This is a genomic window from Candidatus Ryanbacteria bacterium CG10_big_fil_rev_8_21_14_0_10_43_42 (genome assembly GCA_002793915.1).
Taxonomy (GTDB): domain Bacteria; phylum Patescibacteriota; class Minisyncoccia; order Ryanbacterales; family 2-02-FULL-48-12; genus 1-14-0-10-43-42.
In genome coordinates this window covers 73061-124069 of record PFEF01000010.1, presented here as the reverse complement: position 1 = coordinate 124069, position 51009 = coordinate 73061, and the positions used below count along the sequence as shown (strand labels likewise).

52 protein-coding genes and 1 tRNA gene (1 of these 53 running past the window's edge) are annotated in these 51009 nt (G+C 42.3%); 26 read left to right on the top strand and 27 right to left on the bottom strand.

Annotated features, from left to right (window positions below):
• Positions 1 to 35 precede the first annotated feature (35 nt).
• Positions 36 to 788, top strand: coding sequence for a hypothetical protein (locus COU90_04785; GenBank protein ID PJE64158.1), 753 nt, complete (start codon positions 36 to 38; stop codon positions 786 to 788).
• Here COU90_04785 and COU90_04780 read toward each other — a convergent pair.
• Positions 777 to 1040 (bottom strand): hypothetical protein, encoded by a 264-nt coding sequence (locus COU90_04780; protein ID PJE64157.1) that lies wholly within the window; start codon positions 1038 to 1040, stop codon positions 777 to 779. The genes COU90_04785 and COU90_04780 overlap by 12 nt on opposite strands.
• A gap of 123 nt (positions 1041 to 1163) precedes the next feature.
• On the opposite strand from COU90_04780, the gene COU90_04775 reads away from it, so the two are divergent.
• The 5 genes from COU90_04775 to COU90_04755 are packed head-to-tail and all read left to right on the top strand — an operon-like array spanning position 1164 to position 4123.
• Positions 1164 to 2153 (top strand): hypothetical protein, encoded by a 990-nt coding sequence (locus tag COU90_04775; GenBank protein ID PJE64156.1) that lies wholly within the window; start codon positions 1164 to 1166, stop codon positions 2151 to 2153.
• 60 nt (positions 2154 to 2213) lie between these two features.
• Positions 2214 to 2405, top strand: a complete 192-nt coding sequence (locus COU90_04770; protein PJE64155.1) for a hypothetical protein — start codon at positions 2214 to 2216, stop codon at positions 2403 to 2405.
• Positions 2374 to 2742 carry a hypothetical protein gene (locus COU90_04765; GenBank protein PJE64154.1) on the top strand — a complete coding sequence of 123 codons (369 nt, stop codon included), beginning with the start codon at positions 2374 to 2376 and terminating at the stop codon, positions 2740 to 2742. The genes COU90_04770 and COU90_04765 overlap by 32 nt, the downstream gene beginning before the upstream one ends.
• Positions 2723 to 3682 (top strand): hypothetical protein, encoded by a 960-nt coding sequence (locus COU90_04760; protein ID PJE64153.1) that lies wholly within the window; start codon positions 2723 to 2725, stop codon positions 3680 to 3682. Before COU90_04765 ends, COU90_04760 begins: the two co-directional genes overlap by 20 nt.
• 33 nt (positions 3683 to 3715) lie before the next feature.
• Entirely contained in the window at positions 3716 to 4123 is a 408-nt protein-coding gene (locus COU90_04755) for a hypothetical protein (protein PJE64152.1), read from the top strand.
• Positions 4124 to 4993: 870 nt separating this feature from the next.
• On the opposite strand, the gene COU90_04750 is transcribed toward COU90_04755, so the two are convergent.
• Genes COU90_04750 through COU90_04735 form a run of 4 tightly spaced genes read right to left on the bottom strand, consistent with a single transcriptional unit; the run spans position 4994 to position 9821 of the window.
• Entirely contained in the window at positions 4994 to 6991 is a 1998-nt protein-coding gene (locus tag COU90_04750) for a glycoside hydrolase family 15 (protein ID PJE64151.1), read from the bottom strand.
• Positions 6992 to 6996: 5 nt separating this feature from the next.
• A complete protein-coding gene (locus COU90_04745) occupies positions 6997 to 7326 on the bottom strand; it encodes a hypothetical protein (GenBank protein ID PJE64150.1) in 330 nt (109 codons plus the stop codon).
• A 12-nt stretch (positions 7327 to 7338) separates the two neighbouring features.
• Complete coding sequence (locus tag COU90_04740) at positions 7339 to 8595, bottom strand: alpha-amylase (protein ID PJE64149.1); 1257 nt, start codon at positions 8593 to 8595, stop codon at positions 7339 to 7341.
• Positions 8592 to 9821 (bottom strand): 4-alpha-glucanotransferase, encoded by a 1230-nt coding sequence (locus COU90_04735; protein PJE64148.1) that lies wholly within the window; start codon positions 9819 to 9821, stop codon positions 8592 to 8594. Before COU90_04735 ends, COU90_04740 begins: the two co-directional genes overlap by 4 nt.
• A 301-nt stretch (positions 9822 to 10122) precedes the next feature.
• Here COU90_04735 and aspS point away from each other — a divergent pair, with 301 nt between their 5' ends.
• The 11 genes from aspS to COU90_04680 are packed head-to-tail and all read left to right on the top strand — an operon-like array spanning position 10123 to position 21725.
• Positions 10123 to 11526 (top strand): aspartate--tRNA ligase, encoded by a 1404-nt coding sequence (gene aspS / locus COU90_04730; GenBank protein ID PJE64147.1) that lies wholly within the window; start codon positions 10123 to 10125, stop codon positions 11524 to 11526.
• 4 nt (positions 11527 to 11530) lie between these two features.
• Positions 11531 to 12232 (top strand): hypothetical protein, encoded by a 702-nt coding sequence (locus tag COU90_04725; GenBank protein PJE64146.1) that lies wholly within the window; start codon positions 11531 to 11533, stop codon positions 12230 to 12232.
• Positions 12233 to 12253: 21 nt separating this feature from the next.
• A complete protein-coding gene (gene scpB / locus COU90_04720; protein ID PJE64145.1) occupies positions 12254 to 12808 on the top strand; it encodes an SMC-Scp complex subunit ScpB in 555 nt (184 codons plus the stop codon).
• Between the two features lie 34 nt (positions 12809 to 12842).
• The gene (locus COU90_04715; GenBank protein ID PJE64144.1) at positions 12843 to 13784 is read left to right on the top strand and encodes a hypothetical protein; all 942 of its coding nucleotides are present in this window, start codon (positions 12843 to 12845) and stop codon (positions 13782 to 13784) included.
• Positions 13785 to 13814: 30 nt separating this feature from the next.
• Complete coding sequence (locus COU90_04710; GenBank protein PJE64143.1) at positions 13815 to 14888, top strand: hypothetical protein; 1074 nt, start codon at positions 13815 to 13817, stop codon at positions 14886 to 14888.
• A gap of 31 nt (positions 14889 to 14919) precedes the next feature.
• Positions 14920 to 16512 (top strand): hypothetical protein, encoded by a 1593-nt coding sequence (locus tag COU90_04705; protein ID PJE64142.1) that lies wholly within the window; start codon positions 14920 to 14922, stop codon positions 16510 to 16512.
• Positions 16509 to 17609: a putative lipid II flippase FtsW gene (gene ftsW, locus COU90_04700; protein PJE64141.1), complete on the top strand. Its 1101-nt coding sequence runs from the start codon at positions 16509 to 16511 to the stop codon at positions 17607 to 17609. Before COU90_04705 ends, ftsW begins: the two co-directional genes overlap by 4 nt.
• The gene (locus COU90_04695) at positions 17606 to 18739 is read left to right on the top strand and encodes a hypothetical protein (GenBank protein ID PJE64140.1); all 1134 of its coding nucleotides are present in this window, start codon (positions 17606 to 17608) and stop codon (positions 18737 to 18739) included. The genes ftsW and COU90_04695 overlap by 4 nt, the downstream gene beginning before the upstream one ends.
• A 30-nt stretch (positions 18740 to 18769) precedes the next feature.
• Positions 18770 to 20179 carry a glutamate--tRNA ligase gene (locus COU90_04690; protein PJE64139.1) on the top strand — a complete coding sequence of 470 codons (1410 nt, stop codon included), beginning with the start codon at positions 18770 to 18772 and terminating at the stop codon, positions 20177 to 20179.
• A complete protein-coding gene (locus COU90_04685) occupies positions 20176 to 21435 on the top strand; it encodes a hypothetical protein (GenBank protein ID PJE64138.1) in 1260 nt (419 codons plus the stop codon). Before COU90_04690 ends, COU90_04685 begins: the two co-directional genes overlap by 4 nt.
• 26 nt (positions 21436 to 21461) lie before the next feature.
• Entirely contained in the window at positions 21462 to 21725 is a 264-nt protein-coding gene (locus COU90_04680) for a hypothetical protein (GenBank protein PJE64137.1), read from the top strand.
• 467 nt (positions 21726 to 22192) lie between these two features.
• On the opposite strand, the gene COU90_04675 is transcribed toward COU90_04680, so the two are convergent.
• Positions 22193 to 22426 (bottom strand): hypothetical protein, encoded by a 234-nt coding sequence (locus tag COU90_04675; GenBank protein ID PJE64136.1) that lies wholly within the window; start codon positions 22424 to 22426, stop codon positions 22193 to 22195.
• Positions 22427 to 22504: 78 nt separating this feature from the next.
• Between COU90_04675 and COU90_04670 the strand changes: the two genes are divergently transcribed.
• Positions 22505 to 23692 carry a hypothetical protein gene (locus COU90_04670; protein ID PJE64135.1) on the top strand — a complete coding sequence of 396 codons (1188 nt, stop codon included), beginning with the start codon at positions 22505 to 22507 and terminating at the stop codon, positions 23690 to 23692.
• 7 nt (positions 23693 to 23699) lie between these two features.
• On the opposite strand, the gene COU90_04665 is transcribed toward COU90_04670, so the two are convergent.
• The 3 genes from COU90_04665 to COU90_04655 all read right to left on the bottom strand — a co-directional run bounded on the left by COU90_04665 (position 23700) and on the right by COU90_04655 (position 26353).
• Positions 23700 to 24551, bottom strand: coding sequence for a hypothetical protein (locus COU90_04665; GenBank protein ID PJE64134.1), 852 nt, complete (start codon positions 24549 to 24551; stop codon positions 23700 to 23702).
• Positions 24552 to 25028: 477 nt separating this feature from the next.
• Positions 25029 to 25406: a hypothetical protein gene (locus tag COU90_04660; GenBank protein PJE64133.1), complete on the bottom strand. Its 378-nt coding sequence runs from the start codon at positions 25404 to 25406 to the stop codon at positions 25029 to 25031.
• A 569-nt stretch (positions 25407 to 25975) separates the two neighbouring features.
• The gene (locus COU90_04655) at positions 25976 to 26353 is read right to left on the bottom strand and encodes a hypothetical protein (GenBank protein ID PJE64132.1); all 378 of its coding nucleotides are present in this window, start codon (positions 26351 to 26353) and stop codon (positions 25976 to 25978) included.
• Positions 26354 to 26397: 44 nt separating this feature from the next.
• Between COU90_04655 and COU90_04650 the strand changes: the two genes are divergently transcribed.
• Entirely contained in the window at positions 26398 to 26670 is a 273-nt protein-coding gene (locus COU90_04650; protein PJE64131.1) for a 50S ribosomal protein L27, read from the top strand.
• A 66-nt stretch (positions 26671 to 26736) separates the two neighbouring features.
• Here COU90_04650 and COU90_04645 read toward each other — a convergent pair whose 3' ends face one another.
• The 3 genes from COU90_04645 to COU90_04635 are packed head-to-tail and all read right to left on the bottom strand — an operon-like array spanning position 26737 to position 30110.
• Positions 26737 to 28341 (bottom strand): CTP synthase, encoded by a 1605-nt coding sequence (locus COU90_04645; GenBank protein PJE64130.1) that lies wholly within the window; start codon positions 28339 to 28341, stop codon positions 26737 to 26739.
• A gap of 31 nt (positions 28342 to 28372) precedes the next feature.
• Entirely contained in the window at positions 28373 to 28822 is a 450-nt protein-coding gene (rplI, locus tag COU90_04640; protein ID PJE64129.1) for a 50S ribosomal protein L9, read from the bottom strand.
• Between the two features lie 49 nt (positions 28823 to 28871).
• The gene (locus COU90_04635; GenBank protein ID PJE64128.1) at positions 28872 to 30110 is read right to left on the bottom strand and encodes a peptidase S41; all 1239 of its coding nucleotides are present in this window, start codon (positions 30108 to 30110) and stop codon (positions 28872 to 28874) included.
• Between the two features lie 131 nt (positions 30111 to 30241).
• On the opposite strand from COU90_04635, the gene COU90_04630 reads away from it, so the two are divergent.
• From COU90_04630 to COU90_04615, 4 genes are all read left to right on the top strand, one after another.
• Positions 30242 to 31153: a hypothetical protein gene (locus COU90_04630; GenBank protein PJE64127.1), complete on the top strand. Its 912-nt coding sequence runs from the start codon at positions 30242 to 30244 to the stop codon at positions 31151 to 31153.
• Positions 31154 to 31183: 30 nt separating this feature from the next.
• Positions 31184 to 32599, top strand: a complete 1416-nt coding sequence (locus tag COU90_04625) for a cysteine--tRNA ligase (protein PJE64126.1) — start codon at positions 31184 to 31186, stop codon at positions 32597 to 32599.
• A gap of 77 nt (positions 32600 to 32676) precedes the next feature.
• Positions 32677 to 34077 (top strand): replicative DNA helicase, encoded by a 1401-nt coding sequence (gene dnaB / locus COU90_04620; protein PJE64125.1) that lies wholly within the window; start codon positions 32677 to 32679, stop codon positions 34075 to 34077.
• A complete protein-coding gene (locus COU90_04615; protein PJE64124.1) occupies positions 34064 to 34675 on the top strand; it encodes a recombination protein RecR in 612 nt (203 codons plus the stop codon). The genes dnaB and COU90_04615 overlap by 14 nt, the downstream gene beginning before the upstream one ends.
• Before the next feature lie 62 nt (positions 34676 to 34737).
• Here the strand turns inward: COU90_04615 and rplU are convergent, their stop codons facing one another.
• Positions 34738 to 35046, bottom strand: coding sequence for a 50S ribosomal protein L21 (gene rplU / locus COU90_04610; GenBank protein ID PJE64123.1), 309 nt, complete (start codon positions 35044 to 35046; stop codon positions 34738 to 34740).
• 117 nt (positions 35047 to 35163) lie between these two features.
• Here rplU and COU90_04605 point away from each other — a divergent pair, with 117 nt between their 5' ends.
• On the top strand, positions 35164 to 35451 hold the full coding sequence (locus COU90_04605) for a hypothetical protein (GenBank protein PJE64122.1): 288 nt from the start codon (positions 35164 to 35166) through the stop codon (positions 35449 to 35451).
• A gap of 57 nt (positions 35452 to 35508) precedes the next feature.
• On the opposite strand, the gene COU90_04600 is transcribed toward COU90_04605, so the two are convergent.
• Both COU90_04600 and COU90_04595 read right to left on the bottom strand, forming a co-directional pair.
• Positions 35509 to 36552, bottom strand: a complete 1044-nt coding sequence (locus COU90_04600; protein PJE64121.1) for a DNA recombination protein RmuC — start codon at positions 36550 to 36552, stop codon at positions 35509 to 35511.
• 7 nt (positions 36553 to 36559) lie between these two features.
• Positions 36560 to 39232 (bottom strand): hypothetical protein, encoded by a 2673-nt coding sequence (locus COU90_04595; GenBank protein PJE64120.1) that lies wholly within the window; start codon positions 39230 to 39232, stop codon positions 36560 to 36562.
• 100 nt (positions 39233 to 39332) lie between these two features.
• On the opposite strand from COU90_04595, the gene COU90_04590 reads away from it, so the two are divergent.
• On the top strand, positions 39333 to 39602 hold the full coding sequence (locus COU90_04590) for a 6-O-methylguanine DNA methyltransferase (GenBank protein ID PJE64119.1): 270 nt from the start codon (positions 39333 to 39335) through the stop codon (positions 39600 to 39602).
• Positions 39603 to 39695: 93 nt separating this feature from the next.
• The gene (locus tag COU90_04585; GenBank protein PJE64118.1) at positions 39696 to 40088 is read left to right on the top strand and encodes a hypothetical protein; all 393 of its coding nucleotides are present in this window, start codon (positions 39696 to 39698) and stop codon (positions 40086 to 40088) included.
• A 46-nt stretch (positions 40089 to 40134) separates the two neighbouring features.
• Here the strand turns inward: COU90_04585 and COU90_04580 are convergent, their stop codons facing one another.
• The 12 genes from COU90_04580 to mrdA all read right to left on the bottom strand — a co-directional run.
• Positions 40135 to 41418, bottom strand: a complete 1284-nt coding sequence (locus COU90_04580; protein ID PJE64117.1) for an alpha-L-glutamate ligase-like protein — start codon at positions 41416 to 41418, stop codon at positions 40135 to 40137.
• Positions 41405 to 42349, bottom strand: coding sequence for a hypothetical protein (locus COU90_04575; protein PJE64116.1), 945 nt, complete (start codon positions 42347 to 42349; stop codon positions 41405 to 41407). Before COU90_04575 ends, COU90_04580 begins: the two co-directional genes overlap by 14 nt.
• A 90-nt stretch (positions 42350 to 42439) precedes the next feature.
• A tRNA-Glu gene (locus COU90_04570) sits at positions 42440 to 42511 on the bottom strand.
• A gap of 57 nt (positions 42512 to 42568) precedes the next feature.
• Positions 42569 to 43870, bottom strand: a complete 1302-nt coding sequence (locus tag COU90_04565; GenBank protein PJE64115.1) for a hypothetical protein — start codon at positions 43868 to 43870, stop codon at positions 42569 to 42571.
• A gap of 18 nt (positions 43871 to 43888) precedes the next feature.
• Positions 43889 to 45589: a hypothetical protein gene (locus tag COU90_04560; GenBank protein PJE64114.1), complete on the bottom strand. Its 1701-nt coding sequence runs from the start codon at positions 45587 to 45589 to the stop codon at positions 43889 to 43891.
• Positions 45590 to 45658: 69 nt separating this feature from the next.
• A complete protein-coding gene (locus COU90_04555) occupies positions 45659 to 45982 on the bottom strand; it encodes a hypothetical protein (protein PJE64113.1) in 324 nt (107 codons plus the stop codon).
• Positions 45979 to 46920 (bottom strand): hypothetical protein, encoded by a 942-nt coding sequence (locus tag COU90_04550; GenBank protein ID PJE64112.1) that lies wholly within the window; start codon positions 46918 to 46920, stop codon positions 45979 to 45981. Before COU90_04550 ends, COU90_04555 begins: the two co-directional genes overlap by 4 nt.
• 56 nt (positions 46921 to 46976) lie before the next feature.
• Positions 46977 to 47411, bottom strand: coding sequence for a cell division/cell wall cluster transcriptional repressor MraZ (locus tag COU90_04545; GenBank protein ID PJE64111.1), 435 nt, complete (start codon positions 47409 to 47411; stop codon positions 46977 to 46979).
• Positions 47412 to 47823: 412 nt separating this feature from the next.
• A complete protein-coding gene (locus COU90_04540; GenBank protein PJE64110.1) occupies positions 47824 to 48687 on the bottom strand; it encodes a hypothetical protein in 864 nt (287 codons plus the stop codon).
• Positions 48688 to 48753: 66 nt separating this feature from the next.
• On the bottom strand, positions 48754 to 50208 hold the full coding sequence (lysS, locus tag COU90_04535) for a lysine--tRNA ligase (protein ID PJE64109.1): 1455 nt from the start codon (positions 50206 to 50208) through the stop codon (positions 48754 to 48756).
• Positions 50209 to 50270: 62 nt separating this feature from the next.
• On the bottom strand, positions 50271 to 50789 hold the full coding sequence (locus COU90_04530; GenBank protein PJE64108.1) for a transcription elongation factor GreA: 519 nt from the start codon (positions 50787 to 50789) through the stop codon (positions 50271 to 50273).
• A 55-nt stretch (positions 50790 to 50844) separates the two neighbouring features.
• Positions 50845 to 51009, bottom strand: partial view of a penicillin-binding protein 2 gene (gene mrdA / locus COU90_04525; protein PJE64107.1) — the 3' end only. The gene runs 1797 nt beyond the window's last position; only the last 165 of its 1962 coding nucleotides appear in the window; its start codon lies off the right edge, out of view — the gene reads right to left on this strand; it ends in the stop codon at positions 50845 to 50847.

Below are 51009 nucleotides of genomic sequence, written 5' to 3'. Positions count from 1 at the left end.
GATACTATCATCCAGTCCTTGGGCGATTTCTGGCTGTGGATCCGGCATCCCGCGACAACCCGCAGAAGTTTCTCCAAGATCCCCAGCAGTTGAATGCGTATTCCTACGTCCGAAACAATCCGCTCAACTTTATTGATCCGGAAGGATTGTTTACCGTAGTTGTTCCGGGTACAAACTACAATAAAGATGATTGGTCGGAGGGTGGTGCGGCAAGCGAATTTCTATCAAACGTAGGAGAGACGTTTGGTGAACCTCCCATTATATTCGATTGGTCAGGAAATAATAATAAAAGAGCACGGGAAGCTGCCGCAAATGATTTAGCAAATCAGATAAATAACCATGACTTTAATGAGGGAGAGCAATTAAACATTGTCGGGCATAGTCACGGAGGTAATATCGCAATTGATGCCAGTAATAATATAAATAAAAGCATTAATACATTAGTAACACTTGCAACTCCTGTTCGGGTAGTAGGATATAACCCAAGCCGTAATAATATAGGCAAGCATATCAATGCATACAGCTGGCTTGATCCAGTTCAGAAATCTGGTGGAGGTGCAACATCATTAAGCGAGCAGATAGGAAACACTGTTTTTGGTCCTATTGGAGTAGCTGTTGGGCGCTATCTTGGATTGTATGAGTTTGGAACGGCTGGACGAACATTTCCCGGTGCGGAGAATATGAATGTGACGTGGCAGGCGGGACTTGATCCTAGATATATACATTCAATGTGGCGGAGCACAGAAGTGTGGGATAAAATTAGCAACTCATATAATTCACATGAGTGAGAACAGCAAGATTAAAATAAATTTTCGGCATTTATTAATTTTCTTTTTGATTATATTGAGTTTTGCTGATATATACAGTTCACTCAGAGCAGATTTATACCCTCTGACGATTGGCTTCATTGTATTAACGGTTCCGCTATTATTAGTTTTATACATCTTGTCTATCTCGTCGTTAAAAAAGGATAAAGGATGGTTAAAATTTGTATCAACTCTCGGATTAATTGTAGCAATCAGCGCAGCTATTATTAACACCAGTAATCTAGTGTACAGACGAGTCTCCTATGAGACAGGCTGGAAAATCCCAGTCGTTGAGAGAGTACTTGAAAATTCTTTTCGTTATTAACTGCTATACTGGTAATTACTACCTTCTTTCTTATGAAAAACATTCCCAAAATAGTCATTATGGGAATACTCATTGTGATGGGTAGTGTCTTTTGGATTGTGACTACAAAAGATAACAATACTGATGTCATACAAGATGTAGGGGAAATTTTAGAAATAAATGGGAACCCACTACCAGGAAATAATATTATTAATGATTCAGAACAGGACTTCCCATCCGAACAAGTAGCTGAAGATAGACCACCTATTAACATAGATAATTTTCATGTTGTTTTATTGGTAGAAGACGAATTAATTCCGAGCACTAACCCTATATTCAAGGGTGAACCGGGATTCGATGGATATAAAATTCATACTGAATCTTCCGTTGAAAAATTTTTTGAATCAGATTTAAAGATTCCCTCAACGGTATTAGTAACAACACCGACAACGGAGTTCGGAGTATTTCAAGTAATCGTAGCTCAGCTAAATAGCATAGACTCAGATATCATTTTGATGGAAACACCTACTTCAACATTTTGGATGAATTTTGTGCAATTTGATAAGGAATTAACAGCATTTGAAATTGCTGAAGATAAAAATTATGACGAAAATCTGGTAAAATGGGAGGAAGTAGTAAGTAATGAAATGTCTACCAATAATTATACAAACTCATATAATAATACAGTAGCTCAAATGGAATCCAGAATGAGTGAACTTGATTTATTAAGGGTATGGTCTGGAGGCCAACACCAGAAAATTACCGGTAAATACGGCAGCAATGTTCCTCGTGAATATTTAGAAGCTGCTCAATACTTTAAAAACTATGGCTTATTAGCAATTGATATAATTGAATTATACAAACAAAAATTACTTGTGATGAATGCTGTTAAAAGTGCTGTTGAGAGCGGAAATGCTATTGAGGCACGTAAGGGATCAAGTGATGAGGATAAGATGGATCTCGTGATTGGTTGGCATCAAAAATATATTGAACAACTGAACACCAATAAAGCTACTATGGATACCGTTATTGATTCTCTTTAATAAATTTTTGAGTCAGATTTTGGAATAGAAATAGGTGTCAGAAAAATAAAATAGCATTTTATGCTAAATCAAAAGTTAATTATTTTAGGAGTTATATTATTACTTGCTATTGCCCTAGGAGGTTATTTTGTTTCCACACAAAATATTTTTGATATCCAAAAACCTGTAATACGAGAAAAACCGGCAGGCAGTGAGGTGGGTACAATCTACGGAAGAGGAGGTGCCGATTATTGCAATAAAAGAAGAATATGAAGAGCACCTTATTGATACGATAGAGAAAATAATAGAAGAAGATTACGGTATAGTTGGAGAAGCGAAAATTGTAACGCCAACATATGAAAATACCCAAGGTCTTTGGTCCATAACTATCCCTTTAATTAGTTTGAATATTGACGTGTTTCTCACTCACGACCCTGAAGAAACTACATGGGAAGATCCAGTTCGTTTTGATAAGGAACTTACAGAACTTGAGAACCTGGAACAAGAGAACCTGGAACAAGTTACGGCAAGTTGGCAAGCGATTATGGTAATGTGCACACACATATGGCGGTTTCTCCTAAAATGGAGGAATGAGCATACATATGGTTAAAACAATCAAAGAAGAGAGGTTACGGTGGGTGCTACCGGTCATTAACAAGGAAGTTAAGTTAAAAGACGCGGCGAGGGTATGTCCGCATAGCAAACGTAGTCTGGAACGCTGGGTGGCAGTGTTTAAAGCGAAAGGAGAAACAGGACTGGAACCTAAATCAACTGAACCAAAGACCCAAAAAGATGAAACACCGCTCTGGATCAAGGAAAGAATCCTTGAAGTCAGAAAGAAAACAAAAAAGTGTGCGTTAAAGATTCATTGGCAGTTGGAAAAAGAAGGCATATTCATTCATGAGCGCACGGTTGGAAAGATTTTGAAAAAAGAGAACCTAGTCCGAAAATATCGAATTAAGAAAATCAAATACAAATATATCCGGGCAGAGAGACAGCCTGGAGAATTGATGGAAATTGATGTGAAGTATGTCCCAGGACGCGTTAAAAACAAAAGATATTTCCAATATACGGCCATTGATACCGCTTCCCGGTGGAGATATCTCTCGGTGTACGACGAACAGACGAATGTTCACTCGATTCTCTTTTTGGAAGAAGTAATCCGAATATTTAAATATAAAATACACGCCATCAAAACAGACAATGGATCAATTTTCACCAATTATTACACTAGCATGAACAAAAGAAGCGACATGACGGTAAAAACGATTCACGCCTTAGACCTGTTCTGCAGAGGAAACAATATCGTTCATTACCTTATTGATCCAGGCAAACCGGCTCAAAATGGCACCGTGGAACGAAGCCATCGGGAAGATCAGGAGAAATTTTACGAACAGAACAAATTCAAAAACTTCCACGATTTGCAAAAGAAACTGAAAAGGTGGAATATATACTACAACAACCTAGAACATTGCGGTTTAAACGGAAAAACGCCCAACGAATTCTTGGAAGATTATCAATTAATTAAACCGCCATATGTCCGTGCCTAAAACATTATTGATGATCCTGCTATATCTAAACAGATGATTGATGTTATTCAAAATGAACTTACTCCTCATCTGGAAGAAAAAATAAAAATTCTTCAAAACAATAAAGATTTGGCAGATTATAGTCTTTCTGTCCTTGCAGATATGTATGGTGTGGGGAAAACAAATATTCCAAATAAATACTTGCTGATATACCGGCACTATAAAGATCTTTCAATACTTACAGATACTCTTATAGATATAATAGAACTGAATATTGAAATTAAGCAGGAAACTGTTAAAGAAATTAGGAATAAAGACGTTGATGCGGTTATAATGGCAGCAAACGATGAAGATAGAATAACTGTTGTAATACTTTGGCATGAAGAACGGTTGATGGAGTTATTAGAGCGACAAGAGGAAATCATTCAATACTTATCAGATGCACGAGAAAATTTACAATAGCCTAAAACTTTTTGTCAACTTTTATGGTCAGGTATGCTCTGCAAAAAAGATATAGCTAATGAATACAACCTATTGTGTTATATTATGTACTTCTATGTGGTGAACGGATACATACTCTTGAAAAAGTATTTTTTCAATGCTATACAGCGCTATACAGCCTACGGGGGTTCGTAAGATTTTCAAAAGATTCTTAGATTCTTTCGGGTGTTGGAGGCGACTCCTTTCCAACTCGCCGTGTGCTTTGGCGAGGTCCCAGTCTCTGGGGTGGGTTTTATTCTTCCCCCACCCTTCATTGCGCCTAGGAAGCTCTATCTATGCCCGTATTGTTAGTTTCTAAGCACTTCTATGCAGGAATAACGTTGGCCGCGTGGCCATTCGTGACAATACAGGGTCTTACATAAAGAACCCCCACCCCTTTCCAAGTCCCTAATGATTTATTTCATCTCGGGCTTTTTTTATTACAATTAAGGGGAAGATGGATTCAGGGGGAAGTAGGTGGAAAAGTTGAAAACTCAAGCTTTTAAAAAGAAAAAGGCCAGTTTAAAACTGACCTTATAAAAAACAGGATCCGTCTCCAAAATCAATATGTCTATACTGCTCCTATATCCCTCGCTTTTTCCGGTTACGCAAAGCGTAATAACAATAGCCGATCAACCAAAGGGTTGTTCCTACACAAGCTAAAAGAAACATGGGATCCATCTCGGAAATCGGCACGCCCATACTATCCTCCTATTCTTCAATATTCAAAAATATTTTCAGTTTTTGAATATTTTTTTAAGAACTGCTTCAAAGATATAATACTATAGAACTAATATAGTGTCAACATTTTTTGTTGTCCGTTTTTAGCAGGATCTATGTAATTCCCATACATCACAGATCGTTTTGAATGGGGTAGCAGGTGATGCAGAGACCAAGTGCATTTAATCGCTTAAGATACTCAATACAGGCAAGCACATATGCCGAATGACTCCAGGTAAGCGGCAGTGCCGACAACGGATCGCCCGTATAAGGATTGATTTGCTCGGGAAGCATACCGCCGCCGCCCGTATAATCTGCTACCCACTCTAGCATAGAACGAATTTCTTCCAGATCCGTTGCCGTTTTTGCCATTGAAATTTTGTATTCGACATACCAAAGCGTGGTAACCAGCCAGGGATTACCGGGATATTGCTTATTATGTACCCGATAATACATATCTCCCTCATACCGTGCCAATCCCCAATGATCTCCCAAGGGAACGCCCAATTTTTCTTTTGTATATCCAAATGCCGATACAAGTCGCTTATCATGAGAGGGGAGAAGTCCAAAGCGAAATATTCCATAAGCCGAACTTGAATCTATAATGGTATCCTCCACCATATCAGTACCCTCGAACCATAAGGAGCGAATAAAATATCCTTCTTTTTTATTATAAAAATATTTAAGAACTGCCGCTTTCATCAACTGGGCGGCTTTTTCAAATCTGACCGTATCCTTTTCTTTGCCAAGTAAATGAGCAAATCGGGAAACGGCAACAAGTGCACCATAAACAGAGCTTGCCGTAAAACAATGAATACCGTTCCGCTCTTCCCATAAATCATAGCTGGGCAGAGGAAGATGTGTTTTCGGATCCCTGTAGTCCAAAAGAAACTGGCCCGCGCGCACAATGAACGAATTATAAATTAACTCCACAAACTCCAAGTCGCGCGTAAGCTCATAATGATTCCATAATAACGCTAAAGGAAGGGCAGTCTCATCTTCCTGAATTGCCAGCTGAGGCTTTCCATCATGCAACCATGGATGCCAAGAACTTCCGAACGATCGATCGGCATTATATTTATGAAGCATATAACCGTCTTCGGAAAGAAGATCGTTGCAAAACGTATAAAATCGCTCACCAATATGAAAATAACCCGCCTTATCCAAGGCATCCGCCGTAATAGCACCGTCGCGCGGCCACACATACCCATAAGTATCCCTACCGTACTGCAAAATAACCGAATCGCCGGATGCAAGTATTCCGCCATGATTATCATTATGCGCCCGTATAACAAGAAGAGATGTGTTAAATAAATCCGCCGCCTTATTACTAAGTCCGTGAAAGGTGAATGATCTTTTAGACAACCATGCATGCCAGTAGTCTATAGTGCTCTCTCGTATATGCGCCGGGGTCTTTTTTATAACATCCTCATGAAGATTCGTCGCTTCACCTAATGTATGACCGACGGTAACCCAATAATATACATCTTCTTCACTATCCGCCCCTATGGAAAGAGTGAAGCCTATAGTGGAATCTACCGTTCCGTGCTCAATGGCATTCTTTGCGAGAATACCATCTTCAGCATCTTTCCATGTTCCTTCCTTTCCTTCCACCTCGGCAAGTCCCACGGAATAATCATCAAAATACGTACCCGCATGCATGCCGGATACTAAAAATACATTGCGCCCCTTATAATGAATAACGGTTTTTTTATCTTTATGGACATACACCGTATTTGCAAAACCCGTACCGCCCACGGAAAACTGCTGACTAAAAAACACTCTGATCTCCCTTCTTTTTTTGTCTTTATTGCGAACGACAGCACACCGAAGGAATATATTGCTTTCATTATACACAACGTCCGTAAAAGAAATTTCAATTTGAAGGCCTTCGTTAACAGCCCGTATACGGGAGGCCATCGTACCACGTTCAAAACCGGCTTCAATGTTCCAAGAACCGTCATTCATCCACGAAAACTCACCGTCTATCCACACACCAATACGATGCGTTCTGCCATGACCCACATGATTCTCTGAACCAACATAGGGATAATAAAAATCATTAACGGCACCGTGTGCGTCAAAACATAAAAGGATAGTCCCGTTTCCCAATACAAAAGAATTTGCCATGATGTCTAATTACAAGAATTGCGATGACTCGATAATGCCTTAAGCATTCCCGCCCGCGTGCGTGCACGACTCATGACAGCGGCACACTGATTATCACCAAGTACTTCTTTAACCCACAGAGCAAAATCATTACCGGCGCGTTTCGTATGGTAATCAAATTGATCATCCGCCATGGTTTGCAACGACTGAATCAGTTCGGAAATAGTACTGATGACTGGTCCATTATGCACCCAAAAACAATGCTCTGCATGCGCTTCGGAAACACATACATGTCCTTTTGTTTTTTTCACTGTTCTTTTTTTCGATACCACTTTTTTCTTTTCCAATGTCTTCATAAGTTTATTGTATTAGTTATTAAAAAATTCCTGTATTTTCTTCATCACGACCGGCCACGTGATATATTTCGGTGCACTTTCCACACGTAAATTCATATCGGCAATAACATTCATATAAGCTATAAACGCCTCATAAGGCGACGTATACGGATTAAAATATGCATGCACATCACCATCTGCGAACCATTTTGTACACATATAATAAAAATGGTCTGATGTCTGCAATTTTCTCCAATCAGCAATGAGCACAGGATTCTTTGTACGAAGAACATCTTCCTCCATGGCGTATATGGCTCTCATAGCATCATACTGCATGGGATTGGACAGCCAAGCGGAAAGATCTCGTTCGATATCCGCCCACGATACCGGATGAGGCACATCCAATTCGCTCACTGAAGGGTAATGCATTATAGCTTCACTCGGGGTAATAAATGAATTATCGGGATGTTTTAAGATTTCCGCCGGCAAAGCGCTTAAAAAATTAAAAATACCTGTTTCTTTCCATTGATGCTCACCGAATGTTTCATAATCCATAAAAAGATTAATAACATCACCGTTTCCGTTATGCGCATTAACCCAGTGAGCAAATTTCGGGGCCGTAAGGGGATATTCATGCCAGGATGTCTCACCGAATCGAAACGCAATATCATCGGACAAGCGATAATTTTTAAGAAGAAGCTTGATGCTAAAATTATCACTGCGGGATGCGTAAACATAATTGGGACTCCTCCATCCAAGTATATGATCAGCACCTTCCATAAGCATACCTTTAAAGCCCAATTTTCCGACCTCTTCGGCTATGCTATTTTTGTATACAAGTTCTGTGTTACGAAATACATCCGGCCACAAGTTAAATACATCGTAAACTTTCTGCCGATGCTGATGTATTTGACGCGCAAATTCCTTAGGAGAAGAAAGAGATGCCAATGAATGATAATACGTTTCGGAAAGAATCTCGACACGACCTGTTTCCACTAATTTTTGGAATGATTCTAAAACATGCGGAGCATATTGTTCAAATTGTTCAAGTGCAATCCCGCTAATGGAAAAGCTTACTTTAAATTCAGGATGACGCTTCAAAAGCGACAGTAGCATTTCGTTTGCGGGGATATAGCACTTTTCCGCGACCTTATGGAGTATTTTTTTATTGTTTAGATTTGTATCGCTGTTGTCGTTAAAATAGTCATGGTCATGACCGATATCAAAAATACGGTACGGTTTTATGCGCAACGGCTGGTGTACCTGAAAATAAAAACAAACGGAACTCATACTGTAGTAATGGACTGTTCTTTAATACTATCATATATACGCAAACATTTTTCGGCAGCGCGTTCCCATGATTGCGCATATGCCTCCTGTCTCCCCAAAGAGGATAATGTGGCATGAAGGGATTGGTGTCGTATAACAGAAATTATGCTATTGACCATATCGTCTTTATCCCAAAAATCCACCTTGAGTGCATGTCGCAATACTTCGGAAATACCCGACTGTTTTGAAATAAGCACCGGCACACCATAAATAAGCGATTCAAGAGGCACGATGCCAAATGGTTCGGAAACTGACGGCATCACAAATAAATCAGCTGCCGTAAATACACTACCCAACTCGTTTCCTCTTAAAAAACCGGTAAATAAAAAACGATCAGAGATAGCAAATCGCGCCGCTTCCTCAATGAGTTGCTGTTCCATATCTCCGGATCCCACCATAACAAATAAAACATTCTTCTCCCGCTCCAATACATCTTTCGCGGCACGAAGAAAATAATCAGGTCCTTTTTGAAGCGTAAGACGCCCCACATACAAAACTATTTTCTTGCCGGCCGCGCGGTGCGCCTGCAAAACATGCTGATATGAGCTTATTGTGGCGGAAGAGGGGACATCAACACCATTATGGACCACCATAATTTTATCCGGATCGGCACCGTAATGGTTTACGAGGATATTTTTCGTAAACCAAGAAACCGCAATTACACGATCAGCTTCTTGAATACCCATGCGTTCTATTTCATAGACATACTGATTAATATTCCCATTTCCTGTTCTATCGAACTCGGTAGCATGTATATGTACAACGAGCGGTTTTCCACTTACACGCTTCGCTTCAATGCCGGCGGGAATAGACAGCCAGTCGTGAGCGTGAATAACGTCAAATGAAACACGCGTAGCATACGCGCCTGCAAATATTTTATATCGCTCAACTTCGTTAATAAACGTGCCTCCTTGTATAAGGCGTGTTCCTTTTATTCCATGAGCCCATCCGCCCGGTGTAGTCGCGTAGGGAGACAAGGCACCTGGTATGTATGAAGAATCCCGTCCAAACTGATCTGCCGCAAATATAATACGATAACCGAAGGTATCTATAGGGACTTTTCTTGGAAGTACAAAGGTTAGCTCAATATCCCGCATGGTAAGGGCACGTGCGAGGCCGGCGCACGCAGTGCCAAGACCGCCGCTATTATGGGGCGGCAACTCCCATCCAAACATAAGAACCTTCATAACATAAAAACTTACAACGATATTATAATCCAATTACATATCTATATTCTTCCATTTAGAATAGCATTTTCATACACAAAATATTCTTATACATGTTGATAATAATAGACCACAGGCATGAAAAATCACGCATCATGTTTCAGAATAAATATATGATATGGCACTGGTATGTAACTATAAAAAACCAAAGAAAGTATTTCCGGTATATATTAATTCCAATAAAAATGGTTTTCCTTTTTACAATCTCAAAAAATAGCCTGGAAAGATTGTTTTTAAGTGTATATTTGCTAGGATTAGAGACATGGAAAACAGGACACATATTAAAGATATTGTAAATAAAGAAGGCGAAGAAGTAACGCTTGCCGGATGGGTGGACACGCGACGCGACCATGGAAAGCTTATTTTTATAGACCTTCGCGACACATCTGACATCGCACAGATCGTTTTTTTTGCCGGGAATAAAGGTGTATATGCCATTGCAGACACGCTACGCTCCGAGTGGGTAATTTCCGTAACCGGTACCGTAAAAAAACGGCCGGATAACATGGTAAATGAAGATCTTCCCACCGGAAAATTTGAACTTGATGTGACGGGCGTGGAGATCCTTAACACTGCCAAAACGCCTCCCTTTAGTATTGCCGGCGATGGGTATGACATTGGCGAAGAACATCGCATGAAATACCGCTACCTTGATCTGCGACGCGCGCGTATGCAGAAAAATTTTGCTCTCCGCAGTAAGGCTATAAAAACTATACGCGACTTTCTAAGCGCGCGAGATTTTCTAGAAATAGAAACACCCCTTCTTACAAAATCAACGCCGGAAGGCGCACGTGACTATCTGGTTCCAAGCCGCCTCCAACAGGGAACATTTTATGCACTTCCCCAAAGTCCGCAACAATATAAACAGCTTTTAATGACCGCTGGATTTGAACGCTATTTTCAAATAGCGCGCTGTTTGCGTGACGAAGATACGAGAGGGGATCGTCAACCCGAATTTACCCAGCTTGATATGGAACTCGCATTTACCGAACGAGAAAATGTTATGCAACTTAATGAAGATTTAATAACGCATCTGGTGCAAAAAATCGCTCCGGAAAAAATTATTCAGGAAATGCCCTTTCCGCGCCTCACCTACAAAGAAGCAATAGAGAAATATAATTCAGATCGCCCCGATCTTCGTAAAGATAAAGAAGACCCGAATCTCCTCGCATTTTGTTGGATAATTGATTTTCCCTTTTTTGAGAAAACAGATAAAGGAGAATGGACATTCACGCATAATCCATTTTCGCGTCCCATTCCCGAACATGAAGAGTGGCTTCACGCCAAAGAACATATCGGGGATATTATTACGTCACAGTATGATATTGCGCTCAATGGCTATGAAATTGCGGGTGGTAGTATCCGTAATCATAAGCCTGAACTTTTGGAAAAAGTATTTGAAATTATGGGTTTCGAAAAAAATCATATTGAAAAGGAATTCGGTCATATGATGGAGGCACTTTCGTATGGCGCACCTCCACATGGCGGTATTGCCTGGGGATTGGATCGCCTCATTGCCCTCCTTACAAATGAACCGAATATACGTGAAGTAATCGCTTTTCCTAAAACAGGGGATGGACGCGACCTTATGATGAATGCACCGAGCCCCGCCACGGAAGAACAACTAAACGAATTGGGAATTCGCATCATTGAAGAAAAAAAATAAGCATATGCATTATCGGATACAAACAGACTCATTTGAAGGACCTTTGGAACTCCTCTTGGATCTCATTGATAAAAATAAACTTTCAATCAATGAAGTATCTCTTGCTGTTATTGCCGATCAATACATGGCATATGTAAAAAATCTTGAGTCATTTCGTCCGGGAGAGGTTGCGTCCTTTTTGGTTATTGCCGCCACTCTTATGCTCGCTAAATCACGATCCCTTTTACCGCATTTGGAACTCACTAAGGAGGAAAAACAGGATATTGAAGAACTGGAAGATCGCCTTCAAGTCTATCGGCGTCTCCGCGAGCTTTCCTCCCATATTATGCATCTGAAAAAAGCAGGAAGACACATGTATGCACGAACATTACCTACCGATCTGCCAACAGTTTTTTATCCTCCCGAATCACTTACCGTAGAAGATATGATGCGTATGATGCGCGCCATGATGGATGCAATACCTCAAAAAGAACTCCTTCCGGAAAAAACCATTCAGGTCATTATTTCCATAGAAGAACGAATGGCAGAACTGGAAAAACGCATGCAAAAAAATATTCATATGTCCTTTTCCTCACTTGTACGAGGGAATGTTGAAAAAGGGGAGATAATTATAAGCTTTCTTGCTATGCTGGAACTTATAAAACAAGGGCTCATGCTTGCAAACCAAGAAGCACGCTTTGGGGATATTACTATGCATAAATCCTAGACAAAATGCTATACTGTGTTCATGCACAGTCACCAGGATATTAGCGAACTTGCGCGCATTATAGAAGCATTGTTATTTGTTTCAGGAGACCCTGTGTCGCATAAAAAACTCGCCGCCATTACAAAAAAGGATGAAACAACGGTGGTACAAGCATGTACAGAATTAGAACGCATGCTTGAAATACGCGGACTGCGAATTCTTACCAAAGACAACCATGTTTCTCTGGTAACAGCTCCTCATTACGCATCCTACATAGAAGAGCTTATTAAAGCTGAATTATGGGGCGATATGTCCAAAGCCGCGCTTGAAACTCTTACCATAATCGCATACCGGCATCCCATTAGCCGTCCGGAAATTGACTATATCCGCGGTGTAAATTCGGCTTTTACTCTTCGTAATCTTCTCACACGGGGACTTGTAGAACGTATTCATATAAAACAGGATGTCCGTACATATCATTATCGTCCCACCGTGGATTTTATGAAATTCTTGGGACTTGCATCCTTTGCCGATTTGCCGGAATATGAAACATACAGACAAGAACTTGAGGCTCACACCATAGCGCCTCAAGCATAAATCGCTGTATTATTATTTAATTTTTTGCAACTAAATGTCACCCACTCAAAACACAGCTCTTATATTGGCTATTGCCGTCCTTGCCCTCACACCGATAATTCCCAGTATGAGCAGTACTTTACGCACGCACACCCGGGCATCCCTCTACACATCTCTCGGACAAGAACAGATATTGAGAGAACATGAGACCGTCCGGCCGGACGCACCAACCGTGGAAGCACTGGCGGCACTAGTATTTGATCCTCTCTCGGAAACAACTATTTTTGGGAAAAATGAAAATCAAACAATAGGTATTGCAAGTCTTACCAAGATAATGACAGCTATCGTTGCCCTCGAACAGGCAGGTGCGGATGAACTTATTTTTATAAGTCCGGATGCCATCGCTACGGAAGGCATTGCCGGTAATCTTCTTCCCGGCGACCATCTTCGTTTAAAAGATCTTATCGCAATGATGATGATGGAATCAAGCAACGATGCCGCCGCAAGCATTGCTGAACATATCGGCACTTTGCGGGGAGCATCATCATTTCAAGAAAGTCAAAACATATTTGTATCCCTCATGAATGAAAAAGCCTATGAAATAGGCCTTATGCACACCATATTTCAAAATCCTACGGGACTCGATATTAACGAGGACGCCGGCATTGTCAGCAACATATCCACCGCCTATGACGTCGCTCTTCTTGTAACATATGCGGAACAGTATCCTTCATTATGGGAATTTTCCCGCAAGGCAACTTATACCGTTCATTCATTTGAAGGTAATCTTTACCCGCTTTCTTCCATAAATGCACTACCTCAAGAAATTCCGGGTATTACAGGAGGGAAAACAGGATTTACCGACACCACGCATGGTTCTCTTGTGTCCTTAGCGGAGATACCACTAGGACATCCTGTTATTATTGTTATTTTAGGATCGAGCAGGGAAGGAAGGTTTAAAGATACAATATTGCTTGCCGACTGGCTTCGGAATTAAAAGGGTTTTAATATTCCACCACCCATCGCTATGATTGAAACAGGAAATGATCTTACTCTTAACATATTTAAAGTTCTCGGTCTTTCCGGTCTTTCTTTTTTTCTTGCCATAGCACTTACTCCCATTCTTACCCGCTATATGTACATGTACAAGCTCTGGAAAGCATCAAGTGGAAAAAGAGATCTTACGGGAGAAGAAGCTATAGTGTTTAACTCACTACACAACGAAACACATACACCGCGAGTGGGTGGAATTCTTATCTGGGGAAGTGTTTTTGTTATTGCATTTACATTCTGGCTTCTTTCAACATATACCGCCATTCCGTTTTTTGAAAAACTAAATTTTGTAAGTCGCTCTCAAACATGGATTCTTTTATTTACCCTTATCACCGCATCTTTTCTCGGACTTGCTGATGATATGCTTCAAATTTGGGCTTCCCGCAAAAATCGTCTCACGGGCGGTATTGACCTTTGGGTACGCATCACCATTGTAACCCTCATCGCACTCGTGGGCGCATTTTGGTTTTACACAAAACTTGACTGGCGGACACTCTATTTCCCGGGCATAGGAAACATATTCATCGGTATTTGGTATATCCCGTTTTTTGTCCTGACGATGCTTGCTACCTTCAGTGGCAGTGTTATAGACGGTATAGACGGCCTTTCTGGCGGCGTGCTTGCATCCGCCTTTGCCGCATATAGCGGTATTGCATTTTTTCAAAATCAATTCGATGTAGCAACATTTGCCGGTGTTATCGTTGGCGCTATCCTCGCCTTTCTATGGTTCAATATCCCGCCGGCACGTTTCTGGATGGGGGAATCCGGTATGGTTGGTCTTACAACCACACTGACCGTAATCGCCTTTTTCACTGATTCCGTTCTTTTATTACCTATTATCGCACTTCCCTTAGTACTAGCGTCCGGATCGGACATTATCCAAATTGCATCCCGCAAAATACGCGGCAAGAAAGTATTCCTGGTAGCTCCCATTCAGCATCACTTTGAAGCAAAAGGATGGCCCTCCCATAAAGTAACAATGCGCTTTTGGGTAATGAGCGTTATATTTGCTATTATTGGTATGGCACTTGCATTAATAGGGAGATAAAATCAACTCGCTATATATACTACTTACACATATGGTTGACATTCTTATAAAAAACGGAGTCATTGTAGATGGTACGGGGAAAAAATCTCCGTATAAAGGTGATGTTGCCATACATAACGGAAAAATAATGGGACTTGGCACAATTACCGACACAGAAGCAACGCAAATAATTGATGCCTCAAATCTTTTTATCTGCCCGGGCTTTATTGATATTACCAATCATTCCGATACATACTGGACACTCCTTTCGGAACCATCTCTGGAAAGCATGCTAAGGCAAGGAATCACCACTATCGTGGGCGGCTCATGCGGATCTTCACTTACACCACTCATTCGCGGTAATGAAGTACTGGGAAGCGTACAAAAATGGGTGGATATATCCACCATAAACACCAACTGGCTTTCAACGGAAGAATTTTTACAGGAAGTTTCCCGGCACCCCATTGGTGTAAATTTTGCAACTCTTATAGGTCACGGAACACTGAGACGTGACGTTATGGGGGATAAAGCCCGTTCGGCAAGCATGCCCGAACTTCATAGCATGCAACGGCTTTTTGCGGAGGCGCTTGATGACGGTGCTCTTGGTATATCATTCGGACTTGCATTTAGTCATGGACAACCTGCAACGCGCGAGGAATTGATTACTCTTGCTCAAATGGCGGCAGATAAAAAAAGACTGGTCACAATACATCTCCGGGATGAAGGAAAAGATCTTCTTCCTGCCGTCAATGAAGCCATTAGCATTGCACGCGGATCAAATGCCCGCGTCCACATCGTACATTTAAAATCGCTAGGAAAGCATTCGTGGGAAACATTTACCCAAGCATTAAATCTTATCCGCTCAGCACGGGAAGAAGGTGTACCCATAACAGCAAATGTGTTTCCGTATACCAAAACAGGATCTTTGCTCTACGCTCTTTTGCCAAGCTGGGCGCGCGAAGGGGGTAAAAAACAAATAATCGAGCGCATAAAAAATCCTATGGAGAAACAAAATCTTCTCCAAGGCATAAAAGAACTTACTCTTCATTATGATAAAATAACAATAGCATCCGTACGCGAAACAAAACCAATTATAGGAAACACGATTGCCGATATTGGCACAGGATGGGGGATGTCACCGGAAGAAACATTATTAAAAATTCTCGAGCTGAATAATCTTTCCGTTACTATCTTCGGGGATACCATTAATCAAGAACATGTGGAACTTCTTTATAAGGAACCTTTTGTTGTTTTTTCCACCGACAGTTTCGGTCTCAGTGCTCATTCTCCCGTTGAAATAAAAGGGGATTTAGTACATCCCCGATCATTTGGCGCCACGGCACAATTTTTAGGCACCTATATCCGTGAAAAGAATCTTATATCATGGGAGGAAGCCGTTTTTAAAATGACAAAAGCACCGGCATCTCTTTTAGGGTTTTCCGACAAAGGCACTATTGAAATGGGGAAAACGGCCGATATAACACTTATAAATCCAGAGATTATTCGCGACAAAGCATCTTATGAAAATCCTTTTATGTATCCGGAGGGTATTTCTACCGTTATTGTAAATGGCGTAATTGCTGTAAAGAATGGTGCCCTTACTGACGCACGAGCGGGAAGTGTTCTTCGCGCCGAAAACGCATGAGTTCTACACATCAACATCAACCCGACTATATTCTTCTCGGTACTACAGTACTTTTTGTTATAGTGGGACTCTTTATTATTGCATCAGCTTCTCCCATTTTGGGAAGCAGTCGATTTGGAGAGGAGTATTATTATCTTTCAAATCAGGCTATTGGTGCCGGTATTGGCGTAGTTGCTCTTATTTTAGGGTCAAAAATTCGCTATCAGTACTGGAAAAAACTTGCTCCCGTTCTTCTTATCGGTGCTCTTTTCATGATGATTCTTGTATTTATTCCAAACATTGGCCTTGAACTAAAGGGGGCCAGTAGATGGATAAAAGTGGGTCCCATAACAATTCAACCTGCTGAAATTACGAAACTCGCCTTTATCATATACCTGGCGGCCTGGATAGAAACAAAAAAGAAAGACATTGCCAGCTTTTCCATGGGATTCCTCCCGTTTCTTGTAATGCTTGGTATTGTTTCTGTTTTTTTCGTCTTACAGCCCGACATTGGCACTCTTGGTATTCTTGTCATTACATCCATACTGCTATTTTTTATTGGCGGTGGCAGAATGTCTCAAATTGCCTTACTATTACTTCTAGGCGTGGCAGTTCTTGGACTTATTATCTATTTTCAACCTTATCGACGTGATCGACTGGCTGTTTTTTTGCATCCGAAAGAAGATACGCAAGGAATTGGCTATCAACTGCATCAGGGACTCATCGCTATTGGATCCGGAGGTATATTCGGACGCGGGTTTGGTATGTCGCGGCAAAAATTTAATTATGTTCCTGAACCTGCCGGCGATTCCATTTTTGCAATATTTGGAGAAGAATTTGGCTTTATCGGCAGTGTCATCCTTACTGCCATGTTCCTTATTTTTTTCTGGCGTGGCATGCGTATTTCTGCACGGGCACCTGACGGATTTAGTCACACGCTTGCGGCCGGTATAACACTCCTTATTATCGTACAAGCGTTTACCAATATAGGCGCCATAACAGGACTCCTTCCACTCACCGGACTTCCGCTCACATTTATTAGTTTCGGTTCATCCGCTCTTATTATGAACCTGGCAAGTGTTGGTATTCTTATGAACATATCTAAATACACACGATGAAAATAGCACTTCTTGGATCGGGGTCCGGAGGGCACTTCACGCCCCTCATTGCGGTAGCGCGAGAACTTCGGCGTATTGCGGAGGATGAAAAACTTGTATCACTCGAGCTACTTCTTATTTCAGATGAACCCGTAGACGAAGAGATTCTTCAATTTGAACAGATTACATTTCGACATTTCTCGTCCGGAAAAATTCGAAGATACTTTTCATTAAAAAATATAGGGGATGCCATAAAAACATTTTTTTCCGTTATATATGCTTTTTGGGTTGTCTATAAAGAATTTCCTGATGTCATTTTTAGCAAAGGTGGTTATGTGGCGTTTCCCATTTTATTTGCCGCTCGATTTTATGGCATTCCCATACTCATACATGAATCAGATACCGTTCCCGGGAAAGTAAACATATGGTCAGCAACGTTCGCCCGACGTATCGCCATATCATTCCCTGAAACTGCCATCCATTTCCCGGAAGAGAAGACTGCTATGACAGGCATTCCCATTCGGAGCCGTGTTATCGGGGGGAACGAGGAAGAGGCGCGTACTTTATTTCAGCTAGAAACCCACGTGCCAACCCTTCTCGTTTTAGGAGGGTCGCAGGGAGCAGCACCCATAAATGACATCCTTCTTCAAGCAATTGAGCGCCTTATAGGACGCATGCAAATTATTCACCAATGCGGACAGGATAATTATAGCGATGTACTAAAAAATGCATCCGTTATTCTTGAAAACTCTACTCATAAAAAACGATATCATCCATTTGCATTTCTTGATGAAGATCAATTGCGTAATGCCTCTCATATTGCTTCGGTGATTGTTTCGCGTGCAGGCGCAACGGCTCTTTATGAACTTGCCGCTTGGGGTATTCCCAGTATTTTAATTCCGCTTCCACATGCGGCAAGTGATCATCAACGAAAAAATGCTTATGCATACGCACGCGTAGGGGGAGGAGAGGTTATGGAAGAATCAAATATAACACCCACCGTTCTTACCAGTCAGATTATTCATCTTCTCGAAGACGAAGCATTGCGAAGTAAAATGCGTGCGGGAGCTCAGAGATTCGCACGTCTTGACGCTGCTGAAAAAATAGCTCATGAAATAATTGCCTTGGGCCTGCATGGGGATATAGAATAACATACGTATTTACGATATACTGAAAGGCATATGATACGAACACGCATGGCCCCCAGCCCCACGGGGTGGTTTCATGTCGGTACGGCACGTACCGCACTGTTTAACTATCTTTTCACCCGTAAAAATAAGGGGATATTTGTGCTTCGCATTGAAGATACCGACAAAGAACGTTCCGAAAAACGTTATGAAGAAGATCTCATCTCAAACCTTGCATGGCTTGGTATTACATGGGATGAGTTATACCGCCAATCAGAACGCACCGATCTTTATGAAAAACATATAATAAATCTTCTAACAGAGGGAAAAGCGTTTTATTGTGCGCACACAAAAGAAGAATTGGATGCCGAGAAACATGCACAAATGCAGGATAAAAAAGCACCGCATCATCGATGTAGTCATCGTGATGAAAATCGTTCGGAAGGTATTATTCGTTTTCGCAACGATACCGAAGGAAATGTTTCGTTTGATGACAGTATCCGCGGAACCGTTACCGTAAACGCGGCTCATCTGGGCGATTTTTCCATTGCAAAAAATGTAAAAACACCCTTGTTTAACCTGGCAAATGTCGTAGATGATGTCGATATGAATATTACTCACGTTATCCGTGGAGAGGATCATATACCAAACACCCCGCGCCAAATCCTTCTTTTCCACGCTCTTGCCGCTAAAATACCCCTTTACGCTCATCTGCCACTTATATTAGGAACCGATCGTTCCAAGCTTTCAAAGCGCCATGGCGAAACATCTCTCGCCTCCTATAAGGAGATGGGCTTCCTATCAGAAGCACTTATAAACTTCATGGCACTCCTGGGATGGAGTCCGGGAAATGATAAAGAATTATTCTCAATGGATGAACTAATAAAAGAATTCTCGCTTGAACATGTCCAAAAAAGTGGCGCTATTTTTAATCAGGATAAGCTCACATGGATAAATGAGGAATATATACGCGCACTTTCTTTGAATGATCTCATGGACCGTATTCTGCCCTTTCTGAAAAAAAATATGATTCCTACAAACGATTTATCTTACACTGCCCATATTGTTGCCATAGAACAATCCCGACTTAAAACTCTTTCAGATATTACTACCGAAAGTGTTTCTTTCTTTTTTAACAATCCAGAATATGATTTTGATCTTCTTCCTTGGAAAGGACAACAAGATGTACATTCTCTCACGGAAAATCTTTCTGCTGTAATGGAGATACTACACCCGTTAGATGATACCGTATTTTCAAAAGAGCATCTGGAAACCATTATAATGCCGCTTGCTAAAAATCGTGGAATCGGCGAAACGCTATGGCCTCTCCGCGTGGCGCTTTCCGGCAGAAAAGCATCTCCCGGACCATTTGAGATAATGAGTGTCATAGGCAAAAAAATAACAATGCAACGAATAGAGTATGCGCAGATGCTTATCCAGAAAAAATTAGATCATATGCAATGAAATATGTATTTCTTATAACAGGGCTTCTCATCTCCATATCCGGCATGTTTTTCATGCCTCTCTATTCTCGTGCAGAAACAGAAGAAGATCTGCGTGCACGCATCGCGGAACGCAATAATACAATAGAAAAACTTGAAGCCGAAATTGCCGCCTATCAACAAACCCTTACCAAAACACATGAAGAAGCAAAAACACTACAAGGACAAATTGATCGAGTTAATGCCGAAATTGGTAAGTTAAATACTGATATTCGCCTCACGGAAAATCGTATTGCGGCAACCGAACTTGAACTTGAATCTTTGGGAGATGCTATTCAAACAAAAGAACAGGAAATTGATTCTGGAAAACGCGCTCTTGCTGAAATACTGCAAACCGTACATGAATACGACAGCGATTCTCTTGTAGAAATACTGCTTAGTACTGAACAAATTTCTGATTTTTTTGGTACCATGGAGGATATTCAGAATGTGGAAGAATCCATCCAAAAACATCTTGGCAACTTACGCACGTTCAAGAGCGATCTGGAAGATAAAGAAGCGGAAGAACATAGACGGAAAATAGACCTCACATCACTTAGTAGCGAGCTTGATGACAGAAAAGTTATCGAACAAAGTACAAAAAACAAAAAAGACTCCCTCCTTACGGAAACGCGCAGTAAACAAAAAGAATACGAAAATCTTGTTGCGGAACGTGAACAACAGCGACAGGCTATGCTTGATGAAATCCAAAGCATTGAAGATGAACTGCGTAAACGTATTGACCGCAATTTATTACCGACAGCACATGAAGGGGTTCTTGCTTGGCCTGTTAAAGACCCTCCCAAACTTACCCAAGGATTCGGCAACACGCCGGATTCTGCCATTCTTTATAATGGACATCCCCATAATGGCATAGATATAGGCGTACCGACCGGAACGCCGCTCTTTGCGGCTGAAAGAGGTATCGTGCTTGATGTCGGCGATACGGATGCATTCCGGGGATGTCTTTCATATGGTAAATGGGTACTTATTGAGCATTCAAACGGACTATCAACGCTCTACGCTCATTTGTCTCTCATAAAAACATCCAAAGGACAACAAGTAGCTCGGGGAGATCTTATTGGCTACTCGGGCGCCACAGGATACGCCACCGGACCACATTTACATTTTACGGTATACGATTCCAGCACCGTTCAATTTCGCGCATCCAAAGTTCCCGGGAGCAAGTGCCAATATCTCCCATACGGCGGCTACCTGAATCCTCTCGCTTATTTATAAAACTTGTCTATCCATAATTTATTTTTATGAACAAGGGATTTATTCAATCAATTATAATCATAATTTTATTACTCGTTATCATAAGCTTGCTCGGTGTAAGTTTAACATCTGTATTTAACGATAAAACGCTTCAAGAAAATTTTAAATTTGTGAGCAATGGAATCAATATTTTTTGGAATTCTTATGGAAAAGAATACGCAACTACATTTTGGAATCTTATAAAAAATACTCTCGGTAATTTAAAGGAACATAGCAATCAAACAGCAACAAGCACTTCAAGTGATGGATAGCATTTTTAAAAATTATATAATAACTACTAAATTTAATTTGTCAATGTATCGGATAGCATGTGTAGGGGAGTAGTAGCTTATGTGGGCAATTTTTTAAAGCGAGAATTATATAATAGGGGTACGCAAGGAATATAAAAAAATAAATAGAGTTATAGGACATTATATTTATTGGAACAGAAGGTGAATTAAAATAACCAATCAATAGATGACAGGCATGAATTTATACGCTAAGGAAACCATATTATATAAAAGAATATATATGTCGCAAAAGAGTTATTGTGCGACATATATATTCTTTCCTTTTCATAAAGTAAAGTAATAAAAATCGATAGATATATATATCTATCGATTACCCAATACCCCAAAGAGTATTCCAAAATTTTTTCGGAGTGGGACACTTAAGCCCCACCCATATTATTACCGTAAAGAGACCAATTCCAACAACCACCTCTTCTATTGATACCGGCTTAAGTGCCATTCCTCCAGTAAGCATTGTATGACGCCTCCTTCCAAAGAGCATGACAAATCATGCAAAAAATTGATAACAACGTGATCCCCAAAAAGATTTTCAAATCCTTTTGGATCATATCTGTTTCAAAATATATCACTAAAACAGCTATGCTTAACACTGCAAGGCCCATTGACGCACTCCATAAGAATGCGTACCCTTTCCATGTTATTTGATCTTTCTTGCCGGACATATGCCGTGAACATGCTACAATAGTCATGTATAAATCCCCTCTTTTTTATTTTTATACCATAATATAATTTTAAGTCAAATGCGTACATCCTATTCCGCACTGGAAACCTTCAAGCAATGCCCTCAACGTTATAAATTCCAAAACATAGAAAGAGTAAGGGAGCCAAAATCCAAAGAAGCTGTTTTTGGAACATTGGTGCATAGCGGCCTTCATTATATGTTCTCAAAAGATCCGCTCTTCCCTACACTGGACGAAGTTATTAACCATTTTCGTACCGCTTGGCAAAACGCAGATAAATTAAATATTACCGATGCCGAACGAAAGGCATACCTGGATCAAGGCGAACACATTTTAAAGCGCTTCTATGAAAAAAATCCTCCATGGAATTTTAATGTAGCCGACCTGGAATCCCGCTTCGAGGTTAGTATTGAAGATCCAAAAACAAACGAAACACATACACTTGCCGGTATCATGGATCGCATCGATAAACCAACGGACGACACCTATGAAATTATAGACTACAAAACGGCGCGTAAAATGAAGTCCCAAGAATCACTTAACGATGATTTACAGCTTTCCCTTTATTATCTTGGTCTTACACGCCGCTGGCCGCATATTAATCCTGATAATATCCGTCTTAGCTTGCAGTATGTAAAGCACAATGAAAAACTGACAACAACACGCAAAAAAGAGGATCTGGATCATATTAAAGAAACTGTTTTAGAAACCATTCGCGCCATAGAAACGAGCATAAAAGAGGACGCCTTCCCTGCCCAACCGACACCTCTCTGTGATTGGTGTGGATATAAAGCCATATGTCCGGCGTGGAAATTCCTCTATACGAAAAAGGCTGTCATAGAACCACCCATTGAAGAAATACTCACGGAATTTTTTGCCCTTAAAAAACAAAGTACAAGAACAACCAAACGTATTGCCGAGCTACAGACACATATAAAAACATATATGGAAAAAGAAGGCGTTACGCGTGTATTTGGCGCGGAAGGTATTGTGGCTAAAAAATTACAGGAGAGGTTTACCTACAATTTTGATAAAGTAAAAGAAATTCTAACAGCCGCGGGGCGTATGGATATATGGGAACTCCTTCTCTCCCCTGATGAAAAAGTTCTTAAAAAAATAGTGAAGGAACTACCTCCCCAAATGAAACATGATATAGAAGATACCAAAGAACTCGTCAAGCGTTTTGATGTGCTTACTATAAGCACAAAAGTAGAGGAAATGGAGGAAGGAGAAGTCGAGGAGACGTAGCATTCCCCTACCTTGCCAAAAATTGTGCGTATGCAATGGAAACAAGAACGATACCGAACGCAATACTTTTTTTGCGATGCGGTTTTTCCTTGAGATACAGTATAGATGCCGCATATACCAACAGTGGCTGTAAGGAAAATAATAAAACCGTATATACCACGCCAAGACGCTGATATCCATAATAATATAATATCCAACTAATCGACGTTAATGTATTTGTGGCTAAAAGAAACAAAAAAACATTCCGCGGCACACGCCTTACTTGTTGCCAAAAAAGTATAGTAAATATAAGAGCTAAGACACCGGACCGCACCAATTCAAGAGCAATGGGATTCCAAACTGAAAGAAGCTCTTTTGAAAGTATTGCACTCACCGGCGCATAGATAAAATACCACAAAAAAAACAACCAGGTACCGCGTACCATACGAAAATGATGCCGTTGCCAATGCGCCCAAATCACAGCGCTAGACGCCACTAATGCCGGTATAAGAATAGAGAAATTACGCTCATCGACAAAAAGAATACTTGAAACAATTAATACCGGTATCGCATTTATAAGGCTTATCGTTTCTATTTCTCCAAGCGAATCACCATCAAGTGCTCGATAAAAGAATATATTGGTAATAGCAGTGCCAACAACCGAGATAATAAGAAACAACGGCAAGTATCCCGAAAATAACTCCGATGTAATGGGGGGCCGGAATAGTAGAAAAATAATACTCGTTATACCGAATATAAGCGGCATACTAACACCCGTATACATACGAAACCCCACCCGGCGCATAGATAAAATCTTTTTATCGAGCGTAAACGATACCGATTGCAAGATAGCCGCCACAACAGGAAGTAATGCATTCATGATTAGATAGTAACACGTGATATGCGGTAGATAGTAGGTAAAACAAAAATCGGAAGTCTTGCTTCCGATTTTTGTTTTATTCTCTTAGCCGACAAAGGGCTGCGAGCTCATGTCATATCATTTCCCCAACAATATGAACGAATTATGCGAGGAGAGAGAATCTGAACGCATAACTCTCATAAACTCACAGCCCTCTAACGACGTTTTTAAAAAAATTATCCGGATAAGATGATGTCCCTATGTTTGTATATTATTTATAGTCCTCATCTTTCCTTTCACGAGGTTTAACCTCGTGAAGATTAGAAAAGAATATGGGAATATATCAAAATATACTGCAGTAATTGTTGTCCGATCATTTTTCTTGTAGCGCGTAACCTGTAACTCATCACCTACTCGGAACCCACCTCCCTTCGGAAATGAATTCAGTTGTAGGGGGAAGGTTTTTACGCTTCCCCAGTTCTTTTTCGAACAAACTTTTTACTTTTCCAAGTATCCAAGTTTATTCGAAATCTCCCTACTGGTTCCCGTCACCCATAATATGGGTGTTTTCTTTTGGTGCCCGGCCTCCGGCCAGGCCTTCAGAATCAATGTACCATTGACTTTTACAAACAAAAACCAACCAGTTGTGCGGAAGTCCACACCGGACTTCCACTGGAGCATCCCGAGATCGGGATGGTCCATCGTTTTCCATCCCCGTCGCGAGGTTCTCGAAAACCTCGCGGCGTCTAACACTTCAAGAACATTCATAATATCCGCTCCGGATATCATGTCTCCGGCAATGCTCGCATCTCCACGAGCCAACCCCGAGATAGTATACACGAACCATCCATTCCATTGAATAGCTTTTTGTGTCATTTAACACCTCCTGCCAGCGCTTCTACGCTAGTTTTTTGTTAAGCGGAATTTTTTCATCGTTCCGCGAGGTTAAAGAACATTTCCCCAGATTAATTCCAGAGAAAATGATGAAGATAGTGAGTATCAGGGTCGTATAATATATTAATACCCTTACTCGTTATTCTCTCTCCATCATTCTTTCGAGAACTATACAAAAAGCGATGTTGGAAAACCTCATAAAGATTACTGCTTGCGCAGTCTTCTCATTACGAACATGCTTTCACATACTCTTAGGAGAGGTTCTCCAACATCGCTTTTCATTATTGGTTTCTCTCCCCTTTTTTAATGATGGCTGTATTCTAACATATTTATATTTAAATGTCAATAGTAATCCCTGGGATCTTCGTAAAACTCCAAAAAAAACCTTATTTTACAGTGATTTTTCTACTTATATCAAAGCTAGCTTGGACCACATAAGAGAATTTTTCTGTTTGAATGCAGTTCAAGACGCGAAGGGAAAATGTAAGAGTATACGTCGTTGAGGATTTTCCCGTCGCAACGCAGAAATGCGTCAAACAGGAAATTCTTACTTAAAGTCCGGAGCAACCAGAGGCTATAGTATATCCGGCTTTTTCCGCTTCCTCCGGCGTATCAAACCAGATCTTATTTTTCTCGGAAAGGCGAGAAACTCCCCCACACCAGGGGTAATAATAACGTGTACCCTTACTACTTGCCGCTATAAGCCCCGAAAGACCTTCTGCGGCAATATATGCCCTCAGAGCCGACTCCTCCTCCACTGCCCTGGAAACTTCCCTCATGCGTATGGGGTATTTTTCCCCCTGCGCGCCGTATATATAAAATAGGCCAGCAATGAGCATTATACCTAAAAAGACACTTAAAAAGAGAATTATATCACCTTCTTTTTTGCTTACAAATTCCTTGACCTTACGTCCTATATTTGGTATCATTTCAGTCATATATATCTTATATCCGTATATAGTATCAATAAACCATGGCACATACAAAATCGGGTGGATCTACAAATAACCTCCGGGACTCACAGCCTAAATATCGCGGCGTAAAGCTTTCGGACGGACAAGAAGCGCGTCCGGGCAGTATTCTTTATCGCCAAACAGGATCACGTGTCCTCGCCGGGGAGGGTGTTAAGCAGGGGCGTGATTTTACCTTGTTTGCAATAAAAAAAGGTATTGTAAAATTTACAGAACGCCGTAAAATGAACTTTAATGGAAGTGTTACAAAACGCAAGGTCATTAGTGTTGTTTAGCGAAAGGTAAAAACCGAAAAAGAACAGAAGTTAAAAAACTCCATAGGTGGAGTTTTTGTTTGTCCATTATGCGGAACTTTTCTTGATAGCCGCACGAATAAATGCAAGAAACAACGGATGCGGATCCAAAAACCGTGATTGCAGTTCCGGATGAAATTGCGTCGCCACAAAAAAAGGATGATCGGGAAGTTCGATGATTTCAACAAGCCCACGCTCCGGATTTATACCCGACACAACGAGACCTTTTCGCTCCAAACGTTCCCGATATACATCATTCACCTCATAACGATGTCGATGTCGTTCATTTACACGCACATGTCCGTAGGCGTCTGCCGCACGCGTACCGTTTTTTAGTTTACAGGCATAGGAACCAAGGCGCATAGAGCCGCCCAAATTTTTTTCCTTAATATTCTCCTCCTGTTCCGGCATAACATCGATAACGGGATATTTCGTTTCCGGATCGACTTCCGTTGTATTTGCATCAGCCATACGACACACATGCCGTGCAAATTCTATTACCGCCATCTGTAATCCATAACAAAGCCCAAGATACGGCATATTATTTTTACGGCAAAATTCCACCACAGCAACCTTTCCCTCCACACCGCGTGCTCCAAATCCGCCCGGAATAACAATACCGTCAAACTGTGAAAGCTCTTCGAGTGCATCAGGATGTTCCTCATATGTTTCGGCATTAAGCCATACAAGCTCCGGCGCACGCTTTTCCGCCCATGCGGCGTTCTTTAAGGCCTCAATAACGGATATATACGCATCCGAAAGAAGAAAAGCCCCCGTTCCAAAATACTTTCCCACAATACCGATACGTATCGGTCTTGTAACACGCTGGGCTACGCAAAGAGCCTGCTTCCACTCATCCATACCATTTTTTGCCCGACGCGGTTTTTTGATATTAAATTTTTTCAGCAAGCGATCACTTAGCTTGTCTTTCTCAAACGTAAGCGGAATCTCGTAAATACAGGAAGTGTCAGGTGCGGAAATAATATCCTGTTCCTGCATATTACAAAAAATGGATACTTTCTTTTTACGCGGCTTATCAAGCGGCATACTGGAACGGGCAATAATAATATCCGGCTGAATCCCTGCCGTGTTAAGAGAGCGCACGGCATACTGCGTTGGTTTTGTCTTCATTTCACCTATCATGCTTGGCACGGGAAAATAACTTACCATCACAAAAAGCACATCTCCCGGATATTTAAGCCGCATCATACGCCCCGCTTCAAGAAATAATAAGTTTTGATACTCCCCCACCGTGCCGCCAATTTCAATCAAAACAAAATCGGCTTTTGTTTTATGTCCGGCGAATTCAATACGACGTATTACCTCTTCCGGTACATGAGGTACTACCTCTACGCATTTTCCGTCAAATTCTAAATTGCGCTCCTTCGTAATAACCGACAAATACACCGCCCCCGTCGTCATGTAATTATATCCGTACAAATCCTGGTTCAGAAACCGTTCATAGTTGCCAATATCCTGATCACATTCCATGCCATCTTTCGTGACAAAAACCTCCCCATGTTCAACGGGGTTCATAGTGCCGGCATCGACATTAATGTAGGGATCTATTTTGAGTGCCGTTACGGCGTATCCACGTGCCTGTAGAATCTTTGCAATGGAGGAAGTTGTAATACCCTTGCCAATGCCGGACATAACTCCCCCTACCACAAAAATGTAACGTGTATTATTCAAGTTTATCGACTACTAGCCGGATAACACCGGTAATATTCCCTGCAAACTCCAACGGCACTTCATGCATGCCGGATGTTTTAATATGCTCACTTAAAAGAATATGATGCTTTTCTATAAGATTATATCCTCTTTCATGCAAAACGCGTACAATATCATCCTCACTCACGGATCCAAATAAATGACCTTCCTCATTCGCTTTTTCTGCTATATGAATTTCTTCGGTATTGAGCTTCTCTACGAGTATCTTATATTCTTCTTTTCGTTTTTCATCCTCGCCGATGCGCCGCTTTTGTATCACTTCCGCCTGTTTTTCAAGTGCCGGCGTTGCTATTTTTGCAAGCCTGCGCGGCATCAAAAAGTTACGAAAATACCCATCCGCCACATTGCGTATATCTCCGGCACGGCCAACTTTTGGTACGTCTTTTTCGAGAATAACCTTCATATCTTTCCAGTGTATCTTATTTTTTCCCTTATTTCAAGTACCCAAAATATTATAATCCCCGAACCAATTCAAGAGCCAGGTCTAACTGCGGATCACGTATATTTTCAATATCATCTGCCGTTATTTTAACTTCCACATCAACACTCAAACCGTTACCCGAAAGGAGCGTGCCATTTGGCGTAAGCCATCGGGCTATTGTTACTTTCAACGAAGAGTTTTTCGTAACCGGAACTAATTCCTGAACAGATCCTTTACCAAATGTTGTTTCTCCCACCAACATAATATTTTTCTGATCCCGAAGCGCGCCTGCTAAAATTTCAGAAGCGGATGCCGATCCCTGATTAACCAAAACAACCACCGGAATATCAGCAAGAGCATTATATCCCCGACTTCTGTGCGCGTGCTCGGAATTGTCCCCAAATTGTTCACGTGCCACTATTTTCCCCGATTCTAAAAACCAACTCGCAATATCAACGGCGGCATCCAGAAATCCGCCCGGATTGTTTCTTAAATCAAGAACCAGCCGGTTAGACCCGCTCTCTGCCATTTTTTGGAGAGCATTACGAAATTCTACCGGTGAATTCTCTGAAAAACTATGCAGACGTATTACAAAAACACCTCCATCGTGCTGTTCGGTCTCAATAATGGAAATCTTTATGGTATCCCGTGTAATTTCTACTGTGCGAGTAGCATCCTCATTTCCCCTAAGAACAGTAAGCGCCACCATCGTCCCCTTCTCGCCGCGAATAAGTTTAACCGCTTCATCTAGCGTAAGGTCTGATGTAATAACATCATCCACCTGCAAAATACGATCTCCGGCAAGGAGGCCGGCGGCGGCGGCGGGAGAACCCGCAAGAGGCGAAATGACCGTTAAGATGCCTTTACGGATTCCTATTTCAGCACCGATACCTTCAAACTTTCCGGAAATTTCCGAGTCAAAAAATTCCTTCTCTTCGGGTGGCAAAAATACCGTGTATGGATCTCCTACTGCCTTTACCATGCCGGAAATAGCACCGTACAAAAGCTCTTCCCGATTAATCTCAACGCCCGCTACATATTTTTCTTCCAAAATATTCCATGCTGTCCAAAAGGCTGTAAAATCAACTTCCGGCGGTTTTGCCGTTTCCTTATTATATACACTTGTCACCTTCTCGATTGCCGGGCGCTGACTAACGCCAACATATACACCAAAACCAAAACCGGCGCCTATAATAACAAGCGCCATAACCAATATACGCATACGTCTCACTAATTCCATACGGCTCATTATGACAAAATGAAAGGACATCAGTCAATGAACGAACATTGCCATTGCCTCTACGCCTCTACTGCGTATAATAGAGGTATAAAACTTATCCATGATTAATTAGGTACGTCACCGTAAACAGCGTTTTTCGGAATTCGTACCTCTGCACCCACATGACGAAAACGATTCATGGCGATGCGTTCGTTTGGACACATCTTAAAAAACCTAAAGAAGAAGATCTCGTAACATTTGCTCAAAAGCATGATATTCACCCTTTGTTGGCGGATGAGCTTACTCATCCGACGTTCCGCCCAAAGGTAGAGCAATACGATAACTTCCTATACCTTATTTTACACTTCCCCGTATATAACGATCACGATTCCAATCATGGAAAGGAGATTGATTTCCTTATAGGAAAAGATTTCTTAATAACAACCCAATACCACGTCATTCCGGCACTGGAAGAATTTATAGAAACCGTAACGAACAACAAACGCATTGCGAAACAATATCTCGCCGGCGCACCCGGCGAACTTTTGTACCACTTACTTTCCTATTTGTTTACCAATGCTCTTACAGAACTTGAGACAATGGATAAAAAAATCACTCGCATGGAAAGCCGTATTTTCAAAGAACCCAGCCAGGATCTTATCGAAGACATTTCTATATTGCGCCGCGAAATTCTTGATTTTCGTCGTACTATGCAACCGCAGGAAAGCATTCTGGCGTCGTTTGAAAAAGAAGGAATATTATTTTTCGGAAATGATATGCGTCCGTATATAACCCGCATTGTAAGTGATTATGTGCGTGTATGGCACATTCTTGAAAATCATAAAGAAACCATCGAAGCATTACATGAAACAAATGCATCTCTTATTTCCATGCGTACGGCTGAAATTACGAAAAATCTTACCATTATGGCATTCATCACCTTTCCACTCACTCTTCTTGCAAGCCTGTTCGGAATGAACACAAAAACATTTCCTATCGTGGGCCTTCCCCATGATTTCTGGATCATAATAGGTATTATGTTTGCAGGCATCGTAACAATGTATTTCTTTTTCCGGCACAGAGGATGGATATAATTTCTCTGTATTATCACATTATCTCCATACATGCCTCTTACTATCTACAATACGCTTATACGAAAAAAAGAAATATTCAAACCCCTCCAAAAGGGGTCTGTTGGTCTTTATACGTGTGGCCCCACCGTATACAATTACGCGCATATCGGTAACCTGCGGACTTATATCTTTGAAGATATTCTCAAGCGTACACTAAAAGCGAATGGATACACCGTAAAGCATGTCATGAACATAACGGATGTGGGCCATCTTACATCGGACGAAGATACGGGTGAAGATAAAGTGGAACAGGAAGCACGCAAACAAAAAAAAACCGCTTCGGATATAGCGCGTATGTATGAAAATGCCTTTAAGCAAGATAATGAAGATTTAAATATTCTCCCACCGCAAATATGGTGTCGCGCCACGGAACATATTACCGAGCAAATTAATCTTATACAAACACTCGAAAAAAAGGGGTTTACCTACAAAACATCAGACGGTATTTATTTCGACACATCCCGTTTTCCGGACTACGGCATACTGGCAAAAAAGAACATTGCGGGTATACAACCCGGTATGCGCGTAAATGAACGTGAAAAAAAGAATCCGACCGATTTTGCGTTATGGAAATTCTCACCAAAAGAAGAAAAACGTCAAATGGAGTGGGAATCTCCCTGGGGCATCGGCTTTCCGGGCTGGCATATAGAATGTTCCGCCATGAGCATGAAATACCTTGGCACCTCCTTCGATATTCACTGTGGAGGTATTGATCATATTCAGATACACCACACAAACGAAATAGCCCAATCCGAAGCGGCAACGGGAAAAGAACTCGCCCGTTACTGGCTTCATGGAGAATTTTTGGAATTAAAAGACGGAAAAATGGCAAAATCGGAAGGTACCGGCATTACACTCGCTACCCTGAAAGAAAAAGGATTTGATCCTCTGGATTTCCGTTTATTGGTACTCGGTACACATTATCGTACAAAACTGCGTTTTTCCTGGGAAGCACTACAGGCCGCTCGAACAGAACGCTTGCGTCTCGTAAACTTCTATCGGTGGCTGAAGGACGAATGGAATACTTCTCCTCAAAAAGAAACAGTTGATTATAAAAAATATAGAGATGAATTTTTACACTCTATAAACAATGATTTAAATGTACCTAGCGCGCTTAGTACTGTTTGGAATCTTATTCATGACTACTGGCGATCTGGGGCGGGTAATAATTATGAAGATATTATAAAAATACTGGATGAATTTGACAGTATACTTGGACTAAAAATTAAGGATTCGCAATTGGAAATCCCCCAAAATATTAAAGCCCTACAAAAAGAACGCGATATTGCCCGCGAAACAAAAAATTGGGAAGAGGCGGATCAATTACGCTTAAAAATAAATGAGGCCGGATGGGATGTTAGCGACAGAACTGACGGATCTTTTGTTTACCCTACATTCGGATCATAACTCCTCATTTATGCACCTCTCATCCCCTTTTTGGTAAATTAGTAAAATAGGGGGATCTTTCCTATAATGATAGAACTATGGCTCAACAACCTATCCATGAAAATAAGGTTCAACCCTCTCCTTTTAATGTCCGAGTTCCTCCTCAAAACACTGAGGCCGAAATGTCGGTTTTAGGATCGTTAATGCTTGATAAAGATGCCTTCAATAAAATTGCTGATATTCTGGCACCCGAACATTTTTATAACGACAAGCACCGAATAATTTTTGAGGCAATAATGGATCTTATAGAAAAACGGGAACCAATCGACATACTTGCCCTGTCAAACCGCCTCCGTGAAAAAAAACTCCTCGATATTGCCGGTGGCGTGAGTTATCTGACATCTCTGGTAAATACAGTGCCTACTGCAAGCAATATAGTAAACTATGCCGAAATCGTACATAGAAAATATGTCCTCCGAAGCATCATAAAAACTTCCGGAGAAATAAGCCAATTAGGGTATCAAGAATCGGATGAAGTGGAGTTGCTTCTGGATGAAGCCGAAAAAAAGATATTCAGCATTTCCCACGGATCGCTTCGTCAGCGTTTTATTCCCGTTGCCGAAACCACCGACGGCGCATGGGATCGTTTTGAAAAAATGCAGTCCGGCGGTGAACGTCTCCGTGGCGTTTCCACCGGATTTAACGGCATAGATAATTTGCTTTCCGGCTTACAATCCTCCGATCTGGTTATCTTAGCCGCACGTCCTTCCGTCGGTAAAACTACATTTGCACTCGATATAGCGCGTCATGCGGCTATAAAATCGCAAATTCCCGTAGGGATTTTCAGCCTGGAAATGTCCACGGAACAGGTCGTGGATCGTCTTATTGCATCCGAGGCACAGGTAGATTCCTGGCGCCTTCGTACCGGACGTATTCCGCATGATTCCGATGATTTTTTCCGTATTCGCGACGCACTGGACCGTCTGTCAAAATCTCCGCTTTATATCGATGACGAGCCATCTAATACCGTCCTGCAAATGCGTGCCATGGCGCGTCGCCTGCAAGCAGAACATGGCCTCGGACTTATCATTGTAGATTATCTCCAGCTTATTACATGGCATAAAAGCTCATCTGACAGCTTGGTCCGAGAAATAACGGAAATATCCCGTGCATTAAAAGCACTTGCCCGTGAACTCTCCGTTCCCGTACTCGCCCTCTCCCAACTCTCCCGTGCGGTAGAACAGCGCCATCCCGCCATCCCACGACTATCCGACCTGCGTGATTCGGGCAGTATCGAGCAGGATGCTGATGTGGTGATGTTTCTCTACCGCGAGGACCGCTATAAAGACGACAGCGATAATAAAAATATTGTTGAGGTACAGATTGCCAAACATCGCAACGGACCACTTGGAAAGGTGGGTCTGTTCTTCAACCAGGAAAAGATCTCTTTCCAAGATATGGAAAAAGGTTCCACCGAACAATCGTATGGCGTATCCTAAACGACTCAAATATCTTATAGACCATTTACGCGAGCTTCCCGGCATTGGACCGCGTCAGGCAGTCCGTCTTTCATACGCACTTGCCAAAAAGGACGCCTCATATCTGAAACGCTTTGCAGAAGACATACGCGCCCTTTCCGACGATATAATCCAGTGCTCGCTTTGTTTTCGTATGACCGAACGACATACCAATACTACCCGGTGCGATATTTGCCTGTCCGAAAGCAGAAATAAAAATATTATTCTTGTTGTTGAAAAAGAATCAGATGTTGAAGTATTCGAATCTTCCGGCACATATACCGGTCTCTATCATGTAACGGGAGGTTCTATTTCTCCTCTGGAAAAAAGTCCCGGCGAAAAACTCCATTTGCGCGAGCTTTTCGAACGCATTAAGGCGTTTAAGGACCCATCCTCCGTAGAAGTTATTGTGGCAACATCCAATACCCTCCCCGGCAATCAGACGGCAAATTACATAGAACGTATTTTGGATCCCCTTCCCGCCAAGCTCACCCGTCTCGGTCGCGGACTTTCTACAGGCGCTGAAATTGAATATGCAGATATACTGACCCTAGACGCCGCCCTCAAAAACAGAACATAGGGCTTCGCCAACTTTGAGGTACGCCTCCATAAAAAATCCCGCGGGGATTGCGCGGGATTTTACTATGCTATATTTGTGATTTCCACTTCGGTATAACACTGTCTATGTCCTTTTTTTCGGCGATGACGCGTTTTTGAATGAAAGCGCAAATTCGTTATCTTCCGACTGCGTCCGGATCCCATTATCTTTGCGGTTACCACAGCTCCCGGCACCGTCGGTTCTCCCACCGTGGTAGACGCGTCATCCGATACAAGTAACACTTCTTCAAATGTAACAGTCCCCTCTTCCTGGGGTAGCTTTTCTATCTTCAGTTTTACACCGGGCTCAACAATATATTGTTTTCCTCCCGTTTTTATTACCGCAATTGCCATAAGATTTATTTAAGATTTAGTCTGCAAAATATAGCAGATAAACGATTATATGTACATATTGACATATTTTTTCTATATTGTAAAGTACTTAAAAACATGCCTTAAAGGAGCTTAGTTATGCGTTACGTAATTCCCGCATTCGACAATGTGGATTATCTTAATGATGAAAAAACCGCGACTGATACCCCTTCTATTAAGGTCCGTACCGAATGCACGGAACCGAAATACGTGGCCTTTATCATTATACCTCCTTATGTTCCCACTAACGAAGTACCGAAAACGCTCGAGAAACTCGGATGGCAAATTCATCCAAGTCAAGGACTCGTGACGCCATCAAAAATGCATCTTACGCAGTGCAACGGGCCATATAATATATATGGCCAACGTGTAAGAACCGGAGCATAGCAATATGCTCTTTTTTTATGGAAAAAAGGGGTACCGACCCTTTCATCACCACACTTTCTAATTTTCTTCGTCCCCACCGTGCGGTTTTTCTATCAGTAAAGGATCTATAGCATTACCCTCCCCCGTTATGCGAAGCATATCTTTATCTATTTTTTTGAATTCTTTGTATCCCGTATTATACGTATTTACCACCGTACCCATCTGTGTCCCCAGTTTTTGCATATAAGAATCATACGTTAAGAGATGTTTCTGAAGAACTTCCACGTTCTTTCTTATCTCTTTTGCCGATTCTTCTATTTTTAGCGCCCGAAGCCCGTGAAGAACTGTCTGTAAATATGCCAAAAATGATGTCGGCGAAACAACAATAACATTTTTCTTAAAGGCATATTCCACCAAATCCATGGCAGATACTTGTACTGCTCCCACCTTACTTACCAGTAAATCGTAATAAATTCCCTCCGACGGAATGAACATCATGGCGAAATCCATAGTATTTTCCATCGGCTTTATATACTTTGAAGTTTCGTCGATACGCATTTTTAAATCCTGCTTGAATACTTTTTCCAGACGATCATGCTCCGAAGCATCCTGTGCCACACGCAGACGTTCATAGTTTTCCAAAGAAAATTTGGAATCAATGGGAATAATTTTCTCACCCGCAAATACAACCGCATCTACAATACTCCCATCAGCAAACGGATACTGCATCTGATAACTGCCCGGTGGGAGTACATTTTTAAGAACCGTCTCCAAATAATATTCGCCCAATACACCCCGTTGTTTGGGGTTACGAAGAATATCCTGTAAATTCTTCAGCTGATCGGCAAATCCCACCACTTGCTTGTTCGTCTCTTCGAGGCGCACCAATTTTTCGGTAAGATCCTTTGACGCACGCATACTCTCATGAAATTGTGATTGCATATGCACCGCTGATTCTCCCAAGCGCTTATCAAGCGTGCGTGTAATTTCATTCATCTGATTTTGAAGTATTGTGAGTGCTCCACTATCCTCCGGCTGTTTTTTTGCGCGCAGTAAAAGCCAGATTACAACAATAACACCGATGACTAAAACCCCTAAAAAAATGATAAATATAGTATTCATGGAAACGTTACTTACCTCCGATAGCGCTTTTTCTCCTTATATATCTTTTTCCCACTTCAATAAGAATAACATCAATTATGCCAAGAGCGACAATAAGACCTACTTCAAGCGAATCAAGAGTCGTTACCGAGAGAAGCTCGCCCAATGCCGGAATATAAAACACACTTAACAGTAATGCCACGCTAAGCGCAAAGGCAAACAGAAAAAAGGGATTGGAAAACGCGCGAATACGCCAAAAAGGACGACGCAAACTACGCAGTGAATAAGCAAAAAAGAGAGAATCGACGGTAAGTCCCACAAACATAATGGTACGAATATTTTCTATGGTGTATCCTAACCGCGAAAGGAAAAGGAAAAGCCCGAATAAAAGAACATCCGTTACAACGCCTATTACTAAAATAAGAAACCACATCTCCCGCGTTATAATGTGTCCGCCTTTTCGCGGCTTTTGCTTCATAACATCATCTTCCTCCGGCTCAAGCGCAAAAGCGAAGTTAAGAAGCCCTTCCCCCACCAGATTCGTCCATAAAATTTGCGATGCAAGAACCGGCAAAGGAAACCCAAAAAGAAGCGCTCCGCCCACTAAAATAATTTCAGTAAACCCGGTTGCAAACACAAACGTAATAACCTTTCGCAGATTATCCACAATAACACGTCCCTGTTTGATTGCCGCTACCAATGCCGCAAAACTGTTCTCAAGAAGTACCACGTCCGCCGCCTCCTTCGCTACCTCCGTACCGGAACCAAGCGCCACACCCACATCGGCACGCTTAAGAGCGGGGGCATCATTCACGCCGTCCCCCGTCATAGCGACAATAGCACCCCGTCTCTGCCATGCCTCGGCAATGCGTAGTTTTTGATGGGGAAGTACACGCGCATACACACCTATGTCCGGCGCACGTGCTTGCAAAGTTTCATCATCCATAGCTTCCAAATCCTTTCCTTCAAGTACAATCTGACTATCAACATCAATACCAATTTCCTGCCCGATTTTTCGTGCGGTAAGTTTATGATCCCCCGTCATGATAATAGGACGAAGCCCTGCTTGTTTCGCAAGAGCAATGGATTCCGCCGCATCCGGACGAAGAGGATCGTGAAAAGCGATAAAGCCCACGAATGTAAGGCCTTCCAACAGCTCTTCTCCGCTGTCGGACGGAATAACGGACATAGTCTCCTTTTTAAACCCGACCGCCACCACCCGATTTCCGTCGGATGTCATGCGTTCATATTCTTCCCGCAAAAAACCGCATCGTATTTTTGAAAGAATAGTCGTACTTTTTTCCATTTGTACGCGCGCCGCATGCGCAAGAATGAGTTCGGGTGCTCCCGTAACATATAACGTTGTTCCCGTCTTTATCCCTTTATGCAGGGACGCCGCAAATCGCCGTTCCGATTCAAACGGTAAAAAATCCAACTTTGGTTCTTTTAAAAGCGCATCTGTTAACCGCACTCCCCCCTGAATACCTGCAAGTAAAAGCGCTTTATCCGTAGGCGTACCGCGCACCTGCCATTCAGCCAAATCGGCTTCCGGATTTTCTATAAATGCGTCCGACGTAAATACGCCGATATGAAGCGCGAAAGTATTCCCTGTGTGTTCAATAGGGGTGTCTCCCGCCGGTTTTTTCTGAAACAGATGAAATGCCGTCTGTACGGCTGAGACCTGCATGCGTCCCTGCGTAAGAGTACCTGTTTTATCGGTAAGAATAATACTTGTAGATCCAAGCGTTTCCGCGGCAGTTAATTTTTTCACCAATCCCCCACGCTTTAAGATGCGTTCCATGCCAAGAGCCAAAATAACCGTAACGGCAATTGGAAGGCCTTCCGGAACGGCAGCCACTGCAATCGCTACAGATGTGATAAACATTTCCGCAACGGACTGTCCGCGCAAAACACCCAAGAAAAATATTAATATCACCGTTGCTAAAACAAACATACTGATTGTTTTAGCAAGAGATGCCATACTCTTTTGAAGCGGCGTGCGGACCTTTCTCGTCTCACCTACCAGCAAGCTTATCTTTCCAAATTGGGTATCATTCGCCGTATTCACCACAAGCACCCGTGCCCATCCATCCTCCATAAGGGTCCCCGCCCACACCATATTCGTCCGATCCGTGAGATGTGTTTCCGGTGGCACTACTCCCGGCATTTTATCTATATCAATCCACTCACCTGTAAGAGCGGATTCATTAACGCGCACGTTTCGCGCTTCCATAATACGCGCATCCGCCGGAACAGAATCCCCCGTGCGAAGTACAACAACATCTCCCGGCACAATTTGTGCCGATTCTATCTGTTGTTCATGTCCGCCCCGCAGTACCACCGCATGTTTTGTAACATGTTCCTGCAGTTTGGCAAACGCCCGCGATGCACGCCCCTCTTGTATTACACCGACAAAAGCATTAACAACAATGGTGAGAAAAATAATGGTGGCATCGGTATACTCTCCTAAAAAGAAGGAAATACCTCCCGCTCCCATCAAAATGATAATAAGGGGGTTTTTAAATTGGTGCCATATAATGGAAAGAAGACGAAACTCCTGCTTTTTTGTTATGCGATTTTCCCCCCATCTGGCAAGACGGCGAGCGGCTTCCTGCGAAGAAAGTCCGGCATGTACATCAACCTCTAAAAGCTGTTTAATGTCTTTTTCACTTATTGTATGCCATTCTTTTTTATTCTGCATATGTACATGGTACCACGTGATAAGTGGATGGATAAAGGAAAAAGCGCATCCACTATAACAAACTTTTTTTTGAATGCAAATATGGTACGCTTATACGCATATGAAATCATTTCGTGAACGTGTTCTTGCCACAGTTGCTCGAATACCCAAGGGTACTGTTATGTCGTATAAAGAGGTGGCTATAGTGGCCGGAAACCCCGGAGCCGCACGCGCCGTTGGCATAATCATGAAGCAAAATTTCAATCCGGATATTCCCTGTCACCGCGTTATTCGTTCTGATGGTACTATCGGAGGATATAATCGCGGTGCGGAACGGAAAAAAGAACTCTTAAAAAAGGAAGGTGCGTACGAAAAACATAATCTTCGGTAGTGGTATATTGTTCTCAAAAAACTATTGACTTTTTTTCAGTATAGTGTACAAATGTGATAGATCATCCTTTTAAATTGAAATGGAGGAGTTATTATGTGGAGGACAATATACCGCTTGTATCGGGAACATACAACCCCTATCGAAGAAATGCGTGAGCAAATTAAAAGCAGTCATATCGCTTTTATGCTGGCAAAAATTCTTGAAACCGGATTTGATTCTAAAAAGCAAAAAGGATATATAGAAGAGCAAAGCGTTCACCTGACTGACTGCTATGCATGTAGCGCTTTATGTCTTATATTTACATCTCCTAATATAACCAAAAGCTTATCTGTCCGCCTTGCGGTGGATGCGGTACGCCAACTTATAGAACAAAATACACCCTATCCTTCGACGTATCTTGCAAAGCTCCGAAGGGTCATTTTAAAAAGCCTTCTTTTGATAGATTTAAAACAAATTATTCTAAAAAGATCCTTCTTAAAGAGCTAATGTATGTCACTCCATAATCAACACCCTGCCACCAGCGGGGTTTTTATTATCTGCGGGAGTACTTATTGGGATCCACCAGAAATCCTTTCAGATCGCGCCTGCCGATAATAATGGGAAAACGCATATGCGCCCTATCAACGAAAGAAGCAATTGTTTTAATTTCTTTTCCGCGGATGCGAAGAGTTACCTTTGCCGTGTGCCGTTCTTGAGAACCGGCCCCCGCTTTTACGAAAATGCGCTCATCACGCACATGAAGATCAAGCTCGCGCACAAGCGCACTATCAAGAGATGTACGATATGCGCCCGTGTCGATTTTTGCAAATACCGTTTTGCGTTTTTTATTGCTTCCTATTATTTGTATTTTTTCAATTACGGAAAGGATATTATCCTTAACCGGCACAACTTCCAAAACCGCTTCCGCAAATAATTTTTTTGCAATATCAATGCCCTTCTCAACGGAATTAACCTTTAAATCTGCTACGCGCTCGAGCCGTGTACGAAGAGACTCGCCATTGGCGAGCTGAACCGTAAGTCCCGGCCGGGCATTCACCTCAAGCACAAGTGGACCTTTTGTTTCATCAACAACAATATCAATACCCGCATATCCAAGACCAGACGCCTCCTGGGTACGCGCGGCAATGGATATTATTTCATCCCATCGAGGAATTTTTATACCGCGAACTTTTATCCTGTTTGTTCCCGGAATATAGAGCGTTTCACTGTTGTGATGTATGCCTTTTGTGGTAATGCCGGTGCGTAAATCAATGCCGATACCCAGTGCTCCCATATGCAAATTCGCACGCCCGGCGGATTCTACCGTCGGCAGACGAAGCATCGCCATAATGGGAACACGATTGCACACAATAACGCGAATATCAGGCACGCCTCCCGCGCTTATTTTACGCAGACTGTTTTGAATAATAATCCGCTCTTCCAGGAAGGCATGGTCCGGTAAGCTATCTATGGAATGGGCACCATCGAGAATATCAAATATTTTTGACTCGAGATCATGTATAGTAATTTCGTTGCCATGGATATCATGTCCGCTCACCTCTTTCCAATCGTATACAACAAGAATACCTTCGCCGCCGTACCCGCGCGCAGGCTTTAAAACAAAATCCCCTGATAATGAACTCCAGTCAAACGTGCGAATATTATGAGGGGAGCGAAAAACCGCCAGCGACGTTCCGGTTGGAATACCGGACGCAATAAGATAATTTTTCGTGGCTAATTTATCATCAGCCCGCCGCTTTGCATGCGCTTTGTTATACTTACTTAAGTAGAGAAAGTTGCGCGCATTCATCCCCAATACGATTTTACTCACTGGCATGCGCGTTGAAATTATGAAAACGAAGAACTTCTGATAATCGAAGGCCGAAATACCGACCCATAATAATATTGATAGGAATAATGAGGAGAATTACCTCCGGATACACGATAAGCATATTGCGCACACCATCCAAGGTTGCCAGCAGGAAGCCGAATAATCCGAGAGTAATGGTAACCGTTATAATGATAAATGCTTCGCGCATGCTTTTATGCAATTGAACCGAAACAATTGAATCCCCCAGAAGCGTCAGTATTAATATGGGGAAAATGGAGAGATCTTGAACATTTCCCAAACCAAGCTCAATACTTATAGCAAGAGCCGCAAAAACCGTAAGGGACAAAAGAAGCATAGAAAGCGAACGCTTTGGATAGTGCATTATAGAAACGCGGCGAAGTAACATACGCGATACAAAAGATGCCGCCACTACCGTCATTAAAATAATACCCCCAATAACAACGCCCACCGCAACAAATACATACGCAAGAGCAATGGGTACAAGCATTTCAAGACTAGGCAGACCTATTATAACGCGAATAAACGCCACCAAAGCGGCAAGAACGGGCAGAAGTAAAATAAGCACGATGGTATTCGCGGGAACACCTATACGTATGGAATGTTGTACCAACCACCCGCCGAACGAAAACAAACCCGGCTGTGCAATAGGGCGTTTTTCGAGAAGCCGTAAGATGGCTTCTTTTTCCTGATCCTGTTCGGGACGCGTAAGATCTTTCGCATCCAACAACCCCTGAACGTTTTGAATAAGAATAGTGCCCTCCTGTGCGGTAGTGGAAGCGGAAGAACTGGCATGTTCATTCCGGGTAACAACCGCCGTATTGGGAACGATATCAGCAAAAACAACATGAGACACACTCGCGCCGAACATACCGCACACCGACAGTATAATCATTAGACAACGAAGTAAGATATTCATATCGCTTTTTTAATTATATAACATGACACGTAAAAAGCATTCGTACATCGCAACATCATTACGTATTTACAGGTATAATGTGTTTATAAGCGGCCCCACGGGGAATCGAACCCCGATTTCCAGGATGAGAACCTGGCGTCCTAACCGTTAGACGATAGGGCCAAAGACATAGTAAAAAGCACTGTGCAGGATATCAGAAAATCACGTTATATTCAACAGCTATGTCTTTGTCTTCCAATAAGAATCCTGCCTTACAAGCAAATCACCCGCATCCTCCGGATGCGCCATTATCTCCTCCACAACTTTCTCCATCCGCATAGACTGTGAACCTTTCACTAAAATAACATCTCCCGGTTCCATTATGCTTTGCAGATAACTCCCCGCCTCTTCTGCGGAAACACACTCAACCACATCGGTCTTTTTCATGCCGCGTGCGCGTGCTTCTTGTGCAATGAATTTAGCGCGTGGTCCCACTGTAATAAGCACGTTTGCGATCGGAGCCGCCAGCATACCCATCGATTCATGCGCCTTGATGGTAAACTTGCCAATCTCAAGCATATCGGCCAAAACCGCAATGCGCCGCACTCCCGGCATATCTTTTAGCGTATCAAGCGCGGCATGCATTGCCATAGGACTCGCGTTATATGTATCGTCCAAAATCCAACTTTCTTTAATACCGGGAAGAAGCCGCAAACGTCCGGGAGACGGCATATAATTTTTTTCAAGCGCGCGCGCAATATCAACCATATTCATATTAAGACTTAAACCAACCGCAACAGCCGCTCCGATAACATACATCTGCTGTTTACCAAATACGCCTTCCAAATGTATAGGCACGCTTGTCCCCCGATAATCTGCCTTACAGGCAATACCCTTCGGAATAACATGATGCTCTTTACCGGTCGTGGTAAGCTTATATCCCGACACATGCACATCGGCCCCGCGCCCTACCCCAAACGTACGCACCGTACCATGCGCTTCGGCGCGCATATCATGCACAACATCATCATCGCTATTTAAAATAACGTACCCGTCGGAGGAGACGGCACGCACAATACGCCCTTTTTCAAGAGCAAGCTCTTTAGGACCGGCAAAAAACTCCACATGAACCGGAATGTCTCCTATTGCCGTTACAACGGCGATATCCGGCTTTGCGAGTGACACCATAACATCCATATCTCCCGGATGATCAACACCCATTTCCACAATAACCATTTCCGGATAATCAGATGCCATCAGCGTCATAATCCCCTTTCCGATATTGCTTATCCACCCCGCGGGATTATTCCACTCCGACACAAGTCCGAGAATGGTAAGCGAAACACCCCACTCCATACTATTGTAACTCTTGGGACTCTTGCGTACGGTGTATTTTTCTTTTAACACGGCGTAAATAGCCTCTTTTGTTGATGTTTTCCCAACACTCCCCGTAATGGCAATAATTTTGGGGTGAAAACGCTTTAGCACCATTTTTGCCTGTACACGAAATATATACTGGAGTATTTTTTTTGCTATGTTCATATAACCTCCTAACAACTGTTACCGATCGGGTAAAATTTGATAATAATTGATGATAAAGTCCGTCATTTCCCGAAAAGGCTCTGATAACGTTTGCGAAGCATAGCGCACTCCCACCGGACGTTCAAGGAAATAAAATATGAGGAATTCCGGATCATATGCCGGTGCGTATCCAAAAAAAGTATGTAAAAATTCATCGGAATACCCCAACGAGGAGCTATTTGCTATTTGAGCGGTTCCCGTTTTTGCGGCAATGCTATATTCCGGCATGTATACGACTCCGTTTGCAAGCGTATTATCCACAACGGACACAAGCATGCGCGATACCATTTCCGTGGTTTCTTCTTTAAATACGCGCCGACGCGTATCTGTTTCCGTCTTTTCCACTACCGTATCTTCGCTCAAAACACGATCCACAATATACGGCCGCACTAATGTACCGCCATTTGCAATGGAAGAAAGAGCGGACGTAATTCCTATAGGGGTAAGCGCGATACCTTGCCCGAACGATGCCGTTGCATACTCAACCTCGCCGCCCGTTTCCAAATTGTGTATATTACCGGCAACCTCGTTTGGCAAATCAATACCCGTTCGCCTTCCCAACCCAAGACGTTCTATATAGTCCCGAAATGCGCGTTCTCCTATTTGCTGTTGAATGAATACCGATCCGGTATTAAGCGACTGGTCAAGAATATCAAGCATACTCTGCCATCCGCGCCCGCGCCCGTCATAATTACCAATCGTTGCGTCCCGAACACGTACCGATCCGGCATCGAAATATGTTGTTTTTTCCGTTATTGAACGGGTATCAAGCCCGATACTCATGGTAAGCGGCTTGAATATCGATCCCATTTCAAAAGTGCTTTCCGTGAATGGATTTATAAAAACATTGTAATCCTCCACATCTCCGTAGGTGTTTGGATCAAACGAGGGAGATGCCTCCATAGCGAGAATGGCTCCCGTCTGCGGATCAACAACAAGAACGCCGACACTTTTTGGATGCCACATTTCTTCCAATGCCGTAATTTGCCCTGCCGCAAAAGATTGTATGTTGGGATCTATGGTAAGTACGATATCCCGTCCGTCTTGTTTTTCTCGAAACAAATCCCTTCCTATGGAAAGAAGCGTTCCTCCGGCAGAGCGCTCTCCGACAACACTTCCCCCCTTTCCGTGCAAAACACTGTCGTACATGCGTTCAATGCCATACTGCCCCACGCGCTCATCACCGTCAAATCCTACAAATCCAAGCAAATGACTCCCTAATGTATGACTTGGATATGCGCGTGTTTCTTCTTCTTCAAGCCAGAACCCTTTCATGTCACTCATGGGAATACGTTGCGCCGTGTCTTTATCAATACCCCTCATAAATGACGCATAAGTGCGTTCCATACTTTCAGCAAGCGGAAAGAATGCATCTTCCTCCAAAGGAATGTATGCAACAAATGTGTCATATGCCGAACGAACATCTTCTATTTGCTGTGGATTACCCGCCAGTGTATACACACGTTTTGTAGACGCCGCCGGCACAAGGCGCCCTTCCTTGTCTTCAAAAAATATATCACCGCGGCGAGGAGTGGTAAGTATAGATACGGCATGTTGCCGCTCGGCTTTTGCACGATAATACTCTGCATGGGTTACTTGAAGAAAAAAGAGCCGGGAGAGAATAATTCCCGACACAATACCAACACCCACTATGACAAAAGTAAGTCGTTTATCACTCATGATCTCCTAACACCTATACTCAACAGCACATATCGTTTAGTACATAACGGTATATCGCTATAAAAACAGTTAATTATCTGCGCGTGCAACCGCATTATTCTTCTCAAGAAAGTAAACAGGACCCTCACTGGTAAGCCCAAGTTGTGATGCCTCCTCTTCCAAGCGATATCCCACGGAAAGCTGAGCAAGGTCTCCCTCCAATTCCCGAATCTCCTCTTCTAAAACCGCCATTTGCTCATTTGCTCTTTCCACAAAAAGAGAATCGACGACAACTTGATTAATGCCGTATATATATACGCCCGCAAGAACAACAGCCGCGGCAAAAAGAAGAAATGGAACTATGTTCCAAATAGGAAGGTGCGTTATGGAAAATTTTATTGTACGTGTTTTCATATTTTTTCACACACACGCATTTTGGCGGAACGCGCACGCGGATTTATATATATTTCTTTTCGTGCCGGCATTATTGGTTTTTTATGGGGCAATGTGATAATTTCCTCTTTGGCATATTTCCGAAATGTTTGTTTTACTATGCGATCTTCCTGCGAGTGAAAAGCCAGTACAACAAGCCGTCCTCCTGGCTTTAATATACTAATACTTTCAGTAAGCCCTTTCGCCACATGCTCCAACTCATCGTTTACGGCAATGCGCAGTGCCTGAAATGTTTTTGTTGCAAAGTGAATCTTTCTGTGCCGGTACCAGGTTGGCACATTACGGCGTACAACATCGACAACATCTTCCGTGCGGGAAAAACGCTGTTCCTTTCGCCGTTTTATAACGGCATGCGCAATACGTTTTGCAAAGCGTTCCTCTCCATATGCCGTAAGAATATGCTCTATATCCCCCTCCGCCCATTCATTAAGAATGTCTGCCGCCGTTATAGTATCGCTCTCGCTATAGCGCATATCCAGCGGCTCATCGCGCAGAAAAGAAAATCCCCGCCCCGACATGTCCACATGATATGAACTGAAACCAAGATCAAGCAATATGGCATCCGTGTTTTTTATTGCATGATCGTTTGTAATAGGTACTACATCCGCATATGATCCCGTTACCAATAAATAATTTTTATATCCCTTTTCCCGAAATAAGGCATCGGTATTTTTTATTATCCCACCGTCACGATCAATACCGATAAGCATGCCGGTTTCTCCTATTTCTTCCAATATGCGAAGTGCGTGTCCTCCTCCGTTTATCGTACCGTCTATAACCGTGTCTCCCGGCTGTATGTTTAAACACGTAATTACTTCCTCCAACAGTATCGGCACATGCACGGAAGATGACAAGGCATTATTTACAGGAGGAGATAATTTCGCTTGCGTATTTTTCATTTCGTCTTCACAACCTAATGCTATAAATCAATCGGAGCCATACGCAATTTATATTCTTAGAATGCCCCGATCTCCCCCAACTGTTCCGCAAGCGCATCGGCATCTTTTTCCACCTTCTGCTTGTATGCATACCAGACTTCCTCATCCCATATTTCAAGCCGTGAATGCACGCCCGTTACAACCACTGACTGCTGTATGCCGGCATATAACTTTAAATGTTCCGGGACCAGAATACGCCCGAGTGCATCAATAGTCACTTCCTCCGCGCCGGCAAGCATTAAGCGCACAAACCCGCGCGTACTCGCTTGTCCGGTGGGTAACTCATTTAATTTGCGAGATATCATCTCCCAGGTATTCATTGGATACAAAAATAATGATTGATCAAGTCCTCGCGTAAGTACCGCCTTTTTCCCCAACTCCCGCCGAAACTTTGCCGGAACGGAAAGCCGTTTTTTTGCATCAATCGTATGATTATATTCTCCGAGGAACATATATTATTTTTATCCCACTTTTTTCCACCTAATATATATACTATACCACTCTGTGCTATGAAACAACACTATATACAAATTATTATTCCACAAAACGAAAAATCCTTACCTTAAGCCATTTTTTTGTCTTTACATCTTGGTATATAAAAAGTTATGTACATGTTTTCCACAGTATTGGCATCCGTGGAACTCATTATTAAGAAAGTGATCATATAAAAACCCTTCAGTAAAGTACTAAAGGGCTTGGAAATTGCATGAGTATTCTTATGTTTTTATAACGACTTCCGGTTGTCGGGAAAGCATCTGCGTATTTCATATCTTCCGTGCGCAGAAATAACACGCATAAGCATATTCAACGATTTTAAGTATTTCAAAGTTTCCCTTGGAATACCTTCGTCATATGCAATTGCTCCTATGACTTCTTTTTTTCATCCTGTAGTTTTTGGTTACGCCGCGCGCTATAACCAAGCTTTACAGGATTATCTATACGCATGCGAATATCCTTCAAGGCTTTTGTCCTTATTTGACATATTCTACCTTCCGAAAGATCCAACTCTCTTCCAATTTCCGCTAACGTAAGCTCATCAGTATACGAATATGCAAGAACGCGCTGGTCGTTTTCCGGTAATGTGGAAAGTATCTCTTTTATAAGAAATTGCAACTCGGCTTTTTCGCACAGAGATTCCGGACAATGAGAATTGGAAAGAGCGAAAGGATATCTATTCTCATTCATTTCGTCCTCAATACTCCTTACCTCAACATGTATGCGGCTTCTCATCCTATGAAACTCTTCTATGGTGAAATTTAATGCGTCTGCATGCTCTTCTTGTGTCGGCTCTTCACCTAGCTCATCTATTAAACGAGTAAGAGTTTCCTTATAGTCCCTCTGCGCCCTACGTACGAAGCGCGTCGCTATATCAAGAGTACGAAGATATTCTACTATTTCTCCCCTGATTCTATACCGTGCGTACTTTTGAAACGAAGCCTGTGATGGCTTATATTTTTTCACGCACTCCATTAATCCGACCATGCCGCTCTGAATAAGGTCGTCTATGGAAACAGCGTGCCGCGGCAAGTTCCTATGCATTCCTTTCGCTATCTCATTCACCAAATAAAAGAAATCTGCCGGATTAATAGGTTTTTTCTCATCCCCTTCTTTGCAAGACATAGGCACCCCCTTAAAAATGAGCAATATCAACGCACCGAAAGAAGTATGTTTCCGAAACAAAACATCCGACCATATTTTCAATGCACCAACAAAAAAGACTACGTACAAGATCCGTATAATCTTAGCGCAGTATACCCCAACACATCACCCTTTGTCTATATATAATACGCGGACCTATTTTGGCCGCATAAGAGGAAAAATCTGTGTTTCTCGGACCGATTTATTCGAAAGAAAGCTAAATAAACGCTCGCTTACACCAAATCCGCATGTAGGCGGCATGCCATATTCCAGCGCCTCTACAAAATCATAATCCGCCATATGTGCTTCCGCATCCCCCTCATCCCGCATCCGTTGTTGTTCTTCAAACCGTTCCCGTTGATCAATGGGATCGTTAAGCTCACTGTATCCTTTTCCCATTTCCGATCCGGCAAGAATCACCTGAAACCGCTCTACCAGATTTTCAGCACCCTCCTTCCGTTTTGCAAGCGGTTCTAAAAACACCGGCACATTTATAAGAAATCCCGGACCACTCACGCGCTTGCGACAGTATTTCCAAAGCGTATCCACGCCGCGTGCAATATTCATCCCTCCTTTATTATATACAATACCAAGCTCACGTATCTTTTTTTCTATTTCTTCCGTATTCGTGTTCAAAACATCAATGCCCGTTTCATGCCGTATTATTGCCTGATAATCATATCGTTCCCATGGTACGTCCAGATCAATAGTAAAATCTCCTATCGTAAACTCTAACGTACCAAAAACGTCCTTCGCGATATATTTATACAACCGCTCCACAAACCGCATGCCGTCTTCATAATCAGCATAAGCCCAATAAAATTCCATCTGCGTATAGTCCTGTAAATGTTCTGCCGACATGCCTTCATTGCGGAATATGCGGCCTATTTCGAATACCTTTGGAAACCCAGCCACCATAAGACGTTTTTGCCACAGTTCCCCGCATGAAATACGCAAATATACATCCATATCAAGAGCGTTGTGGTGTGTAGCAAACGGATCGGCATCGGCGCCTCCTGCCGTATTTTCAAGTACGGGCGTTTCCACTTCCAAAAACCCCTCCTCCACCATAAAACGCCTCATGGCATGCCAAAACCGTGCACGATTTTGAATCATCACGCGCACATCTTCATTAAACATAATATCCAAATAGCGTTTACGAAACCGTTCTTCGATGTCTTGAAGGCCGTGCCACTTTTCCGGCAAGGGCAGGATACTTTTTGCGAGCATACGCCATGCCGTAACTTGCAATGTGCGTTCCTCTTTTTTTGTTAGAAATACAGTACCCACAGCCTCAATAATATCTCCCTCATCTCCCACATCGAGAAAAAAATCATACGCATCTTTCAGCGTATCTTTCTTCATATAAAGCTGAAGATGCTCCGTACCGTCCTCTATATCAACAAAAGTACTGCCGCCATGACCGCGCACCGCGCGCACGCGTCCGGCAACCGTAACCGGTACCATTTCATCCATAAGAACATCAAACTGTCCACCTATTTCCGTAAGAGTGTGGGTGCGTTTTGTGCGAGCGGGGTATGGATTAAAACCCGCTTTTCGAATCTTATCGAGTTTATCGAGCCGTGTAGTGCGAATTTCTTCTAATGACATCCTTAATAGATATAAAGTAGTAAACGCTCAAAGCTTGAAAAGCAATATGATAAATTCTTTTTCTATGCTATTTCAATGATAACATATTCAATGTCTCCTTTCGGAGCCGCCACGCGTACAACCTCTCCCTTTTTCTTTCCCATGAATGCATGTCCCAAAGGAGATTCGTTGGAAATAAGACCCGCCAACGGATCGGCTTCCTCGGAGGAACCTACAATGGTGTATGTTTCTTTTGTTACACCATTATTACTGACCTGAACGATTATACAAGATCCGATCTCAACCTTCGTTTGACTAAGCGGTTTTTCTACAACCGTAGCGCGACTTAATAAATCTTCCAGTTCGCGAATACGCATTTCGTTAAGCATTTGCTCTTCCTTGGCGGCATCAAATTCGGCATTTTCAGAAAGATCACCCAGACTTTTTGCATACTCAAGACGCTCCGCAATATGGAGACGTTCTTCCGTTTTAAGACGCGCAAGCTCCTTTTCAATCTTTGCATATCCTTCCTTGCTCATATGCTCCACTTCAATGGAACCATTATCACGCGCACTATCCTCAGATGAGGATTTTATTGTCATACTAAAAATTTTAATCCAATATAGATTGCAATACTAGCTACTTTTTGCGTAATTGTCAATCAATCGCATCCGTACCTCCGTGTATAACTTCCTTGCCTCCCGTAGCATACCATTCCCATATCTCACGTGCTACAAACGTACCGCCAATAAGATTTTTATCGGATCCATTTTCCAAATTAATAACAAGCACCATGTCGGGATTATCAGCCGGCGCAAATCC

Bases quoted from the DNA above. Each gene is read 5' to 3' on its own strand.
- COU90_04775 (PJE64156.1), top strand. From the start codon at position 1,164: ATGAAAAACATTCCCAAAATAGTCATTATGGGAATACTCATTGTGATG.
- COU90_04770 (PJE64155.1), top strand. From the start codon at position 2,214: ATGCTAAATCAAAAGTTAATTATTTTAGGAGTTATATTATTACTTGCT.
- COU90_04760 (PJE64153.1), top strand. From the start codon at position 2,723: ATGAGCATACATATGGTTAAAACAATCAAAGAAGAGAGGTTACGGTGG.
- COU90_04755 (PJE64152.1), top strand. From the start codon at position 3,716: ATGATTGATGTTATTCAAAATGAACTTACTCCTCATCTGGAAGAAAAA.
- COU90_04750 (PJE64151.1), bottom strand. From the start codon at position 6,991: ATGGCAAATTCTTTTGTATTGGGAAACGGGACTATCCTTTTATGTTTT.
- COU90_04745 (PJE64150.1), bottom strand. From the start codon at position 7,326: ATGAAGACATTGGAAAAGAAAAAAGTGGTATCGAAAAAAAGAACAGTG.
- COU90_04740 (PJE64149.1), bottom strand. From the start codon at position 8,595: ATGAGTTCCGTTTGTTTTTATTTTCAGGTACACCAGCCGTTGCGCATA.
- COU90_04735 (PJE64148.1), bottom strand. From the start codon at position 9,821: ATGAAGGTTCTTATGTTTGGATGGGAGTTGCCGCCCCATAATAGCGGC.
- aspS (PJE64147.1), top strand. From the start codon at position 10,123: ATGGAAAACAGGACACATATTAAAGATATTGTAAATAAAGAAGGCGAA.
- COU90_04725 (PJE64146.1), top strand. From the start codon at position 11,531: ATGCATTATCGGATACAAACAGACTCATTTGAAGGACCTTTGGAACTC.
- scpB (PJE64145.1), top strand. From the start codon at position 12,254: ATGCACAGTCACCAGGATATTAGCGAACTTGCGCGCATTATAGAAGCA.
- COU90_04715 (PJE64144.1), top strand. From the start codon at position 12,843: ATGTCACCCACTCAAAACACAGCTCTTATATTGGCTATTGCCGTCCTT.
- COU90_04710 (PJE64143.1), top strand. From the start codon at position 13,815: ATGATTGAAACAGGAAATGATCTTACTCTTAACATATTTAAAGTTCTC.
- COU90_04705 (PJE64142.1), top strand. From the start codon at position 14,920: ATGGTTGACATTCTTATAAAAAACGGAGTCATTGTAGATGGTACGGGG.
- ftsW (PJE64141.1), top strand. From the start codon at position 16,509: ATGAGTTCTACACATCAACATCAACCCGACTATATTCTTCTCGGTACT.
- COU90_04695 (PJE64140.1), top strand. From the start codon at position 17,606: ATGAAAATAGCACTTCTTGGATCGGGGTCCGGAGGGCACTTCACGCCC.
- COU90_04690 (PJE64139.1), top strand. From the start codon at position 18,770: ATGATACGAACACGCATGGCCCCCAGCCCCACGGGGTGGTTTCATGTC.
- COU90_04685 (PJE64138.1), top strand. From the start codon at position 20,176: ATGAAATATGTATTTCTTATAACAGGGCTTCTCATCTCCATATCCGGC.
- COU90_04680 (PJE64137.1), top strand. From the start codon at position 21,462: ATGAACAAGGGATTTATTCAATCAATTATAATCATAATTTTATTACTC.
- COU90_04675 (PJE64136.1), bottom strand. From the start codon at position 22,426: ATGTCCGGCAAGAAAGATCAAATAACATGGAAAGGGTACGCATTCTTA.
- COU90_04670 (PJE64135.1), top strand. From the start codon at position 22,505: ATGCGTACATCCTATTCCGCACTGGAAACCTTCAAGCAATGCCCTCAA.
- COU90_04665 (PJE64134.1), bottom strand. From the start codon at position 24,551: ATGAATGCATTACTTCCTGTTGTGGCGGCTATCTTGCAATCGGTATCG.
- COU90_04660 (PJE64133.1), bottom strand. From the start codon at position 25,406: ATGACACAAAAAGCTATTCAATGGAATGGATGGTTCGTGTATACTATC.
- COU90_04655 (PJE64132.1), bottom strand. From the start codon at position 26,353: ATGATACCAAATATAGGACGTAAGGTCAAGGAATTTGTAAGCAAAAAA.
- COU90_04650 (PJE64131.1), top strand. From the start codon at position 26,398: ATGGCACATACAAAATCGGGTGGATCTACAAATAACCTCCGGGACTCA.
- COU90_04645 (PJE64130.1), bottom strand. From the start codon at position 28,341: ATGTCCGGCATTGGCAAGGGTATTACAACTTCCTCCATTGCAAAGATT.
- rplI (PJE64129.1), bottom strand. From the start codon at position 28,822: ATGAAGGTTATTCTCGAAAAAGACGTACCAAAAGTTGGCCGTGCCGGA.
- COU90_04635 (PJE64128.1), bottom strand. From the start codon at position 30,110: ATGTCCTTTCATTTTGTCATAATGAGCCGTATGGAATTAGTGAGACGT.
- COU90_04630 (PJE64127.1), top strand. From the start codon at position 30,242: ATGACGAAAACGATTCATGGCGATGCGTTCGTTTGGACACATCTTAAA.
- COU90_04625 (PJE64126.1), top strand. From the start codon at position 31,184: ATGCCTCTTACTATCTACAATACGCTTATACGAAAAAAAGAAATATTC.
- dnaB (PJE64125.1), top strand. From the start codon at position 32,677: ATGGCTCAACAACCTATCCATGAAAATAAGGTTCAACCCTCTCCTTTT.
- COU90_04615 (PJE64124.1), top strand. From the start codon at position 34,064: ATGGCGTATCCTAAACGACTCAAATATCTTATAGACCATTTACGCGAG.
- rplU (PJE64123.1), bottom strand. From the start codon at position 35,046: ATGGCAATTGCGGTAATAAAAACGGGAGGAAAACAATATATTGTTGAG.
- COU90_04605 (PJE64122.1), top strand. From the start codon at position 35,164: ATGCGTTACGTAATTCCCGCATTCGACAATGTGGATTATCTTAATGAT.
- COU90_04600 (PJE64121.1), bottom strand. From the start codon at position 36,552: ATGAATACTATATTTATCATTTTTTTAGGGGTTTTAGTCATCGGTGTT.
- COU90_04595 (PJE64120.1), bottom strand. From the start codon at position 39,232: ATGCAGAATAAAAAAGAATGGCATACAATAAGTGAAAAAGACATTAAA.
- COU90_04590 (PJE64119.1), top strand. From the start codon at position 39,333: ATGAAATCATTTCGTGAACGTGTTCTTGCCACAGTTGCTCGAATACCC.
- COU90_04585 (PJE64118.1), top strand. From the start codon at position 39,696: ATGTGGAGGACAATATACCGCTTGTATCGGGAACATACAACCCCTATC.
- COU90_04580 (PJE64117.1), bottom strand. From the start codon at position 41,418: ATGCCAGTGAGTAAAATCGTATTGGGGATGAATGCGCGCAACTTTCTC.
- COU90_04575 (PJE64116.1), bottom strand. From the start codon at position 42,349: ATGAATATCTTACTTCGTTGTCTAATGATTATACTGTCGGTGTGCGGT.
- COU90_04565 (PJE64115.1), bottom strand. From the start codon at position 43,870: ATGAACATAGCAAAAAAAATACTCCAGTATATATTTCGTGTACAGGCA.
- COU90_04560 (PJE64114.1), bottom strand. From the start codon at position 45,589: ATGAGTGATAAACGACTTACTTTTGTCATAGTGGGTGTTGGTATTGTG.
- COU90_04555 (PJE64113.1), bottom strand. From the start codon at position 45,982: ATGAAAACACGTACAATAAAATTTTCCATAACGCACCTTCCTATTTGG.
- COU90_04550 (PJE64112.1), bottom strand. From the start codon at position 46,920: ATGAAAAATACGCAAGCGAAATTATCTCCTCCTGTAAATAATGCCTTG.
- COU90_04545 (PJE64111.1), bottom strand. From the start codon at position 47,411: ATGTTCCTCGGAGAATATAATCATACGATTGATGCAAAAAAACGGCTT.
- lysS (PJE64109.1), bottom strand. From the start codon at position 50,208: ATGTCATTAGAAGAAATTCGCACTACACGGCTCGATAAACTCGATAAG.
- COU90_04530 (PJE64108.1), bottom strand. From the start codon at position 50,789: ATGACAATAAAATCCTCATCTGAGGATAGTGCGCGTGATAATGGTTCC.